53 protein-coding genes and 3 pseudogenes (1 of these 56 running past the window's edge) are annotated in these 56,009 nt (G+C 63.3%); 36 read left to right on the forward strand and 20 right to left on the reverse strand.

Annotated features, from left to right (window positions below; translation table 11 throughout):
• Nucleotides 1–170, forward strand: a pseudogene (locus YUA_RS52110) (tyrosine-type recombinase/integrase); the annotation flags it as partial.
• Between the two features lie 10 nt (nt 171–180).
• Nucleotides 181–465, forward strand: a pseudogene (locus YUA_RS49230) (transposase zinc-binding domain-containing protein); the annotation flags it as partial.
• Nucleotides 466–572: 107 nt separating this feature from the next.
• Here the strand turns inward: YUA_RS49230 and YUA_RS51350 are convergent.
• From YUA_RS51350 to YUA_RS52115, 3 genes are all read right to left on the reverse strand, one after another.
• Complete coding sequence (locus YUA_RS51350; protein WP_027535023.1) at nt 573–872, reverse strand: hypothetical protein; 300 nt, start codon at nt 870–872, stop codon at nt 573–575.
• 165 nt (nt 873–1,037) lie between these two features.
• Nucleotides 1,038–1,754 carry a Crp/Fnr family transcriptional regulator gene (locus tag YUA_RS0136025; protein WP_027535024.1) on the reverse strand — a complete coding sequence of 239 codons (717 nt, stop codon included), beginning with the start codon at nt 1,752–1,754 and terminating at the stop codon, nt 1,038–1,040.
• Between the two features lie 163 nt (nt 1,755–1,917).
• The gene (locus YUA_RS52115; RefSeq protein WP_051383567.1) at nt 1,918–2,136 is read right to left on the reverse strand and encodes a hypothetical protein; all 219 of its coding nucleotides are present in this window, start codon (nt 2,134–2,136) and stop codon (nt 1,918–1,920) included.
• 106 nt (nt 2,137–2,242) lie between these two features.
• Between YUA_RS52115 and YUA_RS52865 the strand changes: the two genes are divergently transcribed.
• Both YUA_RS52865 and YUA_RS50585 read left to right on the forward strand, forming a co-directional pair.
• Nucleotides 2,243–2,650, forward strand: a complete 408-nt coding sequence (locus tag YUA_RS52865) for a tyrosine-type recombinase/integrase (RefSeq protein ID WP_051383568.1) — start codon at nt 2,243–2,245, stop codon at nt 2,648–2,650.
• Nucleotides 2,637–2,780: a hypothetical protein gene (locus YUA_RS50585; RefSeq protein WP_156947519.1), complete on the forward strand. Its 144-nt coding sequence runs from the start codon at nt 2,637–2,639 to the stop codon at nt 2,778–2,780. The genes YUA_RS52865 and YUA_RS50585 overlap by 14 nt, the downstream gene beginning before the upstream one ends.
• 26 nt (nt 2,781–2,806) lie before the next feature.
• On the opposite strand, the gene YUA_RS0136035 is transcribed toward YUA_RS50585, so the two are convergent.
• Genes YUA_RS0136035 through YUA_RS0136050 form a run of 4 tightly spaced genes read right to left on the reverse strand, consistent with a single transcriptional unit; the run spans nt 2,807 to nt 7,509 of the window.
• Nucleotides 2,807–3,520, reverse strand: coding sequence for an ABC transporter ATP-binding protein (locus YUA_RS0136035; RefSeq protein WP_027535025.1), 714 nt, complete (start codon nt 3,518–3,520; stop codon nt 2,807–2,809).
• Nucleotides 3,517–5,286: an ATP-binding cassette domain-containing protein gene (locus YUA_RS0136040; RefSeq protein WP_027535026.1), complete on the reverse strand. Its 1,770-nt coding sequence runs from the start codon at nt 5,284–5,286 to the stop codon at nt 3,517–3,519. The genes YUA_RS0136035 and YUA_RS0136040 overlap by 4 nt, the downstream gene beginning before the upstream one ends.
• Nucleotides 5,283–6,326, reverse strand: a complete 1,044-nt coding sequence (locus YUA_RS0136045; RefSeq protein WP_027535027.1) for a branched-chain amino acid ABC transporter permease — start codon at nt 6,324–6,326, stop codon at nt 5,283–5,285. The genes YUA_RS0136040 and YUA_RS0136045 overlap by 4 nt, the downstream gene beginning before the upstream one ends.
• 34 nt (nt 6,327–6,360) lie before the next feature.
• The gene (locus YUA_RS0136050) at nt 6,361–7,509 is read right to left on the reverse strand and encodes an ABC transporter substrate-binding protein (protein WP_027535028.1); all 1,149 of its coding nucleotides are present in this window, start codon (nt 7,507–7,509) and stop codon (nt 6,361–6,363) included.
• 588 nt (nt 7,510–8,097) lie between these two features.
• Between YUA_RS0136050 and YUA_RS46105 the strand changes: the two genes are divergently transcribed.
• From YUA_RS46105 to YUA_RS0136090, 7 genes are all read left to right on the forward strand, one after another.
• A complete protein-coding gene (locus YUA_RS46105) occupies nt 8,098–8,880 on the forward strand; it encodes an aspartate/glutamate racemase family protein (protein ID WP_035972641.1) in 783 nt (260 codons plus the stop codon).
• A gap of 30 nt (nt 8,881–8,910) precedes the next feature.
• Nucleotides 8,911–9,339 (forward strand): organic hydroperoxide resistance protein, encoded by a 429-nt coding sequence (locus YUA_RS0136065; RefSeq protein WP_084293099.1) that lies wholly within the window; start codon nt 8,911–8,913, stop codon nt 9,337–9,339.
• A 12-nt stretch (nt 9,340–9,351) separates the two neighbouring features.
• Nucleotides 9,352–10,530 (forward strand): thiolase family protein, encoded by a 1,179-nt coding sequence (locus tag YUA_RS0136070; RefSeq protein ID WP_027535030.1) that lies wholly within the window; start codon nt 9,352–9,354, stop codon nt 10,528–10,530.
• Nucleotides 10,527–11,768, forward strand: coding sequence for an SDR family NAD(P)-dependent oxidoreductase (locus YUA_RS46110; protein WP_027535031.1), 1,242 nt, complete (start codon nt 10,527–10,529; stop codon nt 11,766–11,768). The genes YUA_RS0136070 and YUA_RS46110 overlap by 4 nt, the downstream gene beginning before the upstream one ends.
• 34 nt (nt 11,769–11,802) lie before the next feature.
• A complete protein-coding gene (locus tag YUA_RS0136080; RefSeq protein WP_027535032.1) occupies nt 11,803–12,585 on the forward strand; it encodes a cyclase family protein in 783 nt (260 codons plus the stop codon).
• Between the two features lie 61 nt (nt 12,586–12,646).
• Entirely contained in the window at nt 12,647–13,804 is a 1,158-nt protein-coding gene (locus YUA_RS0136085) for an ABC transporter substrate-binding protein (protein WP_027535033.1), read from the forward strand.
• Nucleotides 13,805–13,815: 11 nt separating this feature from the next.
• Nucleotides 13,816–15,462, forward strand: coding sequence for an ATP-dependent acyl-CoA ligase (locus YUA_RS0136090; protein ID WP_051383570.1), 1,647 nt, complete (start codon nt 13,816–13,818; stop codon nt 15,460–15,462).
• Nucleotides 15,463–15,480: 18 nt separating this feature from the next.
• On the opposite strand, the gene YUA_RS0136095 is transcribed toward YUA_RS0136090, so the two are convergent.
• Nucleotides 15,481–15,987: a MarR family winged helix-turn-helix transcriptional regulator gene (locus YUA_RS0136095; RefSeq protein ID WP_027535035.1), complete on the reverse strand. Its 507-nt coding sequence runs from the start codon at nt 15,985–15,987 to the stop codon at nt 15,481–15,483.
• 308 nt (nt 15,988–16,295) lie between these two features.
• Between YUA_RS0136095 and YUA_RS0136100 the strand changes: the two genes are divergently transcribed.
• The 11 genes from YUA_RS0136100 to YUA_RS0136150 all read left to right on the forward strand — a co-directional run bounded on the left by YUA_RS0136100 (nt 16,296) and on the right by YUA_RS0136150 (nt 30,243).
• A complete protein-coding gene (locus YUA_RS0136100) occupies nt 16,296–18,614 on the forward strand; it encodes a bifunctional salicylyl-CoA 5-hydroxylase/oxidoreductase (protein ID WP_027535036.1) in 2,319 nt (772 codons plus the stop codon).
• 16 nt (nt 18,615–18,630) lie between these two features.
• A complete protein-coding gene (locus YUA_RS0136105; protein WP_027535037.1) occupies nt 18,631–19,809 on the forward strand; it encodes an acyl-CoA dehydrogenase family protein in 1,179 nt (392 codons plus the stop codon).
• A gap of 20 nt (nt 19,810–19,829) precedes the next feature.
• Complete coding sequence (locus YUA_RS0136110; protein ID WP_027535038.1) at nt 19,830–20,255, forward strand: RidA family protein; 426 nt, start codon at nt 19,830–19,832, stop codon at nt 20,253–20,255.
• Between the two features lie 420 nt (nt 20,256–20,675).
• Complete coding sequence (locus YUA_RS0136115) at nt 20,676–22,037, forward strand: PotD/PotF family extracellular solute-binding protein (RefSeq protein ID WP_027535039.1); 1,362 nt, start codon at nt 20,676–20,678, stop codon at nt 22,035–22,037.
• An 81-nt stretch (nt 22,038–22,118) separates the two neighbouring features.
• Nucleotides 22,119–23,009: an ABC transporter permease gene (locus YUA_RS0136120; protein WP_027535040.1), complete on the forward strand. Its 891-nt coding sequence runs from the start codon at nt 22,119–22,121 to the stop codon at nt 23,007–23,009.
• Complete coding sequence (locus YUA_RS0136125) at nt 23,006–23,911, forward strand: ABC transporter permease (protein WP_027535041.1); 906 nt, start codon at nt 23,006–23,008, stop codon at nt 23,909–23,911. Before YUA_RS0136120 ends, YUA_RS0136125 begins: the two co-directional genes overlap by 4 nt.
• Nucleotides 23,912–23,918: 7 nt before the next feature.
• Nucleotides 23,919–25,025, forward strand: a complete 1,107-nt coding sequence (locus YUA_RS0136130) for an ABC transporter ATP-binding protein (protein WP_027535042.1) — start codon at nt 23,919–23,921, stop codon at nt 25,023–25,025.
• Nucleotides 25,026–25,045: 20 nt separating this feature from the next.
• A complete protein-coding gene (locus YUA_RS0136135; RefSeq protein ID WP_027535043.1) occupies nt 25,046–25,537 on the forward strand; it encodes a (2Fe-2S)-binding protein in 492 nt (163 codons plus the stop codon).
• Nucleotides 25,538–25,539: 2 nt separating this feature from the next.
• Nucleotides 25,540–27,927 (forward strand): xanthine dehydrogenase family protein molybdopterin-binding subunit, encoded by a 2,388-nt coding sequence (locus YUA_RS0136140; RefSeq protein ID WP_027535044.1) that lies wholly within the window; start codon nt 25,540–25,542, stop codon nt 27,925–27,927.
• 11 nt (nt 27,928–27,938) lie between these two features.
• On the forward strand, nt 27,939–28,736 hold the full coding sequence (locus YUA_RS0136145; protein ID WP_027535045.1) for a xanthine dehydrogenase family protein subunit M: 798 nt from the start codon (nt 27,939–27,941) through the stop codon (nt 28,734–28,736).
• 16 nt (nt 28,737–28,752) lie between these two features.
• Nucleotides 28,753–30,243, forward strand: a complete 1,491-nt coding sequence (locus tag YUA_RS0136150; protein WP_027535046.1) for an amidase — start codon at nt 28,753–28,755, stop codon at nt 30,241–30,243.
• Between the two features lie 189 nt (nt 30,244–30,432).
• Here the strand turns inward: YUA_RS0136150 and YUA_RS0136155 are convergent, their stop codons facing one another.
• The 9 genes and pseudogenes from YUA_RS0136155 to YUA_RS0136195 form a co-directional block, all read right to left on the reverse strand.
• Nucleotides 30,433–31,332 carry a LysR substrate-binding domain-containing protein gene (locus tag YUA_RS0136155; RefSeq protein WP_027535047.1) on the reverse strand — a complete coding sequence of 300 codons (900 nt, stop codon included), beginning with the start codon at nt 31,330–31,332 and terminating at the stop codon, nt 30,433–30,435.
• Nucleotides 31,333–31,693: 361 nt separating this feature from the next.
• Nucleotides 31,694–31,978: a GYD domain-containing protein gene (locus tag YUA_RS0136160; protein WP_027535048.1), complete on the reverse strand. Its 285-nt coding sequence runs from the start codon at nt 31,976–31,978 to the stop codon at nt 31,694–31,696.
• A gap of 255 nt (nt 31,979–32,233) precedes the next feature.
• Entirely contained in the window at nt 32,234–33,331 is a 1,098-nt protein-coding gene (locus YUA_RS0136165) for a dihydrolipoamide acetyltransferase family protein (protein ID WP_027535049.1), read from the reverse strand.
• Nucleotides 33,332–33,364: 33 nt separating this feature from the next.
• Nucleotides 33,365–34,345, reverse strand: coding sequence for an alpha-ketoacid dehydrogenase subunit beta (locus tag YUA_RS0136170; protein WP_027535050.1), 981 nt, complete (start codon nt 34,343–34,345; stop codon nt 33,365–33,367).
• Nucleotides 34,338–35,435 (reverse strand): pyruvate dehydrogenase (acetyl-transferring) E1 component subunit alpha, encoded by a 1,098-nt coding sequence (gene pdhA, locus YUA_RS0136175; protein ID WP_084293101.1) that lies wholly within the window; start codon nt 35,433–35,435, stop codon nt 34,338–34,340. Before pdhA ends, YUA_RS0136170 begins: the two co-directional genes overlap by 8 nt.
• An 823-nt stretch (nt 35,436–36,258) precedes the next feature.
• Nucleotides 36,259–36,444: pseudogene (locus tag YUA_RS52125) on the reverse strand (GcrA family cell cycle regulator); the annotation flags it as partial.
• Between the two features lie 33 nt (nt 36,445–36,477).
• The gene (locus YUA_RS51355) at nt 36,478–36,651 is read right to left on the reverse strand and encodes a hypothetical protein (protein ID WP_198029569.1); all 174 of its coding nucleotides are present in this window, start codon (nt 36,649–36,651) and stop codon (nt 36,478–36,480) included.
• 299 nt (nt 36,652–36,950) lie between these two features.
• Nucleotides 36,951–37,073 (reverse strand): hypothetical protein, encoded by a 123-nt coding sequence (locus tag YUA_RS52425; RefSeq protein WP_256375402.1) that lies wholly within the window; start codon nt 37,071–37,073, stop codon nt 36,951–36,953.
• A gap of 99 nt (nt 37,074–37,172) precedes the next feature.
• Nucleotides 37,173–37,409, reverse strand: coding sequence for a hypothetical protein (locus YUA_RS0136195; RefSeq protein ID WP_027535052.1), 237 nt, complete (start codon nt 37,407–37,409; stop codon nt 37,173–37,175).
• Between the two features lie 223 nt (nt 37,410–37,632).
• On the opposite strand from YUA_RS0136195, the gene YUA_RS0136200 reads away from it, so the two are divergent.
• Nucleotides 37,633–38,919, forward strand: coding sequence for a c-type cytochrome (locus YUA_RS0136200; protein WP_027535053.1), 1,287 nt, complete (start codon nt 37,633–37,635; stop codon nt 38,917–38,919).
• Between the two features lie 38 nt (nt 38,920–38,957).
• Here the strand turns inward: YUA_RS0136200 and YUA_RS0136205 are convergent, their stop codons facing one another.
• Nucleotides 38,958–40,928, reverse strand: a complete 1,971-nt coding sequence (locus tag YUA_RS0136205; protein WP_027535054.1) for a 4Fe-4S binding protein — start codon at nt 40,926–40,928, stop codon at nt 38,958–38,960.
• 197 nt (nt 40,929–41,125) lie between these two features.
• Here YUA_RS0136205 and YUA_RS0136210 point away from each other — a divergent pair, with 197 nt between their 5' ends.
• From YUA_RS0136210 to YUA_RS0136255, 10 genes are all read left to right on the forward strand, one after another.
• Nucleotides 41,126–41,833 carry a biotin/lipoate--protein ligase family protein gene (locus YUA_RS0136210; protein WP_051383573.1) on the forward strand — a complete coding sequence of 236 codons (708 nt, stop codon included), beginning with the start codon at nt 41,126–41,128 and terminating at the stop codon, nt 41,831–41,833.
• Nucleotides 41,830–42,378 carry a DUF6505 family protein gene (locus YUA_RS0136215; protein WP_027535056.1) on the forward strand — a complete coding sequence of 183 codons (549 nt, stop codon included), beginning with the start codon at nt 41,830–41,832 and terminating at the stop codon, nt 42,376–42,378. The genes YUA_RS0136210 and YUA_RS0136215 overlap by 4 nt, the downstream gene beginning before the upstream one ends.
• Entirely contained in the window at nt 42,375–43,382 is a 1,008-nt protein-coding gene (locus YUA_RS0136220) for a DUF6352 family protein (RefSeq protein WP_027535057.1), read from the forward strand. The genes YUA_RS0136215 and YUA_RS0136220 overlap by 4 nt, the downstream gene beginning before the upstream one ends.
• Complete coding sequence (locus YUA_RS0136225) at nt 43,379–43,891, forward strand: DUF3305 domain-containing protein (protein WP_027535058.1); 513 nt, start codon at nt 43,379–43,381, stop codon at nt 43,889–43,891. Before YUA_RS0136220 ends, YUA_RS0136225 begins: the two co-directional genes overlap by 4 nt.
• Complete coding sequence (locus YUA_RS0136230; RefSeq protein ID WP_027535059.1) at nt 43,888–44,496, forward strand: DUF3306 domain-containing protein; 609 nt, start codon at nt 43,888–43,890, stop codon at nt 44,494–44,496. Before YUA_RS0136225 ends, YUA_RS0136230 begins: the two co-directional genes overlap by 4 nt.
• Nucleotides 44,497–44,629: 133 nt before the next feature.
• Complete coding sequence (locus tag YUA_RS0136235; RefSeq protein WP_027535060.1) at nt 44,630–45,421, forward strand: molecular chaperone TorD family protein; 792 nt, start codon at nt 44,630–44,632, stop codon at nt 45,419–45,421.
• 29 nt (nt 45,422–45,450) lie between these two features.
• Nucleotides 45,451–45,660 (forward strand): twin-arginine translocation signal domain-containing protein, encoded by a 210-nt coding sequence (locus YUA_RS0136240; RefSeq protein WP_027535061.1) that lies wholly within the window; start codon nt 45,451–45,453, stop codon nt 45,658–45,660.
• A gap of 11 nt (nt 45,661–45,671) precedes the next feature.
• The gene (locus YUA_RS51360; protein WP_027535062.1) at nt 45,672–48,620 is read left to right on the forward strand and encodes a formate dehydrogenase subunit alpha; all 2,949 of its coding nucleotides are present in this window, start codon (nt 45,672–45,674) and stop codon (nt 48,618–48,620) included.
• A 12-nt stretch (nt 48,621–48,632) separates the two neighbouring features.
• Nucleotides 48,633–49,229, forward strand: coding sequence for a formate dehydrogenase FDH3 subunit beta (gene fdh3B / locus YUA_RS0136250; RefSeq protein WP_027535063.1), 597 nt, complete (start codon nt 48,633–48,635; stop codon nt 49,227–49,229).
• 37 nt (nt 49,230–49,266) lie between these two features.
• Nucleotides 49,267–50,274, forward strand: a complete 1,008-nt coding sequence (locus tag YUA_RS0136255) for a formate dehydrogenase subunit gamma (protein ID WP_027535064.1) — start codon at nt 49,267–49,269, stop codon at nt 50,272–50,274.
• A gap of 37 nt (nt 50,275–50,311) precedes the next feature.
• Here YUA_RS0136255 and YUA_RS0136260 read toward each other — a convergent pair whose 3' ends face one another.
• Nucleotides 50,312–50,515, reverse strand: coding sequence for a hypothetical protein (locus YUA_RS0136260; protein WP_035972646.1), 204 nt, complete (start codon nt 50,513–50,515; stop codon nt 50,312–50,314).
• A 730-nt stretch (nt 50,516–51,245) separates the two neighbouring features.
• A complete protein-coding gene (locus YUA_RS0136265; RefSeq protein WP_027535066.1) occupies nt 51,246–52,376 on the reverse strand; it encodes a Gfo/Idh/MocA family protein in 1,131 nt (376 codons plus the stop codon).
• 169 nt (nt 52,377–52,545) lie between these two features.
• Here YUA_RS0136265 and iolD point away from each other — a divergent pair, with 169 nt between their 5' ends.
• From iolD to YUA_RS0136285, 3 genes are all read left to right on the forward strand, one after another.
• Entirely contained in the window at nt 52,546–54,417 is a 1,872-nt protein-coding gene (iolD, locus tag YUA_RS0136275) for a 3D-(3,5/4)-trihydroxycyclohexane-1,2-dione acylhydrolase (decyclizing) (RefSeq protein WP_027535067.1), read from the forward strand.
• A 6-nt stretch (nt 54,418–54,423) separates the two neighbouring features.
• The gene (gene iolE, locus YUA_RS0136280; RefSeq protein WP_027535068.1) at nt 54,424–55,323 is read left to right on the forward strand and encodes a myo-inosose-2 dehydratase; all 900 of its coding nucleotides are present in this window, start codon (nt 54,424–54,426) and stop codon (nt 55,321–55,323) included.
• A gap of 97 nt (nt 55,324–55,420) precedes the next feature.
• Nucleotides 55,421–56,009, forward strand: partial view of a Gfo/Idh/MocA family protein gene (locus YUA_RS0136285; RefSeq protein WP_027535069.1) — the 5' portion only. Its footprint extends 386 nt past the window's final position; the window shows 589 of its 975 coding nt (coding positions 1–589); its start codon is at nt 55,421–55,423; its stop codon lies beyond the right edge, outside the window.

The raw sequence follows: 56,009 nt of genomic DNA on the forward strand, positions 1-56,009 counted from the left end.
ACCTGCTGGAGCAGAACATCGACGTCCGCGTGATCCAGGTGCTGCTCGGTCATGCCAAGCTCGACACCACGGCACTCTATACCCGCGTCGCCACCAAGACGATCAGCGAGGTCATGAGCCCGCTGCAGCATATCGCGCTCAAGCTCAAGGAGATAAGGCCGAGCGGCTGATGCGGCGCGCATGTCGCATTTGGCTTTGGAGGTTACGGATATCTTCCGCAGCCATGGTCCGGCTTGGCGTCAAGCCCATGCCGGCCATGTCAGCCTCGATCAGTTGAAGGTCATGTCGGCGATCGAGCGCTGCCGTACGGCAGCCCTCGGCGGCCATGTCGCGCGCTGCGCGGACCGTGCCTATCCCACCATTGCCTACAACTCCTGCCGCAACCGGCACTGCCCGAAGTGCCAAGGCGCCGCCGCGAAGGACTGGCTTGCCGACCGCGAGGCCGACCTGTTGCCGGAGCCGTACCCCAACGCGAGTAGGCGGGACCGCTCGCCTTTATCGTATCTTAGGACCGCGTTTTTGGCCTTTGGTTCCTCGCCTGGACGAGTGATCGCACCGCAACAGACGGGCGATCATTCCTTCGCCGATTTCACTGGCGGACCACCCTGTACCGTATCTCGAAGAGTACGAGCAAAGAAATCGCGAGCTATCGCATCCAGGGCTGCAGAGATTTGTTCGCCGGATTCTCGCGGGGTGGCAGGCTCGACGTCGAGTCTGTCGGCCTCGCGAATATAGTCCATGGATAGCTCGCGCAAGCGCTGGACTTCAGAGTCATCCGGTAACGGCGCGATTTGAGCCAAAAGGTATCGTGCACGCGCGCGTGCGCGCTCGCTTCGAGAACCATTCATGATGGCCTCCAACGGGATTTGCATCTGTGAGTTTTCTGATCAGATCCCTCTGCCCGAACAATAACATTCGGAATGGGAAGGAGGCCCTTGAGATCGGCTCGCTGAGATCAAGTAGACTCAACGCGGGCTGCTATGTCGTGTTCCTGACATTGCGCCGATTTTAGCCGATCAATGCTTGTTAACGGCGACCTAGGTTAGAGCTCCCGCTTCGCCGCGGTTGTGCAGGCTCTGGTACTGTGATTTCACGGCTTCGTAGCACTCGCAGGCCGCATCTTGCAGCCCCTCAAGGTTGGTGATCTGGATTTTGCCCCGGGTGTATTTGATGATCCCCGCCTTCTGAAGGGTGTGCGCCACCACCGTCACACTTGTTCGACGGACACCCAACATCTCCGCTAAGAACTCTTGCGTGAATAGAAGGGTGTCACTTTGTGATAGGTCTCGCGACCTGAGCAGCCAGCGGCAAAGGCGGGCGTCCACATGATGCGCCGCCATGCAGGCAGTGGATTGCTGCGCCTGCGCGTAAAGGACCTGCTCATGTCTGATCAGCAGCGAAAGAAGCGGCTGGCTCTGCATGGCTGCACTCCTGAGCCCCGCCAGGCTGCAAACGACCGCCGCGCCGCTCAGCTGGATCACCGCCCGGCTTAGCGAGAACTTGCCATCGAGCGCGGCTGACGCGCCAACTACGCCGTCTCGGCCAACCATCGCGGCCTCTACCGCCTGGCCGCTCGATAGCGCGACTACGATAGAAATGACCGCGCTTGTCGGGAAATAGGTCGCCTCGATGCTACCGCCCGCCTCGAACAACACCTGCTCCTGTTCGAAATGCGCGAGCTTGAGGTGAGGTTGAAGGGCAGCCAGATCGCCCGGCGAAAGCGATGCAAGAAGGAAGTTGTCCCTGTGCGGCATATTGCGCTCCCTCGGTTGTGGCGGGAGCGCAGCGAGCTCTCAGTCAGCGGCGCGCCAGTGGCCTGCCGTCAATGGCCCGACGGTACGCCTAAACGCAGATAAAGCGAGGCTTTTTTGTCCCCGGCCAACCAGCGAGGCCATGTGTCGGCCTTGGGTCAGCGGACTAAAACCGCTCGCGCGGTAGGGCGCCGCGGCTGGCGACGAAGCCAAGACGATAGCGCAACGGGGCGGACTGTCTTGAGATCGAGGGGTTCGACAGGTGCGCGGCTTTCGGCTGCATCTGGCATCGAGCGGCGCCGGCGCGCCAAAGATCAACGCCACCGTCTTGGCGCTGCGGTTCCTCTTCAATGTGACGCTGGATCGCCCCGACCTCGCCAAGCATCTGGCGTTCATGCACGAGCCGCGCAAGGTACCGGTGGTGTTGAGCCCCGAGGAGGTTGCGCGTTTTCTGGAAGCGGCGCCGAGCGTCAAGTACAAGGCGGCGCTGAGTGTCGGCCTACGGTGCGGGGCTGCGTGTTTCCGAGGTCGTCTCGCTGAAGGTATCCGATATCGACTCCGAGCGCATGATGCTGCGCGTCGAGCAGGGCAAAGGCCGCAAGGATCGCCACGCGATGCTTTCTCCCGTGCTGCTCGAACGTCTGCGCAATTGGTATCGCATTTCCCGCCCACAGGGCTGGCTGTTTCCCGGACTGAAGCCGGCCAGCCCGATGACGACACGCCAGCTCACGCGCGCCTGCCACGCTGCGGCCGACATGGCCGAGATTACCAAGCGGGTGACGCCGCACACCTTGCGCCACAGCTTCGCGACCCACCTGCTCGAGCAGAACATCGATGCCCTCGATGTGGGATATCTGGGTTGGTGGTTGAAGCCGCCGGCATCCCATGAGCGGCGATGATGGCATCATGCCACTGTTTTGCCCGACGCATCAAGTTGATTTCGTAAAATCCGTAGATGCCGGTGAGCAAGCCATTAAAATCGCTATCACCGCTACTGTGCATGGGGTTGTTTTCGCTGTTTTGTTGTGAGCTCGCCGGGCCTGACCCCACCGGTTCTAGTGTCCGCCGAGATAGGCGGTGATCAGCCGGGGATCGTGGATGAGGTCCTTGGCAGGGCCGGACTGCACGATCTCGCCGGTCTCCAGCACATAGCCGTAGTCGGCCGTCTCCAGTGCGGCCCGTGCATTCTGCTCGACCAGCAGGATCGAGACGCCGAGGTCGCGCAGGGACGCGATGGTGCAGAAGATCTCGCGCACGATCAGCGGTGCAAGACCAAGGCTCGGCTCGTCCAGCATCAGCAGCTTGGGCTTGGCCATCAGCGCGCGCCCGAGCGCGAGCATCTGACGTTCGCCGCCGGAGAGTGTGCCGGCGGCCTGACGCTGGCGCTCCTTCAGGCGCGGGAAGCGGTCATAGACCTCATCCAGCGTCTTCCGGACGCCCGAGCGGTCGCGTAGGCTGTAGGAGCCCAGCAGAAGGTTGTCGGCAACCGACATGTCGGAGAACAGCTCGCGCTTTTCCGGAACGAGGCAGAGCCGGCGCTCGACGCGATCCTCGACCGACATTCTTCCGATATCGCCGCCCTGGAAGACCATGCGGCCGCGCGAGGCGAGCAGCCCGATCGTCGCCATCAGCAGCGTGGTCTTGCCGGCACCGTTCGGGCCGATGACGGTGACGATCTGTCCTTCTTCGACCGACAGCGACACGTTACGGACGGCTTCGACATTGTCGTAGCAGACGGTCACATCCGTCATGGAAAACATCCCGCTCACGCGACGCCTCCGAGATAGGCCTCTTGGACGCGCTCGTCGCTGCGGATCGCCGCCGGTGCGCCCTCGCAGAGCTTGGAGCCGAAATCGAGCACCACGATGCGATCGACCAGCGACATCACGAACTCCATGTCATGCTCGACGATCAGGATGGTCAAATTGTCGGCCCGCAGCGCCTGCAGCAGTTCCGCAAGCCGCAGCTTCTCCTGGCGTCGAAGGCCCGCCGCCGGCTCGTCGAGCACGAGCAGGGTCGGGTCCGCGGCCAGCGCACGCGCGATCTCCAGGATGCGCTGATTGCCGAGCGGCAGATTGCCGGCGAGCTCGAACGGCTTGTCACCGAGCCCGACGCGCTCGAGTTGCATCAGCGCCTCGTGCCGGGTGCTGGCTTCCTCGTGCTGGTTGAGGCGGAATGCGCCGGCAAATAATCCTGTGCCGGTGCGGGCGTAGGTGCCGAGCATGACGTTCTCGAGCAGGCTCATGCGGGGCCTGAGTTTCACATGCTGGAAGGTCCTGGCGATCCCGGCCTTGGCGATGCGCGACTGCGCGTCGCGCGTGATCGGCCGCCCTGCGAAGACGATCTCGCCCTTGTTGACCCGGAGCGCGCCGGTCAGGCAGTTGAACATCGTGCTCTTGCCGGCGCCGTTCGGGCCGATGACGGCGAGGATTTCGCCAGCTCGCACCTCGAAGCTGACATTGTTGACGGCGACCAAACCGCCGAACCGGCGCTCGGCGCCTTCGACCTTCAGAAGCAGCTCGCCCGGCGCCGGTTGTGCGCGGCGGGGCAGGGGCGGGGCTGGTTGCGGGCGCTCGCGCCGCACCTTCGGCAGATAGCGCGCGACGAATGGCACGATGCCTTGCCGCGCCCATTGCAGGAACAGGATGAACAGGGCGGAGAAGGCGACGATCTCGAGCTGGCCGGACGCGCCCTTGGCGATCAGCGGCAGATAGTCCTGCACGCTGTTCTTGAGCAGCGTGACGACCGCGGCGCCCACGACGCCGCCGAGCAGGCTGCCGGCGCCGCCGACCATCGACATCATCAGATATTCGATGCCCATGCCGGCATCGAACGGACCCGGGCTGATGAAGCGGCTCATATGGGCGTAGAGCCAGCCGGAGAGTGAGGCGAGGGCGGCCGCGATCACGAAGGTCACGAGCTTGATCCGGAAGGCGTTGATGCCGAGGCTTTCGACCAGCGTGTTGCCGCCGCGCAGTGCCCGCATGGCGCGGCCGAGCCGCGAGTCCAGCAGGTTGTAGCCGAGGAACAGAACCGCAGCGACGATGCCCCAGATCAGGAAATAGATCTGAGAACTGGAGACCAGCGCGAACGAGCCGAAGCTGATCGGCGGGATCGAGGAGATGCCGTTGAAGCGGCCGAGTCCCTCGACATTGCCGAACAGGAAGCCGATGGCAAGCCCCCAGGCGACCGTCGAGAGCGAGAGGAAATGGCCCTGAAGCCGCAGGGTGACGACACCGAGGATCGCCGCGACACCGCAGGTCAGCGCCACGCCGAACACCAGGCCAAGCCAGGGCGAATAGCCGTTGAGCGCCGAGACCCAGGCGGTGGCATAGGCCGCAACGCCGACGAATGCCGCCTGCCCGAACGACACGATGCCGCCGACGCCGGTGAGAAGCGCAAGGCCGATAGCAACGAGCGAATAGATGCCGATGTAGTTCATCAGCGTGATGCTGAACGGGCTGAGGGCGAAGGGCGCCAGAACAAGGCCCACCACTGCGGCCAGCGCCGCAAGCTGAACATGGAAGCGCGTCATTCCTCGATCTCCTCCTCGGAATGCAGCGAGGCGAGGGATCGCCAGATCAGGACCGGAATCAGCAGCGAAAACACGATGACGTCCTTCAGCGCACTGCTCTCGAAGGACGCGAAGCTTTCGAGGATGCCAACGCCGACCGCGCCGATCGCGGCTCCAGGATAGCTGGTCATGCCGCCGACGATGGCGCCGACGAACGCCTTGAGGCCGATCAGGAAGCCGGAATCGTAGAACACGGTGTTGACGGGCGCGATCAGGATGCCGGAGACGCCGGCCATCAGCGAGCCGAGCAGATAGGCGATGGTGCCGGCGCGCGCGGGCCGGATTCCCATCAGGCGCGATCCGGTCCGGTTGACGGCGGTGGCGCGCAGGGATTTTCCGACCAGCGTAAAGTCGAAGAAGAGGTAGAGAAAACCGCTGAACACGAGCGCCGCGATCACGATCAGCATGGTCTGCCCCGAGATCAGGACGCCGGCGAACTCCGTCGAGAACGACGTCAGCGGTTCGGTTCGAACCCCCTCAGGTCCGAAGAACAAGAGGCCGAGGCCGACCAGCGCGAAGTGCAATGCGACGGAGACCGTCAGCAGCAAGAGCACGGTGCCGTCGGCGATCGGGCGGAAGACGATCCGGTCGAGCAGCGGGGCGATCGGCGTGATCAGCATCAAGGCCAGCACGAGCCGGACGGCGAGGGGCGGATCCATCCGCATGGTCAGCCAGGCGGCGCCCACCACGGCGAAGGGGAGCACGAGATAGAAGAGCAGCGCGCGCGGCAGCAGGCGAAGCTCGCCATTGCGCATGAGCGAGATGATTTCGATCAGGGTCGCAAGGCAGGCCAGGATCACGACCAGCGCGCCCGTTCCCGGAAAGCGCTTGGCATCGAGCGCGGCAAGCGTCAGCGCGGTGAAGGCGGCGATGTCGCCAAAGGGAATGAAGATAACTCGCGTCACCGTGAAGATGAGGACGGTTCCGATCGCCACCAACGCATAGACTGCGCCGGTGGCGATTCCATCGATCGCAAGGATGGCTGCGATGTCGCTCGTCATGGAGACGCCGTTCCCCCGTTCTGACTATCTGCGCTTACGGTGCGTACTTCCAGGCGCCGCCGGTGAGGCGGACGACGACCAGCGAACGCTCGTCGACGCCGGTCACGGCGCCGGGCTTGAAATTGTAGACCGCATGCACGCCCGGCAGCTCCTTGGTGCTGAGGATCGCATCGCGGAGCGCCGTGCGGAATTCGGCCGTGCCTGGCTTTGCGCTCTTCAGCGCGCGCTCGGCGGCGTTGGCGAAGATCAGCCAGGCGTCGAAGGAATAGGCCGAGAAGCCGTCGGTGGTCGGAATATTATGGGTCTTCTGGTAGACCGCGCGGAAGTCCAGCGCGATCTTTTTGGCGAAGTGATCGTCGGGAAGCTGCTCGGCCACGATCACGGGGCCGGCGGAGACCTGAATGCCTTCGGCCGCCTTGCCCCCCACGTTCACGAAGTCCGGATTGACCAGCGCCACGGTGCCGTAGGTGTTTCCCTTGAAGCCGCGCTCGGCGAGGCTGAGCAGCGGCAGCGCGCCTTGCGTGCCCGAACCGCCGTCCAGCACGGCATCGGGACGCGCGGCCATCACCTTGAGGATCTGCGCGGTCACCGAGGTGTCGGTACGGGCGTAGCGTTCGTTGGTCTGGATCTTGATTTCGCCGGCCGCTTCAGCCGCCTTGGCGCCGTTATAGACGAGGTCGCCCCAGGCGTCGGTGAAGCCGATATAGCCGATGTTCTTCATGCCGTCGCGCTTCATGCGGTCGGCGATGATCTTGACGAGGAGAGAGGCCGGCTGCGGCACCGAGACCACCCATTGCTCGGGCGTTTCAGGAAGCTTGCCGATCGGCGACACCGCGATCATCGGCACCTTCAGCTCGCTCGCGACCGCCGCCATGGCGATGGTCGACGGCGCGGTGGCGGTCCCGATCAACAGGTCCACCTTCTCTTCTTCCACCAGCTTGCGTGCGTTGCGGGTCGCAGCCGACGGATCGGAGCCGTCGTCGAGCTGGATCAGGCGGATGGTCTCGCCGTTGATCGTCTTCTTGTATTCATAGGCGGCGTTGATGCCCCGGCCATAGGGAATGCCGATCGAGGAGCCGTTGCCGCTCAGCGACGTGACGAAGCCGATGGTGATGTCGGCCTGCGCCGCCGGCGCTGCCAGGACGCCGGCGGCAAGTGCGAGGAAGCTCAGAGTCTTTCGCATGTGCGTTCTCCTCCGTTGATGCTGGGTACGACAAATCGATTGAAAGCAATGCTGCAGCGCCAAAGGCCGGGCGCGGCCGAGAAGAGTTCGCTCGGCAAGGCGTCAGCAACCATGGCGACGCGTGCCGCTCAAATCGCGGGCCCATCGGCGGAAACCGGCGGGCGCCACTCGACGTAATGGGAAGTGATTGCCGCAGCCGCGATGCGCGACCAACGATGCTGCTGCCGGCTCTTCAAGCCCGACGACTGTCCACGCGATCGAGTTTCTCAAAATCGGTGCCCTGCAACATCATTGTCTTGGCCACCGGCTGCGGCCGATGGAGGATTACTTAAAGCCTAAAGTATTCCTGGCGGGCCCGTCAACACGTGTCACGGCACCGTCAGAAAAAAATGTCGTTGCATACAATTCCATCAGACTTCGCCATTTCCTTGATCTCTTTGCCCCGCCGAAAGGGCGTCCTCGCCGCGTTGCGAGAGCGTTGTCCGTCGGCGCTGCCGCGCACATTTGACGGTTCAATTAGTTTATGGTTGAAATATATCGTGGCAGCCGACGGCCGATCCTCCGATGGATCGCTCGAGGAGAAGGACGATGCGCATCTTCTGGCAGAGCTTCGTTGATGCGAGCGTGAATGCGCCCTACATGGCGCGGCTATCCGATTACCTCAATACGATCGCGGCGCCCGGGACGACAGTGTATGTCGAAGGGATTTCGCCGCCGGACCGCGAGTTCGGACGGCTCGCCGAACTGCGCTGCGCAGTCCAGGCCATCGACAATGGCATTGCGGCCGAGGAGGGTGGATTCGACGCCTTCGTCATGGGCCATTTCCAGGATCCCGGCCTCTACGAGCTTCGTTCCGCGCTCGCCATTCCCGTGATCGGGACCGGCGAGGCGACGCTGCTTGCGGCCTCGCAGCTCGGCCGGCGCCTCGGTCTCGTCACGCTCGATCCGGTTTTCGAAGTTTGGCACTTTGAGCAGGCCGAACGTTACGGCCTCGGAGACCGCGTCGTTCACGTGACCGGCATGGGCTGTAAGCCCGAGGATTTTGCCGAAGCGTTCGCGGGCGATGAGGCGGCCCAGGCCCGCATGATCAGGGATTTCGTCACCTGCGCGCTGCCGCTGACGGAGCGCGGCGCCGATGTCGTGATCCCCGCAGGTGTCCTTCCCGGTCTCTTGATCGGGCGCGAGCATGGTCTGAAGGTCGGGCACGCGCCCGTCGTCAATTGCGCGGCCGTCGCGCTCAAGAGCGCGGAGATGTGGGTGCAGCTCAAGCGCCTCAATGGCACCGAGCCCAGCCGCGGGCCAAGCTTCAGTCGCGCCAGCGACCTCGCCCGCAGCGATTTTCGCGCAATGCTCGCCCGCAACAAGCGCTAAGGCGCAGCACCGAATTTTGGAGACCAAGGCATGATGACACCCGAGAAGGTCCTGTACGAGACAGAGGTGACGGCCACCGGTGGTCGCGACGGCAAGGCCGTAAGCGCGGACGGTCTGTTGTCAGTCTCGCTGTCCGTGCCGAAATCGATGGGCGGTCCCGGCGGCGAGGGGACCAATCCGGAGCAGCTCTTTGCGGCCGGCTATGCCGCGTGCTTTCTCGGCGCGGTCAAGCTGGTGGCGCGCACACGGAAGATCGTGCCGTCCGCGAAGCCGTCGGTGACGGCGAAGGTCGCGATGGGGCCGGTCCCCGTCGGCTATGCGCTCGCCGTCGAATTGAAGGTCAACCTGCCCGGGGTCGAGAAAGCCGTCGCCGAGGAAATCGTCGCCGGTGCGCATGAGCGTTGTCCCTATTCGAACGCGACCCGCGGCAATATCGAGGTCAGTCTGACAGTGATCTGAGGCGAGCGACCGGTGAAGAAATCCCAGCGTACACCATACGACGGCATCGTGATCGCAGCTCCCGTCACGATTCCCTATGTGCGCTATTCCATCGAGAGCGCGCAATGGTGGATCGGCCGCGCGCTCGGCGCGCTGGTCGGGGAGGCCGGCATCAAGGCCTCCGACATCGACGGTCTCTGCGTCTCGAGCTTCACCATGGGCACCGACAGCGGCATTGGGCTGACGCAGCACTTTGGTCTTTGCGTCCGCTGGCTCGACACGATCCCGCTTGGCGGCGCCAGCGCCATCGCAGGCTTGCGGAAGGCTGCGCGCGCAGTCCAGGCCCGCGACGCCGACATCGTCGCCTGCGTGGCGGGCGACACCAATCATGTCGATTCCTTCCGCCTGACGCTCGAGAATTTCTCGCGCTTCAACCAGGATGCCGTCTATCCTTACGGCACGGGCGGCGCGAATGCGAGCTTCGCGCTGATCGCGCGAAACTACATGCGGACCTTCGGGGTTACGCGCGAGGACGTCGGCAGGATCGCGATCGCCCAGCGCGCCAATGCGCTGCGCAATCCGCACGCCCTGATGAAGGCGCCGCTGACGCTCGAGCAGTACCTGGCGGGCCGGCCGATTTCCGATCCAATTCACCTCTTTGATTGCGTGATGCCTTGCGCGGGGGCGGAAGCCTTTCTGGTGATGCGCGAGGAGACCGCCGCATCGCTCAACCTGCGCGCGGCGCGATTGCTGTCGACGATCGAGCGGCACAATGCCTTTGCCGACGACCCGATGCAGGTGCGCGGCGGCTGGGCGATGGACGTCGGCGAACTCTATGCCATGGCCGGCGTGAAGCCCGACGATCTCGACATTGTCCAGACTTACGATGACTATCCCGTCATCACCATGATGCAGTTCGAGGATCTCGGCTTTTGCAAGAAGGGTGAGGGCGCCGAATTCGTCCGTGCGCACGATCTCACCATCAACGGCGACTTCCCGCACAATACCTCCGGCGGGCAGCTCTCCGTCGGGCAGGCCGGCGCCGCCGGCGCCTATCTTGGTCTCGTCGAGGGGCTGCGGCAGGTGCTGGGAGCCGCGGGTCCCACGCAGGTCAGCAATGCGCGCCTCGGCTTGGCCTCCGGGTTCGGTATGATCAATTATGACCGCGGCCTCGCCTCAGGTGCCGCAATCTTTGCAGGGCCTTCACGATGATCGATCCGATCAAGCCGCCCCGCCGCAAGAACCCGCTGCTGCGGACGCGGCTTCCGGCATCGCCCCCGAGGCCGCGCAGCCGGACATCGCACGGCTTCACGCGGGCGGCTGCCGAGGGGCGCTTCATGCTCCAGCGTTGCGAGGCCTGCGGCGCATTCGCTTACCCGGCGCGGGAGGCTTGCCCCTCCTGCCTGTCGGCTGACCTTGCGTTTGCGGACGCGCCGCGCCGCGGCGTCCTTCTTGCCGAGACGACGGCGCGTGTGCCGAGCGATGTCTATTTCCGCGAACGGGCGCCCTGGCGGATCGGTCTCGTCAAGATGGATTGCGGTCCGACGATCGTTGCGCATCTTCATGCGGACTGTGCCGAGGGCGCACCAGTCCGCATGTCGTTTCAGCTCGACAAGAGCGGTCAGGCGGTGGCCTTTGCCCGACCCGAGGGGGAGACTCCCAACATGGCAGACGACAGGCAGTGGCGGGAAATGACGGCCGACCCGAAATTCAGGCGGGTGCTCGTCACCAACGGCCGCAGCGTGATTGGTCAGGAAGCCGTCGTTGCCCTGAAGGCCGCGGGCGCCAAGACCGTGTTCGTTGGCGTGGCTGAACCCTGGCGGCCGTTTGCCGGCGAAGACCTGCTGCGCCGGCAGGAGGGGGTTGAGGTCGTCACGCTCGATGCGGCCGACGAAAAATCTGCCGCCGACCTTGCCGCCGACATCGGCGGCAAGGTGGATATCCTCGTCAATACGACGGAGTATGTGCGGGCGGGCGGCCTACTCGACCGCAAGGGCACGAGCATCGCGAGGGACGAGATCGACCAGACGTATCTCGGCTTCATCAATCTCGCCCAGGCCTTCGGGCCCGCCATGCGGTTGCGCGGCGCTGACGGCGTCAACAACAGCGTCGCATGGGTCAACATCCTGTCGGTCTATGCGCTTGCGAACTGGCCGGCCTTTGGCGCCTATTCGGCCTCGCAGGCCGCGTGCCTGTCGCTGTCGCATTGCCTTCGCGCGGAGCTGCGGCCGGGGGGCATCAAGGTCATGAACCTTTTCACGGGGCCGGTCGACACCGAGTGGTTCCAGACCGTGGCGCCGCCGAAGGTGGCGCCGCGCGCGATCGCGCAGGCGATCGAGTCGGGGCTGAAAAACGGGCTTGAAGAAATGTATGTCGGGGATGTTGCCGAGGAGGTCCGGCAACGTCTCGCGGCCAATCCGAAAGCGCTCGAGCGCGAGCTCGACAGGTGAGGGACGGATTTCAACCAAGCCGGAGGACGTGACTATGCAAAGCAAGAATCTCCTGGAGCTGGCCGGTGCGATTTCTTCCGGCGCGGTCCGCGTCGTCGATCTGGCCTTTACGCTCAGTCCGGACTTTCCGGTCATCGTGCTGCCGCCCGAGTTCGGCCAGGCGGCGCCGGTGCGTATCCAGGAAATCTCGCGATATGATGGCCGCGGCCCGGCCTGGTACTGGAATAACGTGACGTTCGGCGAACACACCGGCACGCATTTCGACGCGCCGATCCACTGGTTCACCGGCAAGGACCTGCCGAACAATGCCGTCGACACGATGCCGGCCAAGGACATGATCGCTCCGGCCTGCGTCATCGACTGTTCGGCGGAGGCCGCGCAGGATGCCGACTTCGTGCTGACGGTGCCGATCGTCGAGGCCTGGGAAGCCAAGCATGGACGCATCCCGGCGCGCCACTGGGTGTTGCTGCGAACCGACTGGTCCAAGAAGGGCTGGCGCGACTATTCCAACCTGAAGGACGACGGCGCACACACGCCGGGACCGAACCCCGCCGTTATGAAGTGGCTGGTGGAAGAGCGCGGCATCATCGGCTTCGGCACCGAGACCATCGGCACCGATGCTGGCCAGGCCGGACATTTCGAGCCGCCTTATCCCGCGCATCACTTCCTGCATGGCGCGGGCCGCTACGGCCTGCAGTGCCTTTGCAATTTGGACCAGCTTCCGGCCACGGGCGCCGTCATCGTGGCTTCACCCCTGAAAATCCAGAACGGGTCCGGCAGTCCGCTCCGGGTCATCGCACTGGTTGGGGCGAACTGACCAAGGCATGGCGCTTGCCGAACGAGACAACAGAAGAAACCACTGACGAAAGATAGGTGCCATGAACTTGATGAAGAGCCTGTTGGCTTCCACCGTTCTGCTTCTTGCGGCGCCGCAGATTGCACAGGCGGAGATTCTTGTCGGCTTCGTCACCGGCCTCAGCGGGCCGGTGTCGTCGATCGGGATTCCGAATGGGAAGGGAATCGCGGCGGGCCAGGCCTATGTCGGCGAGGTCGGAGGCGAGAAGCTCCGCATCATTCAGCTCGACGACGGCTCCGATCCGACGGCGTCGGCGCGCAACGCACGCAAGCTCGTCGAGCAGGAGAAGGTCGACATCCTCATCGGCACCTCAGGCGCGCCCCAGACCCTCGCAATGGCGACCGCCGCGATCGAGATGAAAATCCCGATGATCGCGGTATCCCCGATCGCGCCGGTGCCACCGGGCAATGGCGGTCCCTGGGTCGTGCAGACGCCGCAGCCGACGCCGTTGCTCGTCCAGGGCATCGTCGATCACATGAAGGCCCATGGACTGAAGACGGTGGCGTTCATCGGATTCTCCGATGCGTTCGGCGATCTCATGTACAATTCGCTCGAGCAAAGTGCGAAGGCGGCCGACATCAAGGTCGTCGCGAATGAGCGATATGCGCGATCGGACTCTTCGGTAACGGCCCAGGTGCTGCGCGCTCTCGCCATCCGCCCCGACGCCATCATGCTCGGCGGCACCGGCACGCCCGGCGCATTGCCGGTCATCGCCCTGTCCGAACGGGGATACAAGGGACCGCTTTACGGCAATCACGGGCTCATCAGCGCCGATTTCCTGCGCCTTGCCGGAAAGACCGCCAATGGCATCATCTGTCCGACCGGGCCGGTGACCGCGGCCGAGCAATTGCCCGCCAGCAATCCGATCCAGAAGATGGCGCTGGATTTCCGCTCGGCCTTCGAGAAGGCGAATGGCGAGGCTCCGACGGATTCGTTCTCGTCGTACTCCTTTGACGGTTGGCTGGTGTTCGTCGACGCCGCCAAGCGTGCGATGGCGACTGGCGCCAAGGCGGGTACGCCGGAATTCCGCACCGCGCTGCGCGAGGCGCTGTTCACGACCAGGGACGTGGTGGGGACGCAAGGCATCTACACCTATACGCAGGCGGATCGGCACGGCGTCGACGCCCGTGCGCGCATTCTGGTTCAGATCGAGGACGGCAAGTACAAGCTGCTGCCGTGACTGAGGCGCCTATGGCAAAGTCCGGCGCGCTATCGGGGGCCAGGGACGGCGCTGCGGCCCCGGCCTGGGCTCGCGCGGTCGAGCTGTTTCCACCATCCGACCGGATTCTCTCCACCATCCTGACGCGGCAGGCCGAACGTTACGGCGATCGTGTCCTGCTTGTCGCGGGAGAGACGCGCTGGACCTACGCGCAGACGGCGGCGGTTGCCGCCGCATCGGCGCGGACGCTTGTCGACGCCGGGATCAAGCCCGGCGACCGGGTCGCCCTGATGTGCTCCAACCGGCCGGAGTTTCTTCAAGTCTATCTCGGATGTGCCTGGCTCGGTGCGATCGTGGTGCCGATCAACATGGCGCTGCGCGGCTTCCAGCTCTCCCACATCTTCCGCAATTCGCAACCCTCTCTCCTCGTCGTCGAAGCGTCGTTACTTGCTGCGATCGACACGGTCGACGCAGATGTCGAGCTTCCCTCACAGACCTGGGTGATTGGAACGGCCGCCGAGACAGGCTGCGCGAAGATCGCGCCGGTCCCGCTGCCCGCTCTCGGGGACCAAGCAGCCGCCAGCCTCGTGCGGCCCGGCGATACCGTGGCCATTCTCTACACGTCCGGCACCACGGGCCCGGCCAAGGGTGTGTGCTGTCCGCAGGCGCAATTGTTCTGGTGGGGCATCTACTCGGCGCGCGCGTTGGGCATTCGTGAAGGCGACGTGCTGTTCACGACGCTGCCGCTGTTCCACACCAACGCGCTGAATGCGTTCTATCAGGCTGTCCTGAACGGGTGTACTTACGTGCTCGAGCCCAAATTCTCCGCTTCCGGCTTCTGGGCTGCCGCGCGACGGCATGATGCGACCGTCGGCTATCTGCTCGGCGCCATGGCCTCGATGCTGCTGGCGCAGCCAGGGACCGAAGACGACAGGGCGCATCGCCTTCGCGTTGCACTTGGCGGCGGCGTGCCGCCGCAGATCCACGCGCCGTTTTTCGAGCGGTTCGGCGTGCCGCTGGTCGATGGTTATGGATCGACGGAGACCAATTTCGTGTTCGCGGGCGCAATTCCGTCCGACCGCCCAGGGACGATGGGATATCTCGCTGACGGCATCGAAGCCCGGATCGCCGATGCCGATGATGCCGAGCTTCCCATTGGACGGGCGGGAGAGTTGCTGCTGCGCGCCAGCGAGCCCTTTGCATTCGCGACCGGGTATTTCGGCATGCCGGAGAAGACGGTCGAGGCTTGGCGAAATCTCTGGTTCCACTCCGGTGATCGCGTGGTCCGCGACTCCGACGGGCATTATCGCTTCGTCGACCGCATGAAGGATTCGATCCGCAGGCGCGGCGAGAATGTGTCTTCGTGGGAGGTGGAGCAGGCGATCCAGTCCCATCCCGCGGTTGCGGCCTGCGCGATCTATCCGCTGCCCTCGGAATTGGGCGAGGACGAGGTTGCCGCGGCGATCCTGCCGGAGCCCGGCCAATCGCTCGCGCCCGTTGACATCATCCGTCACTGCGAAGGCAGGATCGCCTATTTCGCCATTCCCCGTTACGTGCGGATCGTGAAAGAGATGCCGCTGACGGAGAACGGCAAGATCAAGAAGGGCGTGCTGCGCGACGCGGGTGTCACGGCGGATATCTGGGACCGCGAGGCGGCTGGAATCAAAGTGAGGCGTTAACGTCCGGCGCGCGAGCCTTCACGGCTTTTCCAGCGAATCCCTGACGACGCCCTTGAGCTCGTCCAGCTTGCCGATCAATCCGTCGAGCTTGTCAGCGGGGAATCCCGCCAGCAGCTCCGCGAGCCAGGAGCCATGGCTCTTCGCCATGCGCCTGAAGGCCTTTCGGCCCTCGACCGTCATGCAGACGATCTGCACGCGGCGATCCAGGGTCGAGGGCGTGCGGGTGATGTAGCCGTCCTCGACCAGGCGGTCGACGATCGGCGTCAGGTTCCCGGCTGACACCATCAGGCGCTTGGGCAGCTCTCCCAGCACCAGTCCGCTCGGCTCGCGGTCGAGTTGGGCCAGAACGTCGAAGCGGGGCATGGTGAAATCGAATTCCTCGCGAAACCGGCGGCGCAGCTCGCCCTCGATCAGGGTCGTGCAGGCCAGCAACCGGAGCCAAAGCCGTGTCTGAGCCCTGTACTCGGCCTCCTGGTCGGCCCCATTCTTGGGTGAAACAGGCGGGGACTCCTTCGCGAGTGCCAAATCGAATCTCCTGGGAGTGTCTTGCCTGCCGACAACGGACGGCGTCGTGAACAATTCGCAAGATAGTTCGTGCCAAAAGTAAATTCAAGGCTCGGCCGGATTCCCGCCGAGCCGGGTCTGATCTTGCGGTAAACCTGCGGCCAGTCACAAGATTGTAGCGATACGCAGTGGCGACATCAAAAGCCTCCGACAAGCGCCTTGACAATCCGTGCGCCGTCGAAATATTTTATGCTTAAAATAATTTGCGGACCGGCATTCTCTAGCGGATGCAGCTCGGCAAATGGCGCGGCGCGCGAAAGCGAGGGATCATGCGCATAGTCTGTATCGGCGGCGGCCCGGCCGGTCTTTATCTGGGCCTGCTGATGAAGCGCCGTCACCCGGAGCACATCATCACCGTCGTCGAGCGCAACAAGCCGTACGACACGTTCGGCTGGGGCGTCGTGTTCTCGGACGCGATGATGCAGGCGATGCGCATTGCCGATCCCGAAAGTGCGACCGAGATCGAGGAGGCCTTCAATCACTGGGACGATATCGAGCTCGTCTTCAAGGGAACGCGCCAGCGCACGACCGGCCATGGCTTCATCGGTATCGGCCGCAAGCACCTGCTGAATATCCTGCAACGGCGCTGCGAGGCGCTGGGGGTCGAGCTCGTCTTCGAGCGCGACGTCGAGTCCGATCTCGAATTTCCCGATGCCGACCTGATCGTCGCCTGCGACGGCGTCAATTCCAGGATTCGCACCCGCTATGCCGAGCAGTTCCGGCCCGACATGGTGATCCGCCCCAACCGCTTTATCTGGCTCGGGACCAAGAGGGCGTTCGATGCCTTCACGTTCGACTTTCGGAAGACCGAGCATGGCTGGTTCCAGGCGCATATCTACAGGTTCGATGCCGAGACATCGACTTTCATCGTCGAGACCACGGAAGAAGCCTACAACGCCCATGGCCTCGGCGAGCTCGACCAGCAAGGATCGATCGAGTTCTGCGAGAAGATCTTCGCCGAAACGCTCGATGGCGCAAAGCTCCTGACCAATGCCCGCCATCTGCGCGGCTCGGCCTGGCTCAATTTCAGCCGTTTGATCTGCGGCAAATGGAGCGTGTTCAACGGCAAGTCCCATGTCGTGCTGATGGGGGATGCCGCGCACACCGCGCATTTCGCCATCGGCTCGGGCACCAAACTCGCGCTCGACGACGCCATCGAGCTTGCCAACCAGTTCGACCGTCATGGTCACGGCGGCGACAACATCGGCACGGTGCTGGAAGCCTATGAGGAAGTGCGCCGCGTCGATGTCGCGCGCATCCAGAACGCCGCGCGCAATGCCATGGAATGGTTCGAGGTGGTCGGCCACCGCTATGCCGACACACTGGAGCCGCCACAATTCTTTTATTCGATGCTGACGCGCTCGCAGCGGATCAGCCACGAGAATCTGCGCTTGCGTGATCGCACCTGGCTGGAAGGTTTTGAGCGATGGTTCGCCGCGCGTTCGGGAATCGCGGTCAAGGACGGCGAACGCGTGCCGCCGCCGATGTTGACGCCGCACCGCGTGCGTGGCCTTTCGCTCGCGAATCGCATCATGGTCTCGCCGATGGCGATGTATTCGGCGCAGGATGGGCTCATCGACGACTTCCACATCGCCCATCTCGGCGCTCGCGCCATGGGCGGTGCCGCGCTGATCTTCGCCGAGATGACCTGTGTCTCGCCGGATGCGCGGATCACGCCGGGCTGCCTCGGGCTCTGGAACGACGAGCAAGCGGCACAATGGCGCCGGCTGGTCGATCTGATCCACCGCCTCGGACACGCCAAGGTCGGCATCCAGCTCGGCCATGCCGGACGGAAGGGATCGACCAGGCTTGCATGGGAAGGCATCGATCGGCCGCTGGAGACCGGCAATTGGCCGCTGATCTCGGCCTCGGCGCTGCCCTATCTGCCCCACAGCCAGCTGCCGCGGGCGATGGACCGCAGCGACATGGGCCGCGTACGCGACGATTTCGTCGCGGCAACCCGCCGCGCGGCCGGGGCTGGCGTCGAGTGGCTCGAGCTCCATTGTGCCCACGGCTATCTGCTGTCGAGCTTCCTCTCGCCGCTGACCAACAGGCGGACCGACGAATACGGCGGCAGTCACGAGAACCGTGCGCGCTTTCCGCTGGAGGTGTTCAAGGCGGTACGCGCAGTTTGGCCGTCCGACCGGCCGATGTCGGTGCGCCTGTCGTGCCACGACTGGACCGAGGGCGGCAACACGCCGGCCGATGCGGCGATCTTCGCCGCGATGTTCAAGGAGGCCGGTGCCGACGTGATCGACTGCTCGTCGGGGCAGGTCTGGAAGGAGGAGCGGCCGATCTATGGTCGCCTGTTCCAGACACCGTTCGCCGATCGCATCCGCAACGAGGTCGGCATCGAGACCATCGCGGTTGGCGCAATCTCCGAGGCCGATCACGCCAACTCGATCGTTGCGGCCGGCCGCGCCGATCTCTGCGCCATTGCCCGGCCCCATCTTGCCGATCCCGCCTGGACGCTGCACGAGGCCGCACGCATCGGCATCACCGCGGTCAGTTGGCCGAAGCAATATGTATCCGCCAAGGGGCAATACGAGACCAATCTGGCGCGCGCCGCGGCTGCGAGCGCGCAGTGAGCGAAGGAGGAATCAGATGAGCTCCGTTGCGAAGGTCATCCGGCGCGAATGGCTCGACTGGCCGTTCTTCGAGCCGCGCCATCAGGCGATCGGCGCGGCGCTCGACCGCTTCGTGCAGTCGGGCGTTCTCGACAAGGTCGACCACAACGATGTCGACGGCGCCTGCCGCAAGCTGGTGCGCGCGATGGGCGAGGCGGGGGTGCTCGATTGCGCGGTCGCGGCGCCCGATGGCGATGCGGCGACGATCGATTCCCGCTCGATCTGCCTGTCACGGGAGTCGCTGGCCTATGCCGACGGCCTCGCCGATTTCGCCTTCGCCATGCAGGGGCTCGGCTCCGGCGCGATCGCGCTCGGCGGCGCCGCGGAGCTGCGCAAGGCGGTGCTGCCGAAGGTTCGCTCCGGCGAATGGCTCGCGGCCTTCGCGCTGTCCGAGAAGGAAGCGGGATCTGACGTCGCGGCGATGTCCTGCGCGGCGCGGGCCGACGGCGACGACTACGTCATCGACGGTGAGAAGACCTGGATATCGAACGGCGGCATTGCCGACGTCTACACGCTGTTCGCGCGAACCGGCGAAGCGCCGGGCGCGCGCGGCATCTCGGCCTTCGTCGTCTTTCCCGATGATCCCGGCTTCAGCATTGCCGAGCGTATCGATGTCGTCGCCCCGCATCCGCTGGCGACACTGCGTTTCACGGGCTGCCGCATTCCGGCAAGCCGCCGCCTCGGCGCGCCGGGTGGCGGGTTCAAGCTCGCGATGCAGACGCTGGACATCTTTCGTGCGTCGGTCGCCGCGGCCGCCCTTGGCTTTGCACGGCGGGCACTTGACGAAGCGTTGTGGCATGCGAAGAGCCGGCACATGTTCGGGGCGACCCTGGGCGATCTCCAACTGACCCAGGCCGCACTTGGCGACATGGCGACCGACACCGACGCCGCCGCGCTGCTGACTTACCGCGCTGCCTGGCGCCGCGATGTCCAGAAGCTCCCGACGACGCGTGAGGCTGCCATGGCGAAGCTGACCGCAACCGAGACCGCACAGCGCGTCATCGACCGCGCCGTGCAGATGTTCGGTGGTCGCGGGGTGCGCAAGGGCGAGATCGTCGAAAGTCTCTATCGCGAAATCCGCGCGCTCCGCATCTATGAGGGCGCGACCGAGGTCCAGAAGCTGATCGTGGCGCGTGAGCTGCTGAAGCCGCGCTAACTGCAGAGAGTTTTAGCACGATGAAACAAGCGGAACTGCCTGCCGCGACCTATGGTCTGCGGGTGCTTCAGCCCGGCGGCTGGCCGCAGCCGAAGGGATATGCGAACGGCATCATGGCCGAAGGACGCCTCGTCGTGACGGGCGGCGTCGTGGGTTGGGACGTTGCCGGTCAATTTGCCGACGGCTTTGTCGCGCAGGTCCGGCAGGCGCTCGAAAACATCGTGGCGATCCTGGCGGAGGGTGGTGCGGCACCCGAACATCTGGTGCGTCTGACCTGGTACGTCGTGGACATGGACGAATACGTCTCCAATCTCAAAGCGCTCGGCAAAGCCTATCGAGACGTCATCGGCGTCCACTACCCCAGCATGGCGCTCGTCCAGGTCGTACGTCTTGTCGAGCCGGCAGCGCGGGTCGAGATCGAGGCGACTGCCGTTGTTCCACGTTGACGAGCACGGGTATCGGTTTGAAATTCGCCGTTGCGACAAATGTCACCGCGTATATTTGGTTCGATCAGCCGCGTCTTGAACTTCGCCGATTCGACGCCCACCACGCGGCCGGGAAATCCACAGAGCCGCCAGCTCGTGGCGCGATGCGGACTCGGGTCTGACGTTTCAAGCTTTCGCCGAAGCTCAAGAGGCCGCCGAATTTGCGTGCCTGCCGGCCGTAGACATGCCCTGCTGCGTTCCTAACCCGGGTGCTGAAAGGAGTTGCAGAAAACGAGGTCATTAGTCGCGCTTATGTCGCAAATTTTTACTTCCAATTTTACTTCGCAAAATCCTGCCCCTAGCCTCGCGCGCATCTGATCACATAAGCAGCCGGTCAATGGCGACCGGTGCGAGCGTTCATCGTAACCAACGAGGGTTGCCATGTCTGATGGGACTAAGGGGACGTTCACTTCCGATCCGGCGGGAACGGAGGCCAAAACGGACGTCAAGTCGACGAAAAAGCTGAGCCGGCGCACGCTGTTGAAGGGTGCAGCCGCCGTTGCGGGCGCAGCCGCAGGGTCGGATGCGATCCGCGGATTCCCGACCATCTGGGCGCAGGAGATCAAGGACATCGAGCTGCGGCATGTCGGCGTCTCCTACTCGGTGGTGAAGGCAATCGGCGACCAGGCTGCCAAGGATCTCGGCTTCAAGGTGACGATGCAGAACCTCGACACCTCCGCTGCCATCAACCGCTTCATAAGCCAGCCTAATACGGTCGACATCGCCGATCTGGAGGGCTGGCAGGCCAAGCTTGCCGCCAAGCGCAGCGTGATCCAGGGCATCGAGGTCAAGAAGATCAAGGAGTTCGACAACATCCTGCCGATCTTCACCAAGGGTGAGATCGACGGCCACAAGATCCCGCGCCAGGGCATCTCGCCCTATGAGGCGATGTATATCGCGAAGCCCGATTCAACCGATCTGAACGATGGCGTCACCGAATGGGCGACCTTCCTGCCGCAGGTCTACAATGCCGACTCCATCGGCTATCGCCCCGACCTCGTCGGCCACGAAGTGACCGAGTGGAAGGACCTGATCGATCCCAAGTTCAAGGGCAAGGCCGCGATCCTCGACGTGCCCGCGATCGGCATCATGGACGCCGCGCTCTGCTTCGAAAGTGCCGGGCTGATCAAGTACGGCAACAAGGGCAACATGACCAAGGAGGAGATCGACTTCACCTGCAACAAGCTGATCGAGCTGAAGAAGCAGGGCCAGTTCCGCGCGACCTGGACCACCTTCGACCAGTCGGTGCAGCTGATGGCCGCAGGCGAAGTGGTGATCCAGTCGATGTGGTCGCCGGCAGTCGCTGCTGTGCGCGTGAAGGAGATCCCATGCGTCTACGCGCCGGTCAACGTGAAGAACGGCAAGGAAGGCTATCGCGGCTGGTGCAACGGCATGGGCCTGATGAAGCATCTCTCCGGCAAGAAGCTCGACGCTGCCTACGAATATCTCAACTGGTATTTGTCGGGTTGGCAGGGCGGCTTCGTCGCGCGCTACGGCTATTACAGCCCGGTGCCGTCGACCGCGAAGAAATTCCTGACGCCGGCCGAATGGGCGTTCTGGTATGAGGGCCAGCCCGCGCCTGAGGTGGTCAACGATCCCTATGGTGTGGCGATGGAGAAGGCCGGCACCAAGCGTGACGGCGGCTCGTTCCTCGACCGCGTCAAGAACATCTCGTGCTGGAACACGCTGATGGACGAGGCGGCCTACATGAACAAGCGCTGGAACGACTTCAAGGTGGCCTGAAACCTGCTTTCCCTGACTGAACAAAGCACCGGCGCCGTCACGCGCCGGTGCGACACGATCGACTTCGAGGCATTTGCTGATATGCAGCCCAGTCCAAGTCCAAATTCGAGTCCGTCACGTGCCAATCTCGCCGGCTGGCTCTACGTGTCGCCGCTGGTCCTGGTGCTCGTGCCGTTCTTCGTGGCACCGATCCTGGTCGTGCTGGCCGCGAGCTTCTTTGCCACCGATGGCTTTGGCGGGCTGACGCCCGGCTTCACGCTCGCAAGCTATATCGAGGTACTGCACTCGGCGCTGACGCTCAAGCTGTATCTGGCGACCATCAAGTTCACGGTGCTGACCTGGATCTTCACGCTCATCATCGGTTTCTTCGTCGCCTATTTCCTGGTGTTCCACGTCCGCAATCAGTTACTGGCGATCGGCCTGTTCCTCTTGTGCACCGTGCCGTTCTGGACCTCGAACATCATCCGGATGATCTCCTGGATTCCGCTGCTCGGCAAGGAAGGCCTGATCAACCAGGCGCTGCTGGCGATGGGTGTGATCCATCAGCCGCTTGAGGTGTTGCTGTTCTCCGACCTTGCGGTGATCATCGCCTATGTCCACCAGCTCACGATCTTCATGATTGTGCCGATCTTCAATTCCATGGCGCGCATCGACAAAAACCTGATCGAAGCCGCAATCGACGCCGGCGCCAGCCGCTTCGACATCATGCGCCTGATCGTGGTGCCGATGTCCAAGAGCGGCATTGCGCTCGGGACCATCTTCGTGGTCTCGATCGTGATGGGCGATTTCTTCGTGGTGAAGGTGATATCCGGCGGCGGCTCGGCTTCCGTTGTCAGTGCCTTCTACGAGGACGTCGGCGTGCTGCAGTATCCGACTGCGGCCGCAAGCGCCGTGCTGCTGACGCTGGTGCTGGTCGCGATCGTCTCGCTGATCCTGCGCACCGTCGATATCCGGCAGGAGATCACGCGATGAGCGCGGTTCTCGCCGAGATGCCCAAGAGCGACATGTCCAAGACGGTGATGCCAGCGACGACCAAGGCAATCGCGCCGAGCAAGGGCGGTCGGTCCTGGACCTTCTACGTGCTGGCAACGCTGTTCTCGCTTTATGTTGTCGCGCTCTATGGCCCGATGTTCTGCATCTACGTCCTGTCGTTCCAGGACATCCGCGGCGGTCTCGTGTTCCCGATGAAGGGCCACTCGCTGCACTGGTTTGTCGATCTCTTCACCCAGGTGCGCACCGGCGACGTCAAGGGTTCGTTCGACCGTTCGATCAAGCTCGCGGTCATCGTCACCATCATCACGGTTGTGGTGTCGTTCCTTGCCGGGCTTGGCTTCCGCAAGCGCTTTCGCGGCGACACTTTTGTCTTCTACATGATGATCGGCAGCCTGGTCGCGCCGGGTCTGGTGCTCGGCCTCGGCACGGGCCTCCTGTTTCAGGCGCTTGGCTTGAATGCGAGCTGGTACACCTCGGCGCTCGGGGCGCAGCTCTCCTGGACGCTGCCGTTCGGCGTGCTGGTCATGTTCGCGGTGATGTCGCGCTTCAACCATGTCTGGGAAGAGGCGGCCTATGACTTGGGCGCCAGCCGCTGGCAGTCGATCTGGCTGGTGATGATCCCGGTGCTGGCGCCCGGCCTCGTTGCGGTCGCGCTGTTCGGCTTCACGCTGTCCTATGACGAGTTTGCGCGCAGCCTCCAGACTGCGGGTTCGCTGAACACGCTGCCGCTGGAAATCTGGAGCATGACGCTGAACGTCACCTCGCCCTCGCTTTATGCGCTCGGAACGGTCACCACCATCGTGTCCTTCATCGTCATCGGCGCAAGTCTCGGCACCATCGTGCTGATCCAGAAGAAGCGCGGCAGCCAGGCCAAAGGTTGATTTGGGAATGAAGAGCGATCGCGGCGATATCGAACTGGCAGGCGTCTGCAAGAGCTTTGACGGCGCGACCTACGTGGTCGACGGCGTCAATCTCAGGATCGCGGACGGGGCCTATTGTTGCTTCATCGGCCCGTCCGGCTGCGGCAAGACCACGATCCTCCGCATGATCGCAGGTCACGAAGACCCGACGGCGGGTGAAATCGTGATCGGCGGCCAGAACGTCGTCGGGCTGGCGCCGGTACAGCGTCGCACCGCGATGATGTTCCAGTCCTACGCGCTGTTCCCGCATCTGACCGTGCGCGAGAACATCGCCTTTGCATTGCGCGTCCGCGGTCAGTCGAAGGCCGATCGTCTGCGCGTGTCCGACGCCATGATCGAGAAGGTGCGGCTGACGCAGTTCGCCGACCGCCTGCCGGCGCAGCTCTCCGGCGGCCAGCAGCAACGCGTCGCCCTGGCGCGGGCCGCGATCACCGAGCCGCGCGTATTGCTGCTTGATGAGCCGTTGTCCGCGCTCGATGAGCAGCTCCGCGTCCAGATGCGCCAGGAGCTCCGGCGGATGCAGCAGGAGCTCGGCATTACCTTCATCCACGTCACCCACACCCAGCTCGAGGCGATCGCGCTCGCGGACCTCGTCGTCGTGATGGAGCAGGGCAAGATCAAGCAGGCGGGCGCCGCGCGGGACGTCTACGCTCATCCCCACGACCGCTATGTCGCCGAGTTCATGGGCGGCCAGAACGTGCTGTCTGGTCGCGTCGAAAAGGTCAACGGCGCGAGTTTTACGCTCGCGCAGGCCGCGTCTGATGGCATCGAGGTGCCGCTTCAGGCCCGTGCGACCATCAGCGTCGGTGACGAGGTCGACATTGCCGTGCGCCGCGACGATGTCGCGTTGGTTCGGCCGGGCAGGGACCTGCCACCGGGCTGCACGACGTCGCTGCCGAGCCGCGTGCTCGCGATCGAATACCAGGGCTATTTCGTCAAGGTCATGCTCGACACCGTGCCGGACGACGAGTTTGTCGCCTATGTGCCGGAAAAGACCTTCTTCGCAGATCCCTTCACCGTCGGCGATGTCGTGATGGCCACATGGGCCACCGGCAGCGCCTTGCCACTCGCCTAAGACCCGTCGCGCACAGGAGTATGACCGTGCAGATATCCTTCACACTCAACGGCCGGCCCACCACTGTCGAGGTCGAACCGGCGACCCTTGTCGCCGAGCTGCTGCGCGAGCAGCTCAACCTCACCGGCACCCATATTGGCTGCGACACCAGCCAGTGCGGCGCCTGTGTCGTTCATCTCAACGGGCTGCCCGTGAAGAGCTGCACGCTGCTGGCGCCCGCGCTCGACGGCGCGACCCTGCTGACCATCGAAGGTCTGCAGGGCGCGCCCGGCTCGAACCAGATGCATCCGATGCAGGAGGCGTTTCGCGAGCATCATGGCCTGCAATGCGGCTTCTGCACGCCGGGCATGCTGATGACCGCGATCGCGCTTGCTGCGGAGAAGCCTGATCTGACCGAGGCCGATGTCCGTCATGGCCTCGAAGGCAATATCTGCCGCTGCACCGGCTACCAGAACATCGTCGTCTCGGTCATGGCGGGCGCGGCCGCCATGACCGCCGCCAAGGGAGAGTGACCATGGGCAATGTGATCGGGATCGGCGCTGCACCGAAGCGGAAGGAAGACCAGCGCTTTCTTACCGGCCGCGGCAATTACGTCTCCGACATCAAGCGGCCCGGCGCGACGGCGGGCGTGTTCGTGCGCTCGCCGCATGCGCATGCGTTCCTGCGCAGCATCGACAAGAGCGCGGCGCTGGCAGCGCCCGGCGTGATCGCGGTCCTGACCGGCGACGATGTCAGGGCCGACGGCCTCGGCTCGCTACCTTGCGGCTGGGGCATCTCGGACGCCAAGGGCGTGCCGATGAAGGAGCCGCCGTTCCCGATGCTGGCACAGGGCAAGGTGCGCTTCGTCGGCGACATGGTGGCCTTCGTCATCGCCGAGACGCCGGAGCAGGCCAATACGGCAGCCGAGCTCTTGAATGTCGATTACGACGTGCTGCCTTCGGTGGTCGGCGTGCTCGAAGCTGTCAGGCCTGATGCGCCGCAATTGTTCGACGACGTGCCGAACAATATCTGCTGCGACTGGGAGCTCGGCGACAAGGCCGCGGTCGAGTCCGCGTTCCGCAAGGCCGCGCATGTCGCAAAGCTGAGCCTCGTCAACAACCGCCTGATCGGCAATCCGATGGAGCCGCGGGCGGCGATCGCGGAGTACGAGCCGGGCACCGATCGCTTCACGCTGTGGACCACCAGCCAGTTCCCGCACGTCGTGCGCTTCCTGATGGGCGCGCTGGTGCTGAACATTCCGCAGCACAAGCTGCGCGTGGTCGCGCCAGATGTCGGCGGCGGTTTTGGCGTCAAGCAATTCCACTACGGCGAAGAGGCCGTGATCACCTGGGCCGCCAGGCGTGTGATGCGGCCGATCAAATGGGTCGCGAGCCGATCGGAGGGCTATGTCTCCGACCGCCACGGCCGCGATCACGTGACCGAGGCCGAGCTTGCGCTCGACGAGACCGGAAAGTTTCTCGCTTTCCGCGTCAATACGCTCGCCAATATGGGCGGCTATCTCTCGACCTTCGGACCGAATATCCCGACCAATCTCTACGGTCCGCTGCTCGGCGGCGTCTACACAACGCCGGCGATCTACTGCAACGTAAAGGTGGTCTTCACCAACACGGTGCCAGTTGACGCCTATCGCGGTGCGGGTCGACCCGAGGCGACCTTCGTGCTGGAGCGCATCGTCGACGTCGCGGCCGCCGAGATGGGCATCGACCGCGTCGAGATCCGCCGCCGCAACATGATCCCGAAGGAGGCCTATCCGTATCAGACGCCGGTGCTGGTGCAGTACGATTCCGGTGATCCGATGGGCTGCCTCGACGGTGCGTTGGCCGCAGCCGATGTCAAGAGCTTCGGCATCCGCAAGGCGGCGTCCGCGAGCAAGGGCAAATTCCGCGGGCTCGGTTACTCCACCTATGTCGAGGCGTGCGGCCTCGCGCCGTCGCGCTTCGCCGGACGGTTGGGTGCGCGCGGCGGTCTCTATGAAAGCGCCACGGTGCGCGTGCATCCGACCGGCCAGGTGACGGTCATGATCGGCACGCACAATCACGGTCAGGGTCACGAGACAACGTTCGCGCAGATCGTTTCTGACAAGCTCGGTGTCGCCTTCGACAATGTCGACATCGTGTTTGGCGATACCGATCGCGTGCAGTTCGGCATGGGCACCTATGGCTCGCGCTCTCTCGTGGTCGGCGGCGCCGCGCTGTCCAAGGCGACCGACAAGGTGATCGCCAAGGGCAAGAAGATTGCATCCCACCTGCTTGAAGCGGCCGAAGTGGACATTCAGTTCGAGGCCGGAAAATTCTCCGTCGCCGGCACGGATCGCATGAAGACGTTCGAGCAGATCGCGGGCGCGGCCTATGTGCCGCACAATTATCCCCTCGAAGTGCTGGAGCCGGGACTGGAAGAGCAGGCCTATTACGATCCCGTGAACTTTACTTATCCGGGCGGCTGCCACATCGCCGAAGTCGAGGTCGATCCGGAGACCGGCACGGTGACGCTGGTCAACTACACCGCCGTTGACGACGTCGGCACGGTCATCAATCCGATGATCGTCGAGGGGCAGTTGCACGGCGGCATCGTCCAGGGTGTCGGCCAGGCGCTGTTCGAGAACGCGGTCTATGACGAGAGTTCAGGCCAACTGCTGTCGGGCTCGCTGATGGACTATTGCATGCCGCGCGCCGACCACATGCCAATGATGAAGGTCGCGACCCATTCGACGCTCTGCACGCACACGCCGATGGGCGTGAAGGGCTGCGGCGAGGTCGGCACCATCGGCTCGCCGGCTGCCGTGATCAACGCCGTGGTCGACGCCCTGTCGCATCTCGGCGTCACCCATGTCGACATGCCGGCAACGCCGAACCGGATCTGGCGCCTGCTGCAAAACGCGTCGCTGCCGGTTGCCGCGGAATAGGGAGGACAACAATGAAACCATTTGCCTACCACCAGCCCAACCAGATTCCCGATGCGGCCAGGCTTTTGACCTCGATCGAGGACAGCAAGCTCGTCGCCGGCGGCATGACGTTGATCCCGACGTTGAAGCAGCGGCTGGCCAATCCGCCCGCTCTGATCGATCTTTCGAAGCTCGGAAATCTCAAGGGCATCACCGACGACGGCGCCACCATCACCATCGGCGCAATGACGCCGCATGCGGTGGTCGCAGCTTCGAAGCTGGTGCAGACCAAACTCCCGGGGCTCGCAGCGCTGGCCTCGATGATCGGCGATCCCGCCGTGCGCAGCCGCGGCACCATCGGCGGCTCGGTCGCGAACAACGATCCGGCCGCCGATTATCCCGCCGGTGTGCTCGGTCTCGGAGCCACCATCGTCACCAGCACGCGCGAGATCGCGGCCGACAAGTTCTTCCTTGGGCTGTTCGAAACCGCGCTCGAACCGGGCGAGATCATCGCCGCGATGCGTTTCCCGGTGCCGCTCAAGGCAGGTTACGCAAAGTTCAAGGCGCCGGCGTCGCGTTATGCGCTGGTCGGCGTGTTCGTCGCGAAATTCGCTGATGGTGTCCGCGTCGCCGTAACCGGCGCGGGTCCCGGCGTGTTCCGCGTGCCGCCGATGGAGGCGGCGCTGTCGGAGAATTTTGATCCGTCTGCAGTTGCGGCGATCAAGATCGATAACGACGGCCTCACCTCCGATATCCACGCCGAAGCCGATTACCGTGCGCATCTCGTTACGGTCATGGCCAAGCGCGCCGTCGACGCGGCGCTCAGCTAGCTCTTTAGGGTTGATGATGACTGATGGTTCCGGCCGAGCGGCCTTCCCGCCGGCGCCGACTGGTCTTGGCGCGCTTTCTGCAACCGAGATCATGGCCGGCTACCGGCGCAAGATGTTCACCCCGCGCGATGTCGTCGACGACACGATTGCTGCGCTTGAGGCGACCAACGAGGCCTGCAATGCGGTGGTGACGCCGATGTACGAGCAGGCGCGAGTGGAGGCCGATCGCCTCACGAAGGAGATGCGCGCGGGCGAGGCGAAGGGGCCGCTCGCCGGCGTGCCTGTCACGATCAAGGACCTCGTCTTCGTCGCGGGCGTGCCGGCCTATGCCGGCTCGCCGATGAACACGAGCTTTGTGCCCGAGGCCGACGCCGCCGCGGTGTCGTCGCTGAAGGCCGCCGGCGCGATCATCACCTGCAAGACCACGACCTGCGAGTCCGGCTACAAGCTGACGGCCGACAGCCCGGTCACCGGCATCACGCGCAATCCCTGGAATCCCGGTCGCACCAGCGGCGGGTCGAGCGGCGGCGCCGCGGCCGGCGTGGCCGCCGGTTGCGGCCCGATCGCGATCGGCACCGACGGCGTCGGCTCGATCCGTGTGCCTTCCTCCTTTTGCGGCGTGTTCGGGTTGAAGCCGACTTTCGGCCTCGTGCCGCGCTCGCCCGGCTTCTCGCCGCCATCCTGGGCCTCGCTCGCGCATACCGGGGCGATCACGCGGACTGTTGCCGATGCCGCGCTGACGCTGGAGATCATCGCCGGCTACGATTTGCGCGATGCTGCAAGCCTTCCCGTGCCCGGGCGTCGCTTCGATGCCAACGCAGGGCGTCTGGATGGTATTCGTATCGGCGCCAGCGCCGATCTCGGCTACGCCGCCATCAGCCCGGACGTTTGTGCGGCATTTGGTAAGGCGCTCGCCATTCTCGATTCCTGCGGCGCGCAGGTCACCATGGACGGCCCGGGTCTCGATCCCGGCATCCTTGAGCATACGCTGAAGCCAATCGCGTTCACCGAACAGGCGGCCGCGGTCGCGACCAGGACCACCGCCGATCTCGCCAACTCCGAAGCGGACTATCGCGATGTCGTCAGCGCCGGCCGCCGTTACACCGGAACGGACTATATCGAAGCGAGTTACCGCCGCGGCCAGGCGCGCAGTGCCTTCGTCAAGCTGTTCGAACGCGTCGATGTGCTGGTGACGCCGACCGTCGCTGTCACCGCATTCGAGGCCGGCCGGATCGGCGTCGGCACGATCGATGGCAGCAAGGTCGATCCGCATCTCGGTTGGTCGCCCTTTACCTGGCCGATCAATCTCGCTGGTCTTCCGGCGGCGACGCTGCCCTGCGGTTTCGATCGCGACGGCATGCCGATCGGCCTTCAGATCGTCGCGCCCTGGCTCGACGAGCCCACGATCTTCCGCATCGCTGCGGCGTTCGAGCAGGCGCAGCCCTGGGCGAAGTTCTGGCCGCAGCTCGTGTTACGTGAGGTTGGTGGAGGGCGCGCCAAGGGGTGAAGCGGCCATGATGCAATAGTGCCGGTGTTTTGCCCGACGTGTCAAATCTCTAAAAGCATGACCCCGACCCGAAGGGCCGCGTGAGCGCAAACTGCGCAGCAGTCCTCCGGAAGGGCGCGCTAAAAAACCCCTTTGCAGACAAGGGGCCATTCTACTGTGCATGGGGTTGTTTTCGATGTTTGTGTGGGCCTAGCCCAGCTCGATCGGCGCGCCGCGCCCGCTGAGTTCTTCGTCGAGGCGCAGATAGTGCGCGAGATAGTCGTGCAGCGCGGTCGCGGCCTTCGAGGTGGCACCGCTCGACTTGTAAAGCAAAAGCTCGACCTGCGGCAGCGGCGGCAGGCCTTCATTGGGATTGATCTCCCGCATGGCCGGTACCAGCGCGCTGCGGCCAAGCACGGTCACGGCCATGCCGGCGAAGGCGGCCGCCTGCAAGCCGCCGACGCTTTCGCTGACGCAAGCAACGCGCCAGCGCAGGTTTGCGCGCTCAAGCGTATCGATCGCGTAGTCGCGGTAGATGTTGCCGGGCGGCAGCAGCGCGAGCGGGATCGGACGTTCCTGATGCGCTGAGGATTGTTCGCCGGTCATCCAGACCAGCTGCTCGCGCCGCACCACCTGGCCGCCGGTGAAATCGTTCATGCGGGTCACCAGCGCGATATCGACGTCGCCGCGCTTGACGAGGCCGACGAGCGGCGTGGACAGTGCGCAGTTGAGCTCGACCTGGATGCGCGGAAAGGATTTGCGGAACACGCTGAGGATAGAGGGCAGCATGAACGCCGCATAGAGATCCGGCGTACCGAGCACGACCTGGCCTTCGATCTCTTGCGACGCCAGTTGCGAAATCAACTCGTCATGCAGCCGGAGGATGGACTTGGCATAGGTGAGGACCGTCGTACCGTCCTCGGTCAGAGTTAGCCGGCGTCCGGCATGCAGGAAAAGTTGCTTGCCGGTCAGTTCTTCCAGCCGCTGCAATTGCAGGGTTATCGCCGGCTGGGTCCGGCCAAGGCGGCGCGCCGTCTCGGTGATGCTGCCGGTCTCGACGACCGATATCAGCGACCTGAGCATGCGTATGTCTAGGCTGATGAGGTTCATGAGGTGCCCGTTTCGCCCAACATTTATGCAATTTCCGTGCTAGCGCTTTGCTCGGAGCCTGTCGTGCAGGGATACAAGCAGGCGCGATCCAAGCACCGTGTGCTGTTTTCGACTATCTCGGGGACTTTGGAAGCCGAAAGGAATGCCCCCAGTGGGGAGCATGTCGCAGCCGAGCCGCGCAGCTGCTTAATGGTTGCGGGATTGATCTCGCAAAACACGGCCATCCCATCCAGCGCGATGGAGCCGTCGACGAAGGTGAGCGCTCTCACACGCAGAAGCCTTGGCGACCAGGGAGCGCCTTCACCCGGAGATCAGTCCACATCCAAAACTCGTCAGTGCCCGTTCGCGCACTTTGAGACGCTCAGCTCGCTGCGTGCTTGATCGCGGCTTCGAACGCTTTTGCTTCGAAAGCCGGCATGCTCTGGATCCGGCCGAGACCCTGGGTAGAGTACCAGACGGAAAACGCAAGGAGCGCCTCCGGATTGGGGGCATCGACGATGTCGACGAAATCGTAGTAACCCTGCGTATAGTGGATTGACTCGATCTTGATGCCAAGTTGGTCGAGCTTTTTCTTGGCCTTGCCGATCCGGTCCGACTGCTTGCTTGCCCACTCCGGGTTCAGATTTCCGAGCAGCACGTATTTCATGGCCATCTCCACGGCATGTTGGACATTCTACGTGAGGCACGTCCGATTGTACGACATTTGGCGAGCCGCGCCTATGCCGCATGACGAGCTTTACGGCCGATTGCTCCAAGGGAACCACGACCCGCGGAGATCGAGCCTCCGATGTGCGCCTTGCGACCGCCGGTGCCGCAGTCGGTTCAGTTCGTTTGCCGTGGATCCCAACACGTCGGTCGACGAAGCAAAAATTGCCCAGCAGTCGGGGGCAAAGCACGTGACTTACGTCAGCTCAAGATCCGATCTGAGTGCTACCAGGAAGCGGGCGGCTTCGCCGCCGGTCACAACGCGATGATCGAAGGTAAGCGACAACGGCAGCAGGCGCCTGATCGCAGGCTGGCCTCGATGCGCGACAACCCGCTCCGAAATCCGGCCTGCACCGACAATTGCGGTCTGCGGGGGCACGATGATCAGATTGGCAAACCGGCCGCCGATCATTCCGAAATTCGACAACGTAATCGTGGCGCCCCGCAGCTCCTCTGGGGGTATTGAGCGCGCGATGGCGTCGCGCCGCAGGCGATCGAGGCCGGCCCGCAGGTCGGTCACCTCGCGCGCGGCGACATTGCGCAGCACGGGAACGATGAGGCCACCCTCGGTATCGACGGCGATGCCGAGATCGACGCGGTCCATCAGACGCCGCGCTGCTGAGCCGGAATCGTACCAGGCATTGAGGGCGGGCTCGGCTTTGCAGGCGGCAGCGATCGCTCGCACCAGGCGGACCGTCGCGTCTTCGCCCTGCCGCCAATCGCCGATATCTGCCTCATCGACGACGGTCGCGGGTACGATTTCGGCATTGGATGCCGCCATGCGTTGCGCCATCGCACGCCGCATGCCGCGCAGCGGCTCCGCTTGTGCCGTATCGGACATGCTCTTCGCAGCGCGTTCGACGTCGGCCCGTGTGATGGTGCCGCCGGGACCTGTGCCCTCGACCTGCTCGAGCGCGATGCCGAGCTTTTGCGCGAGCGCTCGCACCGCGGGGAACACCTGAGGCTGCTGCCCGGCCGGTTGTCCGGAAGCTGCTGTCGCACCCCGTGCGGCTTCGCCGCTGCCGAGCTCGCCAACGATGGTGCCAGTGTCCTGCTCGGTACCCTGGGCAAATTCGACGAGCGGCATGCCGACCTTCACGATATCGCCCTTGGCGCCAAACACGCGCGCGATGCGTCCGCTCGACGGCGACGGTATCTCAACGACGGCCTTGTCGGTCTCGACGGAAACGAGGGGCTGGTCGGTGACGACGTGGTCGCCTTCGCCGACATACCAGCTGACGATCTCGGCCTCCTCGAGGCCTTCTCCAAGGTCTGGCAGCGTGAACTGGCGCATGGGCCCAGGTCCTTTAATCTGGTCCGTTAAAATCTAGCTGAACTGGCAAACCTTGCGGGCGGCGGTCATGATGCGCTCGACCGACGGGATGTAATATTGCTCCAGGCGTGCCATCGGAACGACGGTGTCGTAGCCGGTGACGCGAGCCACGGGTGCAAGCAGCGAGGACAGGCGGCGCTCGGCGATATCCGCGGCGATCTCCGCGCCAAATCCGCCGGTCCGTGCCGCTTCGTGCACGATAACGCAGCGGCCAGTCTTTGCCACCGAACCGAGCACGGTGTCTTCGTCATAGGGCTTGAGCGCGGCGAGATCGATGACCTCGGCGGCGATGCCCTCGGCCGACAGTGCATCGGCGGCAGCCATGGTTTCCTTCAGCATGGCGCCCCAGCTGATCAGCGTGAGGTCGCGGCCTTCCCTCAGGACAAAGGCGACATCCAGCGGCAAGGCTTCGCCATTGTCCTCCACCTCGCCTTTGGCCGCGCGGTACAGGCGCGTCGGCTCCAGAAACACCACGGGATCGGGATCGCGGATCGCGGCGAGCAGCAGTCCGTAGGCGCGCTTCGGCGACGAAGGCATGATGACGCGTAAGCCGGGAATATGGGCGAGCATCGCCTCGGTGCTTTCGGAATGATGCTCGGGCGCGCGGATGCCGGCCCCGTGCGGCGTACGCAGAACCATTGGACAGGTGAGCCGTCCCTGGGTCCGGTTGCGCAAGCGGGACGCATGATTCACCAATTGATCCAGGCAGGGATAGATGAACCCCATGAACTGGATCTCGCCGATCGGTTTCAGTCCCTGCGCGGCCATGCCGACGCAAAGCCCGCTGATCAGAAGCTCGGCAAGCGGCGTATCGAGGACGCGCTCCGGCCCAAAACGCTTCTGCAGGCCCGCCGTCGCACGGAAGACACCTCCGTTGACGCCAACGTCCTCGCCAAGCACGACCACATCAGGATCATCCTGCATCGCGCGTCCGAGTGCCAGATTGATGGCTTCGACCAACGTTGCCTCAGGCATCGTGCTCTCCCGCGAGTTCGCGGCGTTGCGCGGCATAGGCGTCGGGCAGTTCGGCATAAAGGTGATCGAACATGGATTCCGGCCGGCGGGCGGGGGTTGCCAGATAGCGTTCGGCAGCTGCTTCGACGCGCTCATGGCATTCGGCGGCGAGTTGCTCCTCGTCCGCCTTGGTCCACATTTTCTGCGCAACGAGATAGGCCCTCAGCCGCGCGAGCGGCTCTTCCTTCCAGCGCGCCTGGACTTCCTCAGCCGCGCGGTAGCGCGCCGCGTCGTCAGAGGTCGTATGGTCGCCTAGCCGGTAAGTGACGGCCTCGATGAGGCGAGGGCCATTGCCGTCGCGGGCGGCGGCAATCGCCTCTTCAGCGGCGGCCCGCATCGCCACCACGTCACTCCCGTCCACCTGTTCGCCGACGAAGCCTGCGGCGATCGCTTTCTGTGCCAGCGTTTCGCACGCCGTCTGTAGCCGTAACGGTACCGATATGGCCCATTGATTGTTGGCCACCACAAAGACGAGCGGCAATCTGTGCACGCCAGCAAAGTTCATCGCTTCATAGACGTCGCCTTTCGAGGTGGCGCCATCGCCGAACAGACACACGGCCACCCGCCGTTCCTTCCGTAGCTTCAACGCATAGGCGACGCCGGCGGCATGAGGCGCCTGGGATCCGACCGGAACACAGAACGGGAAGTCGTGGGGTGGTCCTGAAAACTGGTTGCCGCGTTCGTCGCCGCCCCAGAACAGCAGGATCTCCTCCGGCTTGACGCCGCGCCAGAGCAGCGCGCCATTGTCGCGATAGGACGGCAGCAGCACGTCTTCTTCCCGCATCGCACTGGCTATCCCTACCGATACGGCCTCTTGGCCGAGGGAAACGGCATAAGTCCCAAGGCGGCCCGTGCGCTGCAACGCAACAGCCTTGCGGTCAAACAGGCGCAGCAGCACCATGGACCGGTAAAGGGCGACCAGCAGCTTAGCATCGGAGGCGAAGGCAGGAAGCGGCCGCTGTATCGAGCCGTCCGACGCGAGGTAGTTGCGATGACGCACCTCGAAACGCGCGATGATGGGAAGATCCTCGTTTACCCTGCGGCTGGCCACGCCCTTACTCCAGGAGCGATTATGCCTTCTACTAACTCTTTCAATTGGTATTTGTGCCGCGGCGATGCACGACCACGGCGGCGCCGCCTTGACGCGCGCCGGGGTTGTTGCTGCACGGCAGGTTCACCGGCATCGGTCCGCAGGGGACCGATCGGCAGCGCGTCCCTATCGCGCTCGCTCCATTCTCCTTCGGCGCTTAGGAACGTTTCGGGGCCCGGTGAGTCCTTGTGAGCGTAGCCGGTCCTGTGTAGCTCGTGGATCGACAGATGGACAAAGCGTTCGCATATGCGATCTCGGCTCTCATCGTCGGCTTTGGAGTCTGGATCTTTGTAGCTGCGTGTCCTCCAGCTCCCCCACCTGGTGGATGGCTGTCGCGCTCGTCCCCATCACGATCGGGTTCATAAGCGCCTTCGGCCCCTCCTAACGGCCGCATCGCTTCGGTGAGCGGAACAACACCAAGGCCGGTCGACTTGAGAGGCAACCATGGACCTCACCGAGATTAAGCGCGCGTTCTTGGAGGCAAGGTGCCGCTTGGCGGGAGGGGAGCTCCTGGCATGGGAACGTTGGCGAGAGGGGAAGGTCAGTGAAGGCCACAAGCAGTAGCGCACGCGATCACCTGTACGGTGCTGACAAGATTGATCCGTTGATGACGATTCGAAGCACCGCCATTGGTCGCGGGTCAGCCGTCGCCCGTATTCTTGACCGCCTCAGCCAGCATCGCATAAAGCTGGCCCTTGCTGAATTCTGGCTGCTGCCTCTCCAGTGGTTTCGACACCTTCTTTCCTCGCGGACGGGCGCAAGCTGCGGATAACGCCGGCCTTTGCTTTGGGATCGACCTTATCTTGGGTTTTGCTGTTGATGGCTTGCGACCACGTTTCAGGCCCAAACGAGTCAGCCTTCCGCAAACCGCGTTACGGCTACACTCAAGACGGCGCGCGATCTCCGTGGCACTGTGTCCTAGGGCCCAGAGTTCTTTGAGCAGCGTTAGGTCTCTGTCATCCCAGCTCATGGAGATACTATAACGCCGGCCCCCAATTTCTGGCTAGTCTTCGTCTGGCTCGCGCACGATCGGCGGTTCTTCTTCGTCCTCTTCGTCCTCTTCGTCCTCGTCGTCTTCATCAGGATCTCGGGGCGGCATCATGTTGCCCATGAGGACCAAGGGACCCCAGTTGATCGAGCCGGCGGCGAATTCTTCTAGGATCTGTTGCTGCTTCATGTTGCTCCTCCAAGATGGCCGGATGCGGATGAGTGATGAACGGCTTGAACCGTTACTATGCTCGCGCTCTCGTTGATGGTCGATCGAGCACGATTCATGGCTCGCCAGCCGGGCTGTGTTTCGTCGCCACGGATCACAACCACTGCGAACCCGGTTTGGATGCCGTTCCTGACGCGTGATCAGCGCTCCAACGCTGCGACCGACCATTTATCTCGCCGCCATTCAACCGCGTCCCATTCTGTCCAGGAAGTACCCGAGCAACAGGCGGGCGGTCCCGGCGCAGCTAGCGGCCGGCGATCTTACAGACGCACAGCGGTTGTAGAAAACGCCTGGGCAACGGGCTCCTGCACCTGATCCAGGATCGCCATTGCTGCGATTGCGATCACGACGGCAGCAGCGCAGCCGAGCAGAAAAGCCTTCATCGCAAACTCCATCATTTACACGCTGCACGCATCTTACGATGCGGCTTGCTGGGCGCAACTGTGACGAACGATTTGAAGTTCGCCCTGTACCTGCCGGCTCTAAGGGCCCTTAAAAGCCGGATCGATTGAAAATGCATCGCCCATCAATCCCAGCGATTGAAGCTCGGGGCTGTACAAGTCCACTTCCAATATGGCGAGAAGCAGCGTGAGCACGACGACTGTGAGGACGAGGAGAGGCGAGGCTTCACGTGTCGCTGGATTTTGAGCGACCGAGATCACGCGCACGGCGCGTAGCCATGAGATCATCCGCAGCAATGGCCTCGATCGCCCCTGCATGCCGTCTTCCTTGACGTGACGAGCAAAGACGTGACGAGCAAGGGTAGGACTCGCGCTGCCGGCATTCAAGTGGACAAACTGATGCAGTGCACCTTGAGGAACGGATCTCGATCCTTCCCGTTGAGGTTAGGACCCGTGGCGCCAGAGAAGTAAACTGATGCCGCGGACATTTATTTCGGGGCACCCTTGAAGGCATGGACGTGACCATGGCCGGCAAAGATTGATGAGATGGGCTTCGTGCGCGCGGGCCGCAGCAGCCCTCTTGGCGGTTGTTGCGTCCGCGGCGCACGCCCAGCTTGCGGGTCACGGCGGCCCCGTCCGGGCGCTTGCCGTTTCGCCTGACGGCGACAGCCTGTTGTCGGGCAGCTTCGACACGTCCGCCATTCGGTGGTCGCTGAAGATCGACGCGGCGGATGAGGTGCTGCGGTATCATTCTGATGCCGTCAATGCCGTTGCCTTCCTGAAGGGAGGGCGCATGATTACCGCGGGTGCCGACGCACGAATTGCGGTGTGGACGGCAGGCCGGCAGCAGCCTGATCGGGTCATGGAGGGACATACCGGTCCCGTCGTGGCACTTGCCGTAGCGCCGGACGGATCGAAGCTCGCCTCGGCCGCGTGGGACCACAGCGTGCGGCTCTGGTCCCTGGCTGATGGCGCGTCCCGCGCGCTGGAAGGTCACGGGCAGAATGTGAATGGTGTCGCCTTCGCGCCGGACGGGAAGTCGCTCGTGAGTGTCGGCTATGATCTCGCGTTGCGCATCTGGCGCTTGCCGGAGGGCCGGTCTGAAGCGGTGGCATTGCCGGTGCCGCTGAATGCGGTCGCTATTGCGCCCGATGGTGAGATCGTCGCGGCAGGGGCGGACGGCAAGCTGCGCATGCTGACGGAGGACGGAACGCTGGTGGGCGAGGTGGCCGCAAGCCCGGCACCGATCGTCGCCTTGGCGCTGTCCGATGATGGGGCGCTGATTGCCGCCGCAGGCATCGGCGGCACGGTTGCCATAGTCGAGCGCAAGTCGCGGAGTGTGTTGCGGACGCTGGTGGGGCCCGGCTTCCCGGTCTGGTCGGTCATCTTCCTGCACGATGCAGCGACGCTCGTGACCGGAGGTGCGGATGGAAAGATCCGGCGCTGGAATGTGCAGAGCGGTGAGCCGGTCGGTTCGAACCTGTTCGGGACAACAGCGGATCCGCTGGCCGCGTATGCGGGCGATCATGGCGCCGACGTCTTTCGCGCATGCGTTGCCTGTCACACGCTGTCGGCGAGGGAGGCGCAGCGTGCGGGGCCAACGCTTGCGGGATTGTTCGGCCGGAAAATCGCCTCGCTCCCCGGCTATCGGTTTTCCGAGGCCCTCAAGACCATGGATATCGTCTGGACCCCCGAGACGGTCGCAAAGCTGTTTGAACTGGGACCCAATGCCTACACGCCGGGAACGAAGATGCCGGAGCAGCGCATCGGCTCGGCCGAAGACCGCCGCGCATTGACCGATTTCCTGGCCCGGGCGACGTCGCAATAGGTGAGGACCGCAATGCCGATGATGAGGGACGTTCGCGCTCAGATCTTGCGATCCGGCCGGCGCAAATAATCCTGAGTGGTTCGGGGTGGCGCGCGTTCGGGCACGCCCTCGAACGGATCGAACTGCTGTTCGCTCATCGCGATCACGCGGCAATCTGCGCACATCCTGATGGTGTCGAGGCGCTTGTCGCCGGCCGGATACATCCAATGCCGGCCCTCGAGCTTCGCCGCGATCCGATCAATCGTGCTCTTCACGCCAAACGCCGCGCCGCAGCGGATGCAAAGCGCAGGCTCTTCCTCCTTGATCACAATCGTCGGCGCGCGGCCGGCGTGGAAATCGATCTGGGGTTTGAGGGTGATGACCTTCTCGGGACAGGTGCTCTGGCACAGGCCGCATTGCACGCAGGCATCTTCGACGAATTTGAGCACCGGGCGCTCGGGATCGTCGCGAAGCGCGCCGGTCGGGCAGGCAGAAACGCAGGAGAGACACAAAGTGCATCCGTCCGTATTGACGCTTACCGCGCCGATCGGTGCCCCCCGCGGGAGCGCAATGACATCGACCGGCTTCGGCGCGAGGCGATGCAGTTCACTCAAGGCAAAGCGAAGCAGGTCGCGCCGCTTGCCGACAGTCTTGAATGTCGCGGGCGCCCTCACTGCTGCAAATTGCCCGATGCCGTTCAGTTGCTCTAGCAGTGCATCGGGATCGTCCGTTTCGATCGCCGCGACCCGGCGCCCTTCAAACCCGAGACCCGCAAGGATGGTCTCTGCCATGCTGACTGTCTGCGCGAGGCCGGTCACGTCATGCCGCGGCCTGCCACGCAGCAAAAATCGGAACGCAGATGCTCCATAGGCAAAGGCGCCGATGACGGCTTCCAGCCCGACCTGCGTCACCTCGTTGACGGCAAGAGGGATGACCTGCGCAGGCAGACCGTCGCCGTGACGGGCGAGCGCGTCGATCAGCGGCGTGCCATGCTGAGCCTCATGCAGCAACAGGACCGGGTTCGATCCGCCGGCTTGGTGGTAAGCGAGCAGCATGGCGCGGATGATCTGGAGCTGGGTGTCCGCGGGCGGCAAAGCATAGGACGCCGCTCCCGTCGGACAGGCGGCGGCGCATTGGCCGCAGCCGGCGCAAATCTCGGCGTTGATGGCGACGTGATTGCCGGCTGGCGTGATCGCACTCGTGGGACATAGATCGAGACAACGATGGCAGCCGGTCAGATTCGAGCGCGAATGGGCGCAAAGGTCGGGCGCGAACTCGATATATCTGGGCTTGTCGAAATGCCCGACGAGATCCCGCGCGCTGAGCACGGTGCGCAGCATGGCGCTCGGGTCCTTGGGATCTGCTCGCAGATAGCCATCGCGCAGATCATGCGCCGGGAACAGCGGTCTTTCTCCCGATAGGTCAAGGATGATGTCGCAGTGCGAGGTGGCCCCGCTGCGAGAATTTTCAAAGATGTAGAGATTGCGCGAGGACGGGCGCGGGTGCGCGTAGTCGTCGATCGTGAGCTCGAAAGCGCCAAAATGTCCTCTGGCGGTACGGATCATTCCCTTCACGACCGGGAAGAGAGTTGCCGCAGGCGCGGCGATCTCGCCGAACTCCTTCAGCATCACCGTCACATCGAGATGATCCGAAAGCAGCCGTCCGGCTTCGATCGCGGCCTCATCCCGGCCATAGATCAGGATGACCCCGTCGCTCGCAAGCGTGACCAGCGGATAATCCGGCGCCTGCACGGCGCTCGCTGCGAGCAGCGCCGCCATTTTCGGGCCCGCTTGTGCGCCTTCGGTCGACCAGCCTGCCGTCTCGCGAATGTTTGCGAAAGCGATCGGCGCGGCACGCTCGGCGGCTTCCTCCGCAAACAAGGATTGCTGATAGGTGCAGGCAATGGTCAGGGGGCCCTCCGCCTTTGCGAGCCTGCGAAAATGGTCGAGCTCGGCCCCGCACAGGTGACGAAAACTCTTGACGTTGCAGTTGCCGCATCCGCGCTCGATCGCGGCCACATCAAGCCGCATCGTGTCTTCGCACGAGCAAATCAGGATGGTCTTCGCTGGCTGCTCCAGGTTCATCCCTCCCGGGAAGGCGACGAATGACGGACTCGCGCCGATCCTTTGCCTCGTATAGATATTGTCAATCGGGAAAAAAGGGGAAAGTGGAGGCCGGCCTGCGGTCGATCCCAACCAGCCACGTTTCCACGGCGGAACAGATTCAATTGCCGCCACCCTTCACTTTGGTCAGGTTGCGCGAGAGCGGGGACGCGTTTGCCTATGCATGCCGCATTGCACCCGAAAGCGGCGCCGGCACGCTGGTCTATGTCGGGCGGTTCGACCTCGCTGAGTTCGCGGTGGTGCTGGAGCCAGCGGAGCCGCTGACGACCGCGCGGCGAGCTTTCTACGCTTGCATGGTTGCCCTCACAGACGCCCTGCGCGCCCATGCGCCACCGACCAAGGAGGTTGCAGTCGGTTGGCCGGATTCCGTCAGGATCGACGGAGGGCTGGTTGGCGGGGGGCGGATGGCCTGGCCGACGTCCGCGGACGAGGATGAGCCGCCGGCCTGGCTTGTATTCGGGGCCATGATCCGGACGGTGGTGATGGCGGATCATGATCCCGGTGTTTATCCGCTCGCCTCCGCGCTGGATCAGGAGGGGTTTGGCGAAGCCGGAGCGGTGCAGGTGACCGAGAGCTTCGTGCGGCACCTGATGCGCGCGATCGACAATTGGCGGGTCGACGGATTCGACAGTGTCGCGCGCGAGTATCTCAGCCGCATCCCTCGCGAGCGGCAAACGCTTCGACGCATCGACGATTGCGGCGATCTGGTCACGCGCCGCACCGGTAGTGATACGACTGAGCGGGCAGACCTCGTTAAGGCTCTAGCCTCGCCATCCTGGCTCGATCCGACGCTTGGAGGGCCGAAGCGGTGAAAAAGACCGTCAAACTTCTGCGTACCATTGCGCTCGATGCCTCCGACACCTTCATGTTCGACGTGCCGGCAGTATCAGGCGAATGGGCCGTCTCCGGCGCCTTCCGCTTCTGCGATCAGGATCCGGTGAAGCTGAGCGGAAAGGCGCGCGCCGCCTTCCGCAGCGGCTTTCTCGGCGTGCAATCCTGGGGATGGTCGACGCTGGCACAGATTGTTCCGGCGACCGAGGACGATTGCCAGACGCTGATCGAACTCCTTGCCAGGCAACTCGTTGATCGGTTCGGCGCACCGGACATAGCAATTGCAAGGATCGCTGCGGAAGAAGAAGTTACTTTTGCGCAGTCGCTCTGCACGCATCCGATCAGCTCTCTCATTGCGATTCACCGTTCGGCAAGTAATAGCGAAGTCCACGAGGCCTTCCGCAGGCTACAACTGCGGGAGGGGCAGCATGGCAAGGCATTCTCGTTCATGGAAGTCGAGGATGATGTCGAACCCAACAGCGATCTGAACGGTGCGGATATGGGCCAGGAGCGGCGCCTCCGATGAACGATTTCTGGATCGCGTGCGGACATCATCTACTCGATCGCGACGAGAGCGGGGGGCTTCCCGTTACCGACGAATTCTTGAAGGCTTATTTTGCCCGTCCCGAGCTGATGCCGCCGAAGGACGCGTGCCTGGTCGAACAAAGACTGCATCGCGGGATGCTTGCCGATCCGCGCCAGGCGGTCGGTGCGGATGAGGTCGCTGCGATCGCTGATGAGGACGCGCGGGAGAACTGGCGCTTCGTGCTGGGGTTCCGCGATCTCATGTTGCGGCACCCAACGCTCGAAGCTGCGTATCTCGCGGCCGTCCGCTCGCGATCAAACGACCTGCCGCCGCTGTTCATCAATCAGCTCGTGCAGGTGATCCTGCGCAACGCTCTTGATGGTAACGACGATCCCTTCGTGCTGCGTGCCGGCGAGCTGTTCTTCCGACCGCAGCGGATTCTTCCGCACGAACAGGCCTTGCTGCTTGGCGATGACGAGGTCGTCGGTGGTCGCAGCCCGACGCCCATCTTGTCGTTGATCTCGATGCTGGATACCAAGACGGACGCCCATCTCGATGTGCTGAGCGAAGAAAACGCCGAGACCTATTGGGAACGCAGCGACCAGTTCGATATGGCCCTCGATCTGTCCGCAGGTGCGCGAGGGTCTCGCGCACTGGCGCAGGTGATGACGCGCTGGGTTTCCCATCTGCTCGGGATCGATGTTGCCATTGAGCCGTTGACGGAACTACGCGAGGTGAGGCTGAGCTGGTATATTGGACTGGACGCTGACGCCACCAGGATGGGCGATCGGCTTTGGCACGGCGACGAGCTTGACGAGCACAGCGCACGGCGAGTGCTTTCGCTGTTTCGCCTGACCTTTGCGGATTCTGGGCTCGCCGGGGGGACCTTGCGGGGCGAGCCAGTCTATCTGATCCTCGCGATGACAGCCGATCAGAAGCTACGCATGAAACCGCAGAATCTGTTGACGGGACTGCCGATCAAGCGCCTGGAAGCCATCTCATGAGCGCCGCCCTGCCAATCCTGCGTATCCCCGTCGGCATCGTCGTCGAACGGCGCAAGGCGGATTCGCCCTGGGTGGATTTCATCTGGCGGAGCGCCGCCGCGTTGCCTGACGAACCGGACACGGAGGCCTGGACAATCCTGCGCGAGCAGGAAGGCACGACCCTGTTCTATGCTGGCAGCGCAACGGTTGATTTGTACGTGTCGGAAACCGCGCGTTATCGTGACAATCTCGCCTCCGGCATACCGAGCATCTGGGTGGTCTTGAGCCCATCCGAGGGGGCTTGGCCTTATACGGTCGCCGCGGCGACCGCTGATCCTGCGGAAGGAGAGGGGTTTACCGAGGCCGCTGACAATCTGGTTGAAGCTGTACCAATGCCAGAGGTGGTGCGCGAGGTGATTGAAAGCTTCATCGCCGAACACCACGTCGAGAGGGAGTTCGTCAAACGCGAGCGAAGGCGCGCCGATCCCGAGGCCCTGGCGCGTCGGCAGCATGAAAGCGGGCAAGAATGACTGAGGAAGAATTCCTTGCGCGCTGGTCGCGCCGCAAGCGCGAGGCAAAGTCGAGCGTTCCGGTTCCGCAAACGGCCAAGCCTGCCAGCGAGACCCCCGCGCCATCCACGGAGGTCGAGGTCGCCCCCGAAGTCGATCTTGCGAGCCTGCCGTCCATCGATTCAATCACGGCCATGACCGACATCACCGTATTCCTGCGCGAAGGTATTCCGCGGGAATTGACCCGCGCAGCCCTTCGCCGCGCCTGGACGGCCGACCCGGCGATCCGCGATTTTGTTGGTCTCGCCGAGAACGCCTGGGATTTCAACGATCCGAACGCCATGCCGGGGTTCGGACCGCTCGATTGCTCGCAGGCTGAGCTGGCCGCCTGGGTCGACCGGATTGTCGGTGGCCTGCGTAACGCGGCAGAGGCACAGGCTGACACGCCGACGCAGTTGCCGGAATTCTCCGACGTTCCGAACACGGACGTTGTGCACTCTGCGATGCGTACAGAGAAGCCTGATCAAGCGGACCACACGGAGATCGCGCCTCCCGTTGCACCGCAACCGACCATGGAAGCGGATGCAGTTCGGCGCTGCACACACGGCGGTGCCCTGCCTCGCTAATATTGCGACGAAAGGCGATAGCCTCAAACTATAGGTCGGCAATTGACCATCTGCGGAACCAGGTTTACGCTTCGTTAGCGCTTTGTTGCGCAAGCAAAATCAGTCACTCGGGTCTCAGGCAACAGAGGTCCTTATGCGTGACGCCGGACTTGATCGCGCCATTGACGCCGCAGGCGGCGTGGCCCAGCTTGCGCGCAAGATCCGCATCAGCCAACCCTCGGTTTCGAACTGGAGCAAGGTACCCGCTCAGCGGGTGATTGCAGTGGAAGCGGCAACGGGTGTTCCCCGCGCGGTGCTGCGGCCTGATCTCTATCCAGATCTCCCTCACAACCGCACGGTATCGCACAACAGCATCGATCCGGTCGATTTTGCGCGAGCGCAGGAATACGCTCTTCTCGCCACCTTGCTGGCCGCCGCGCCCTCCAAGAAGTTGCTCGATCGGCTTGCAGGCTTGAGCGGAGATGGGACGCCGCTCGGTCAGGCTCACGCCGCCTTGGCGGAATCCGCCATGCGCGAGATCACAGGTCAAGTCGAACGCGAATATTTTGACCTGTTCGTCGGTCTCGGCCGCGGTGAGTTGCTGCCTTACGAGTCCTATTATTTGACCGGCTTCCTCAACGAACGGCCGCTGTCACGCTTGCGGGCCGATCTCGCAGCGCTCGGCATCGAGCGCGCCGCGAACAGTTCTGAGCCTGAGGATCATGCCGCTGTCCTCTGCGAGATCATGGCGGGAATGGCCGACGGCCGCCTGGAAGCGTCGTCCGATGCGCAACGCACCCTGTTCGAAAAGCACGTCTCGCCTTGGATGGGACGTCTGTTCGCCGACATGGAGAAGGCCGCAAGTGCAAAGTTCTATCGTGCGGTCGGCACGCTCGGCCGCCTATTTATCGAGATCGAGAGGCAAGGATTCTCCTTCGCCAAGTGACTAGCGCAGGTTGGTCCGGGAGAGATGCGATGAGCGATGAAAAGAAAGCGATCGTCGGACGGCGCGACTTCCTCCGCAAGGTTGGCATCGGCACGGTAGGCGCTGGCGCCACGCTGGCGACGCCACTCGTCGGATCCGCTGAGGCCGACAGCGAGAACAACGATGAGAAGCGCAAGGCGCGCTACAAGGAATCCGATCACGTGAAGGCTTACTACCGCGTCAACCGCTATCCCGCCTGAGGGAGGCTGCCGTGCTTATCAAGCGAACACATCAGCATTCCGGATCCGACCGCCGCGGCTCTGTCGCGGACGTCCTCGCGAGCCAGACCAGTGGTCTCGATCGCCGCACCTTCCTGCGCCGGTCCGGTCTTGCGGGTGGCGCACTCGCGGCACTCGGTACCATGCCGGTTTCCGGCGTGCGCAAGGCGGAAGCGGCCACGGCGGGGCCGCTGACCGCCGGCGCGACCGTCAAGAAAAGCATCTGTACGCATTGTTCGGTCGGATGCACCGTGACCGCGGAAGTGTTGAACGGAGTCTGGATCGGACAGGAGCCGAGCTGGGATTCCCCCATCAATCGTGGATCTCATTGCGCAAAAGGTGCTTCCGTGCGCGAGCTGGTGCATAGCGAGCGGCGTTTGCGCTATCCGATGAAGCTCGTGAACGGGCAATGGACGCGCGTCTCCTGGGACACTGCGATCAACGAGATCGGCGACAAGATCCTCGAGGTTCGTGAAAAATCGGGTCCCGATTCCGTCTATTGGCTCGGCTCGGCCAAGATGACCAACGAAGGCGCCTACCTGTTTCGCAAGCTCGGGGCGTTCTGGGGCACCAATAACACCGACCATCAGGCACGCATCTGCCATTCGACCACCGTTACCGGCGTCGCCAATACCTGGGGCTATGGCGCGATGACCAATAGCTACAATGATATCCGCAATGCGAAGACACAGGTCATCTTGGGCGGCAATCCGGCCGAAGCGCATCCGGTATCGCTGCAACATCTGCTCGAGGGCAAGGAGCTGCAAAAGGCTAACTTTGTCGTTATCGATCCGCGCCTGACGCGTACGGCGGCACACGCGACCGAATATGTTCGGATGCGGCCAGGCACCGACATTCCGGTGCTCTACGGCATCATGTGGCACATTCTCCAGAATGGCTGGGAGGACAAGGAGTTCATCCGGCAGCGCGTCTACGGTTTCGATGACCTTAAGAAGGAGGTTGAGAAGTGGCCCCCGGATGAGGTCGAGCGCGTCACCGGCATTCCCGGCGAGCAGCTCAAGCGCGTCGCCAAGATGTTCGCCACCGAGAAGCCGGCAACCCTGATCTGGGCCATGGGTCAGACCCAGAAGACCGTCGGCACCGCCAACGTGCGGGCGAGCTGCATCGCACTCTTGATGACCGGCAATGTCGGTAAGGCCGGCGCGGGCGCCAACATCTTCCGTGGCCATGACAACGTGCAGGGTGCGACCGATGTCGGGCTCGATATCGTCACGCTGCCGTTCTACTACGGCCTTGCCGAAGGCGCCTGGAAGCATTGGTCGCGGGTTTGGGAGGTAGACTATGACTTCCTGAAGTCGCGCTTCGATTCCAAGCAGATCATGGAAACTCCCGGCATTCCGTTGACCCGCTGGTTCGAGGCGGTGACGCTGCCGAAAGATCAGGTCGCACAGAAGGACAATGTTCGGGCAGTGTTCGTTCAGGGACACGCCAGTAACAGTATCACCCGCATTCCGGAGTCTCTCAAAGGCCTGAAGGCGCTGGAACTGCTTGTCATTGCTGACCCGCATCCGACGACCTGGGCGTCGCTCGCAGTCGAGGCCGGACGCAAGGATGGCGTCTACATCCTTCCTGTGGCCACACAATTCGAGTGCAAGGGGTCGCGGGTCGCCTCGAACCGCTCGCTGCAATGGGGCGAGCAGATCGTCAAACCGATCTTCGAATCGAAAGACGATCTCGAGGTCATCTATCTGATGGCGAAGAAATTCGGCTTCGCCGACCAGATGTTCAAGAACATCAAGGTCGAGAACAATCTTCCTGAGGCGGAGGATGTGCTGCGCGAGATGAACCGCGGCAGCTGGTCGACCGGCTATTGCGGGCAATCGCCCGAGCGCCTCAAGGCGCACATGAAGAACCAGGCGAAGTTCGACATGCTGACGATGCGGGCGCCGAAGGACGATCCCGAGGTCGGCGGCGACTATTACGGCCTGCCATGGCCATGCTGGGGATCACCGGACGTCAAGCATCCCGGCACGCCGCTCCTCTACAACACCAATCTGCACGTGATGGATGGCGGCGGCACGTTCCGGCCGCGGTTCGGCATCGAGCGCGAGGAGAAGCTGCCGGACGGTACGACGCGAAAGGTGAGCCTGCTCGCGGATGGCTCGTACTCGTTAGGGTCGGGAATTCAGGACGGCTACCCGGAGTTCACGCTGGCGAGCCTGAAGAAGCTCGGCTGGGACGCCGAGCTCTCCGAAGCGGAAATGGCGGTGATCAACAAGATCAATCCCGCCAATCCGGACACGGTGTCGTGGGCGCTCGACCTGTCGGGAGGCATCCAGCGCGTGGCGCTGGCGCATGGCTGTGTTCCCTACGGCAACGGCAAGGCGCGCATGAATGCATTCGGTTTGCCCGATCCGATTCCTGTTCACCGCGAGCCGATCTACACGCCGCGCGTCGACCTCGTCGCCAAATATCCGACGCTGCCCGACGCCAAGCAGTTCCGGATGCCCAATATCGGGTTTTCCGTGCAGAAGGCAGCCGTGGAGAAGGGGATTGCCAAACAGTTTCCGCTCATCCTCTCGTCGGGCCGCCTGGTCGAGTATGAGGGCGGCGGCGAGGAGACGCGTACCAATCCGTGGCTTGCTGAGCTGCAGCAGGACATGTTCATCGAGATCAATCCTGCCGATGCCGCCGATCGCGGCGTCAAGGACGGCGGCTGGGTCTGGGTCACGGGTGCCGAGAACAATTCCCGGGCCAGGATGAAAGCGCTCGTCACCGAGCGCATCGGCAAGGGCGTTGCCTGGATGCCATTCCACTTCGGCGGCTGGTTCGCGGGCAAGGATCTTCGCGGGAATTATCCGAAGGGCACCGACCCGATCGTGCTCGGCGAAAGCGCCAACACGATCACTACGTACGGATACGACCCCGCGACGGGCATGCAGGAGCCCAAGGTCACTCTCTGCCAGATCGCGGCGGCATAAGGAGCAACGACGATGGCACGTATGAAATTTCTCTGCGACGCCGACCGTTGCATCGAGTGCAACGCCTGCGTCACGGCCTGCAAGAACGAGCACGAGGTTCCTTGGGGCATCAACCGGCGCCGGGTCGTCACCATCAACGACGGCAAGCCCGGCGAGCGCTCGGTCTCGATGGCTTGCATGCACTGCACCGATGCGCCCTGCGCGGCGGTGTGCCCGGTGAACTGCTTCTACACCACCGCCGATGGCGTGGTGCTGCACTCCAAGGATCTCTGCATCGGCTGCGGCTATTGCTTCTACGCCTGTCCGTTCGGAGCGCCGCAATATCCCAAAGTCGGAAACTTCGGCTCGCGCGGCAAGATGGACAAATGCACCTACTGCGCCGGTGGCCCAGAGGCCGACGGCAGCAAGGAGGAATACGAGAAGTACGGTGCGAACCGGCTCGCCGAGGGCAAGCTGCCGCTCTGTGCCGAGATGTGCTCGACCAAGTCACTGCTCGCCGGTGACGGCGAGATCATCGCCCAGATCTACAAGGAACGCGTGATGAAACGCGGCTACGGCTCGGGTGCCTGGGGTTGGAAGACCGCCTATCGCGAGTCGATTGAATCCTGAGGCGGCCGTCACGTGTCGTAAATGCCGGGAGGAGTTCATGTCGTCATTTGGAAGGGTCATTCGCCTCGCTATCGGTGCGTGGGCATTGCTTCTGTTGATCACGGCGGCACCGGCACCGTCACTGGCCCAGCAGATCAACCCGACCGCGAGTTCGGTCAACGAGCGGCAGTTGCTGCAGGAGGCGGACCGGATCCAGGGCCGCGTCAGCATCCCCGACCAGCGTTCCAGCGTGCTTATGCAGCCGGCTGGCCGTGAGTGGCGTGAATTCCGCAACGTTGTGCTCCGCTGGATCGGTGGCGTCGCTATCGTCGGCATGATGGCGGTTCTCGTGATCTTCTATCTCACCCGCGGCATGGTCCGTTTGGAGAGCGGACGATCCGGCCGTACGATCGTGCGCTTCGACACCTTTGAGCGTTTCGTGCACTGGATGACAGCGACCTGCTTCATCATTTTGGCGATCTCCGGACTGAATATCACCTTCGGTCGGCCGGTGCTGCTGCCGCTGATCGGCTTCGAGGCCTTCTCGGAGTGGTCGCAATGGGCTAAATATGCCCACAACTATCTGAGCTTCCCGTTCACCATCGGCGTCGTCGTGATCTTCCTGATGTGGATCGGCGGCAATATCCCGAACAAGGTGGATGTTGCCTGGATCAGGCGGGGAGGGGGCATTGTCGGCCATGATCATCCGCCGGCCTATCGCTTCAATGCCGGCCAGAAGATGATCTATTGGATCGTCGTGATCGGCGGCGGCCTGGTTGCCGTTACGGGATACCAGCTGATGTTCCCGTTCTACGTCACTGGGATCGAGGGAATGCAGCTGGCCCAGATCGTCCACTCCGTCGTGGCCGTGCTGTTCGTCGCGACGATGATCGCGCACATCTATATCGGTACGATTGGAATGGAAGGTGCGTTCGAGGCTATGGGCTCAGGTGAGGTCGACGTCAACTGGGCGCGCGAACACCACAGCCTCTGGCTCGATCAGCAGATGGCGCGAACGGGACCGGGCGGTAGCCAGACACAACCCGCAAACGCGGCAGCCGAGTGAGACGGTGAGGCAGATCATCCGAAGCGGATGGTCTGCTTCACTGTGCCGGCTCGCTCGCAAATACGACAGAGCGGTCCTGGATATCCTGATCGGGCAATTTACTTGCCTGGCCTGTCTGCAATTCTTGAATAGATGGCATGCCGCTCCGTCCAATATGGAGGAGTGCGTGCGATCTGAGTACGCCGGTGGCTGTACCGACGACAAGCAAGGTAGCAATGAGCGAGAGCATGAGGCGTTTCATGCGAATCTCCGTCTGCCATTTCCACCCGGTACGAGGGATACACCTAGATTGTCTTGCCGGATGTGAGCCACTTCACAGCCACAGTCGCTGAATCGGCCCGCCCCGCGAGGCCGCGGTATGAAGCGAGGCAACGAGATGAGCTCGATCGATGTCGCACCAACACGCTCCGCGAGCTCTATTGAGATTCAGGTTGCGATCTCGATGAAAGCTAATTCGGCGTTCGCGCGGCAGATAAGGCGCTGCCGGCTTATCTCCGCCACTCGAGTGTTATCCGAAAGCCTCGCTTCGAAGGCGGTGCGATGCGCGCGATCGACGTCGATGCCCGGGCGGTACTGCGCGGGGGATTTTGGTACTGCGGTGCAGTACCGGGCAAGGCTGAAATAAGCGAAAATAATCGAGTGGTCGGATCAAGCCGTTGAAAAGAAAGGAAATTGCCTTAGGTCTATTCCTTCGATCATTTGTCGGCCCAGAAATCGGTTGGACCGACTCAATCTGTGAAGATCAATGAAAACAACATGTTAGATCGCCGCTTCTCCGTGGCCCCCATGATGGATTGGAGCGAGAGCTCAAGTTTTTCAAGCGGTTAGAGGCCGGCGTGTGCACGACGTGTGCACCGGGAGATCAAGAAAAATCTATTAGGCTCCAGTGAGCGCGATCGCTCTTTGGAGTGACGGTGACGCCCGCAGAAGTGGGTGCCACGCCACGTGGCGATTTTCGAAGGAAGAACTTCTCAAGGAACGTCCTTCCACGTTCCTGCGCGACTTGAGGCGAGAATCGTCTCGACGAGCGTTTGGACGCGCAGGCCGGCGCGGAAGTTGAATGGCTCCGGCCGACGCCCAGCGATCGCGTCAAGGTAGCCCGCGGCTTCGATTGCCTTCAGGTCGTTGAAGCCAAGCTGGTGGCCAGGCGCAACGCAGAACAGGCCGTACGGCGGATGGTCCGGGCCTGCTTCGATCCGGCGGAATCCCTGACGGCCACGGCGATCATCGGTCGAGAAGAAATGCAACTCGTTGAATCGTTCCTGGCTAAAGGCGAGGGCGCCCCTTGTTCCATAGACCTCGAAGTCGTGTTGCATCTTCCGCCCTGTCGCAATCCAATTCCCTTCGATCGAGCCGGAGGCGCCGTTCGCGAAACGGAGGAAAGCTCGGCTGACATCGTCGACTTCGACGCGCCTCCGGCCGCCTTTGCCATCCGGACGCTCCTCAATCATCGTGACGCAATCGCCCATGACCCGGGTGATCGGTCCAGCGGCTGGACCCAATAGGAATTCGGCCGTCGCCAATGCGTGGCTGCCAATGTCGGCTAGTGCGCCGCCGCCAACCGGATCATGCCGGAAGGTGAACGGCCCAGCGCTGTCTGCCATGTAGTCTTCGGCGTGGACTCCGCGGTAGCCGCGTATTTCGCCGAGTTCTCCGGCGACGATCATTTCGCGTGCGAGGCTCACCATAGGGTTGCACAGGTAGTTGAAGCCGACTTGCGTCTTGACTCCGGCCGCTTCAGCGGCGTCAGCCATTTCGCGGGAATCGATCGCAAGCGGCGCCAGCGGCTTTTCGCAATACACATGTTTGCCCCCGGCAATCGCAGCCAAGGCCATTTCCTTGTGGAGCGCGTTGGGCGTCGTGATGTTCACGACGTCGATACCTGGGTCCGCAACGAGCGACTGCCAGTCCGAGGTCGCGCGCGCGAAGCCCAGCGCGGAGGCTGCTTTCGCGGCTGCCTCATCGCTGATATCCGCGATCGTATGCAGTTCCAGCTCGAACGGGAGGTCGAAGACACGCGCGGCGATGGAGTAACCGAAAGCGTGAGCTTTCCCCATGAATCCGCTACCGATGAGGCCGATGCAAAGCTTCGGTTTAGTCATGCCGGAAATCCTTGTTCACGATGAGGTCGGAGTTGAGGCGACCCGCGAAGAAATCGAGCACGTTCTGAATGGAAGACGCCCTCAGCAATAATTGTTGCGAAAAAATATCATTGTCAATATTCAATGCAGCAGGTTATGTTTCTCACAAACCGTCGAAGGAGGAGATCACATGACTGGCGCCACAATCCGACTCACAATGGCCCAGGCCCTGGTGCGATGGCTGACTCAACAGTCCACCGAAATCGACGGTGTTCGCGTGCCCCTGTTCGCCGGCGTCTTCGGCATTTTTGGTCATGGAAACGTGACCTGCCTGTCCGAGGCCTTGGAGGCGCTGCAGGATCGTCTGCCGACCTGGCGTGGACAGAACGAGCAGTCGATGGCGTTGGCGGCTATCGGTTTCGCCAAGGCCAAGCTTCGGCGGCAAATCATGGTAGCGACGTCGTCCATTGGGCCCGGCGCTCTGAACATGGTGACGGCGGCGGGAACAGCTCACGCAAATCGCTTGCCTCTCCTTCTCATCGCTGGCGATACGTTCACCAACCGGCTGCCGGATCCAGTTCTCCAGCAGGTCGAGCATTTTGGCGACCCGACCGTCACTGTGAACGACGCTTTCAAGGCGGTCACGCGCTATTGGGATCGGATCGCTCATCCCGCGCAGATCATTTCTTCGCTGCCGCAAGCAGTGGCCGCCATGCTCGATCCGGCCGATTGCGGTCCGGCCTTTCTCGCGCTGCCACAGGACACTCAGGAGGTAGCCTTCGACTATCCCGCGGTTTTCTTCGAGCCTCGAATTTGGGCCATCCCGCGCCAGCGTCCCGACCGTCAGAAGCTCGCGGAAGCAGCCGCGCTGCTCAAGACCGCGAAGAAGCCGATCCTCATCTCTGGCGGCGGCGTGCGTTACTCACTGGCGGGCAGTGTCGTCGCGGATTTTGCGGTCAAGCGTGGAATTCCTCTTGTGGAGACGGTCGCCGGCAAGGGCGCGGTGACTCACTATCACCCGGCCCATGCTGGGCCGATCGGAATTATCGGCTCAACCTCAGCGAATGCGCTCGCAGCCGAAGCCGATGTCATCCTTGCGGTGGGTACGCGCCTTCAGGATTTCACGACGGGATCATGGACCGCCTTTAGCCCGGACGCGCGTTTCATCTCGATCAACGCGGCGAGGTTCGATGCGGTGAAGCATCGTGCGCTGGCGGTGGTGGGCGACGCGCGGGAGACCATTGAAGAACTCGATGGGGCGCTCGGCGCGTGGCGCGTCGACCCCGCCCACATGGCGCGTGCTCAGTTGCTCTTTAGGGAATGGGACGCGCTGCTCGAGTCGCTACAAGCCCCGAGTAACGCTCCGGTGCCGACCTACGCGCAGGTCGTCCAGGCAGTGAATGCATCCGCCGGTGAGACAGATACCTTGATTTCAGCCGCCGGCGGGCTGCCTGGCGAAGTCGCAAAAGGCTGGCGCGTCAAGGCGCCGAATACCTTTGACCTTGAGTTCGGCTTCTCTTGCATGGGCTACGAGGTCGCGGCCGGTTGGGGCCATGCGATGGCCAATTCCGGGCCCGGTGGACTCGGCGGCACGCCGATTGTGATGGTCGGCGACGGTACCTATTTGATGATGAACTCGGACATCTACTCGACGGTTCTGAGCGGTCACAAGATGATTGTTGTGGTCTGTGACAATGGCGGGTTCGCGGTGATCAACCGTTTGCAACAGTTCAAGGGCGTGCCAGGCTTCAACAATTTGTTGACCGATTGTCGCGTTCAGAATCGCGACAATCCTCCTCACGTTGATTTTGCCAAGCACGCGGAGTCCATGGGGGCGGCTGCACGGCGTTGCGAGAGTCTTGCCGATCTTGTTGCCGCGCTCGAATGGGCCAAAGGCAACGACCGCACCACCGTGCTTTCGATCGCCTCGGACGCGTATTCGTGGGTTCCTGGCGATGCCGACTGGGACGTCGGCGTACCCCAGGTATCTTCGCGCGAGACGGTTCGAAGCGCGCGCAAGCAGCAGGACGAGATCCGCGCGAAGCAGCGCATTGGAGTGTGATGAGTCATGAAGGCGAAACTTGGAATTGCCCCCATTGCCTGGTGGAACGACGATCTTGCCGAACTGTCCGACGACGTGAGCCTGGAGGAGTGCTTACGGCAGGCGAGCGTCGCCGGCTTTACGGGAATGGAGACCGGACGGCGATTCCCCATGAACATGAAGGAGCTCGGCCCGATACTCGCCCGGTTTGGCATTTCCGTGTGCGGCGGTTGGTTCTCCGGTCTTCTGCTCGACGGTGACATCGAACGGGAAATGGACCGCATTCGCGCTCAAATGGATTTCTTCATTGCGGCGAAGGCGCCCTGCATCGTCTACGGCGAAACAGCGCGCTCGATCCAGGGCATTCGCTCCGCGCCGCTCGATACCAAACCCAGGCTTTCGGAGGAGGAGATCAAGGCGTATGGACGCAAGATGACGGCTTTCGCGGAATGGTGTGCCGGGCAGGGAATGCCGATCGCCTACCATCACCACATGGCTGCGGCGATCGAGACCGAAGCTGAACTCGACCTGCTCATGGCGAATTCTGGTGAGGCGTTACCGTTGTTGTTCGATGCTGGTCACCTGGCATTTGCCGGCGGTGACGTTTTGCGTGTGATCGATAAGCATCATTCCCGCATCAGCCATGTGCACACCAAGGACGTTCGCGGCAGCGTCATCGACAAGCTCGACCGGAAACGGCAGAGCTTCCTCGACGCGGTGGTGAAAGGAGCCTTCACCGTGCCGGGCGACGGCTCGCTCGACTTCGCGGCGATCATCGCCCGCCTCGCGTCCTACGGCTACGAGGGATGGTTCGTCGTCGAGGCGGAGCAGGATCCGAAGGTCAGTCCGCCGCTGGAAATGGCCAAGAAAGGCCACGCGGAATTGATGCGCTTGATGGCGTCTGCTGGATACGAAGTCGTGCAATGAACCGCACGGATCGGGTGTCGGCGTACGCGAAAAGGCGCTCAGCTCTCGCCCTTTCCCGGCGGGTTCATCTTGGCGCCAGGTCGGAGGGAAAGGTGAAATGAGCATCGGGATTGGAGTCATTGGTACAGGTGTAATGGGCGCCGAGCATGCTCGGATACTCCGACATGAGACTCCCGGCGCTCATCTTGCCGGGATTTTTGATGCCAACGCGGATCGAGCGCAGACAGTTGCCTCTGGAGCAACCGTCTTTTCGGATCCTCAATCGTTGATCGCGTCGGACCAGATCGACGCGATCGTGATTGCATCGCCCGACGCCACACATGCGGCGCTTACGCGCGCCTGCATCGCGGCGGGGAAGCCTGTTCTCTGCGAAAAGCCTTTGGCGTCCTCAGCGGCGGATGCCCTGGACGTGGTGCAGGCGGAAGTCGCTTTGGGTCGCAGGCTCATCCAGGTCGGATACATGCGCCGGTTTGACCCCGGCTATCAGGAGATCAAGCGCGTCAGGGACACCGGTGAATTGGGCGGTCCCGTGTTGTTGCACAACGTGCACCGAAACGTTCGCGCGCCGGAGTGGTTCAACGGTTCGATGGCTGTCACGAATTCGTTCGTCCACGAGATCGACATCAGCCGTTGGCTTCTGGGATCGGAGATGGTTTCTGCGCACGTGGAGGCGGGGCCCGGCGGCG

This window comes from Bradyrhizobium sp. WSM3983, assembly GCF_000473045.1.
Taxonomy (GTDB): Bacteria; Pseudomonadota; Alphaproteobacteria; order Rhizobiales; family Xanthobacteraceae; genus Bradyrhizobium.

Excerpts from the sequence above, each read along its gene's own strand:
- YUA_RS51350 (WP_027535023.1), bottom strand. The coding sequence starts at position 872 with ATGCAAATCCCGTTGGAGGCCATCATGAATGGTTCTCGAAGCGAGCGC.
- YUA_RS0136025 (WP_027535024.1), bottom strand. The coding sequence starts at position 1,754 with ATGCCGCACAGGGACAACTTCCTTCTTGCATCGCTTTCGCCGGGCGAT.
- YUA_RS52115 (WP_051383567.1), bottom strand. The coding sequence starts at position 2,136 with ATGCTTGGCGAGGTCGGGGCGATCCAGCGTCACATTGAAGAGGAACCG.
- YUA_RS50585 (WP_156947519.1), top strand. The coding sequence starts at position 2,637 with ATGAGCGGCGATGATGGCATCATGCCACTGTTTTGCCCGACGCATCAA.
- YUA_RS0136040 (WP_027535026.1), bottom strand. The coding sequence starts at position 5,286 with ATGACGCGCTTCCATGTTCAGCTTGCGGCGCTGGCCGCAGTGGTGGGC.
- YUA_RS0136045 (WP_027535027.1), bottom strand. The coding sequence starts at position 6,326 with ATGACGAGCGACATCGCAGCCATCCTTGCGATCGATGGAATCGCCACC.
- YUA_RS0136050 (WP_027535028.1), bottom strand. The coding sequence starts at position 7,509 with ATGCGAAAGACTCTGAGCTTCCTCGCACTTGCCGCCGGCGTCCTGGCA.
- YUA_RS46105 (WP_035972641.1), top strand. The coding sequence starts at position 8,098 with ATGCGCATCTTCTGGCAGAGCTTCGTTGATGCGAGCGTGAATGCGCCC.
- YUA_RS0136065 (WP_084293099.1), top strand. The coding sequence starts at position 8,911 with ATGATGACACCCGAGAAGGTCCTGTACGAGACAGAGGTGACGGCCACC.
- YUA_RS46110 (WP_027535031.1), top strand. The coding sequence starts at position 10,527 with ATGATCGATCCGATCAAGCCGCCCCGCCGCAAGAACCCGCTGCTGCGG.
- YUA_RS0136080 (WP_027535032.1), top strand. The coding sequence starts at position 11,803 with ATGCAAAGCAAGAATCTCCTGGAGCTGGCCGGTGCGATTTCTTCCGGC.
- YUA_RS0136085 (WP_027535033.1), top strand. The coding sequence starts at position 12,647 with ATGAACTTGATGAAGAGCCTGTTGGCTTCCACCGTTCTGCTTCTTGCG.
- YUA_RS0136090 (WP_051383570.1), top strand. The coding sequence starts at position 13,816 with ATGGCAAAGTCCGGCGCGCTATCGGGGGCCAGGGACGGCGCTGCGGCC.
- YUA_RS0136100 (WP_027535036.1), top strand. The coding sequence starts at position 16,296 with ATGCGCATAGTCTGTATCGGCGGCGGCCCGGCCGGTCTTTATCTGGGC.
- YUA_RS0136105 (WP_027535037.1), top strand. The coding sequence starts at position 18,631 with ATGAGCTCCGTTGCGAAGGTCATCCGGCGCGAATGGCTCGACTGGCCG.
- YUA_RS0136110 (WP_027535038.1), top strand. The coding sequence starts at position 19,830 with ATGAAACAAGCGGAACTGCCTGCCGCGACCTATGGTCTGCGGGTGCTT.
- YUA_RS0136115 (WP_027535039.1), top strand. The coding sequence starts at position 20,676 with ATGTCTGATGGGACTAAGGGGACGTTCACTTCCGATCCGGCGGGAACG.
- YUA_RS0136120 (WP_027535040.1), top strand. The coding sequence starts at position 22,119 with ATGCAGCCCAGTCCAAGTCCAAATTCGAGTCCGTCACGTGCCAATCTC.
- YUA_RS0136125 (WP_027535041.1), top strand. The coding sequence starts at position 23,006 with ATGAGCGCGGTTCTCGCCGAGATGCCCAAGAGCGACATGTCCAAGACG.
- YUA_RS0136130 (WP_027535042.1), top strand. The coding sequence starts at position 23,919 with ATGAAGAGCGATCGCGGCGATATCGAACTGGCAGGCGTCTGCAAGAGC.
- YUA_RS0136135 (WP_027535043.1), top strand. The coding sequence starts at position 25,046 with ATGACCGTGCAGATATCCTTCACACTCAACGGCCGGCCCACCACTGTC.
- YUA_RS0136140 (WP_027535044.1), top strand. The coding sequence starts at position 25,540 with ATGGGCAATGTGATCGGGATCGGCGCTGCACCGAAGCGGAAGGAAGAC.
- YUA_RS0136145 (WP_027535045.1), top strand. The coding sequence starts at position 27,939 with ATGAAACCATTTGCCTACCACCAGCCCAACCAGATTCCCGATGCGGCC.
- YUA_RS0136150 (WP_027535046.1), top strand. The coding sequence starts at position 28,753 with ATGACTGATGGTTCCGGCCGAGCGGCCTTCCCGCCGGCGCCGACTGGT.
- YUA_RS0136155 (WP_027535047.1), bottom strand. The coding sequence starts at position 31,332 with ATGAACCTCATCAGCCTAGACATACGCATGCTCAGGTCGCTGATATCG.
- YUA_RS0136160 (WP_027535048.1), bottom strand. The coding sequence starts at position 31,978 with ATGAAATACGTGCTGCTCGGAAATCTGAACCCGGAGTGGGCAAGCAAG.
- YUA_RS0136165 (WP_027535049.1), bottom strand. The coding sequence starts at position 33,331 with ATGCGCCAGTTCACGCTGCCAGACCTTGGAGAAGGCCTCGAGGAGGCC.
- YUA_RS0136170 (WP_027535050.1), bottom strand. The coding sequence starts at position 34,345 with ATGCCTGAGGCAACGTTGGTCGAAGCCATCAATCTGGCACTCGGACGC.
- YUA_RS51355 (WP_198029569.1), bottom strand. The coding sequence starts at position 36,651 with ATGAAGCAGCAACAGATCCTAGAAGAATTCGCCGCCGGCTCGATCAAC.
- YUA_RS52425 (WP_256375402.1), bottom strand. The coding sequence starts at position 37,073 with ATGAAGGCTTTTCTGCTCGGCTGCGCTGCTGCCGTCGTGATCGCAATC.
- YUA_RS0136195 (WP_027535052.1), bottom strand. The coding sequence starts at position 37,409 with ATGCAGGGGCGATCGAGGCCATTGCTGCGGATGATCTCATGGCTACGC.
- YUA_RS0136200 (WP_027535053.1), top strand. The coding sequence starts at position 37,633 with ATGAGATGGGCTTCGTGCGCGCGGGCCGCAGCAGCCCTCTTGGCGGTT.
- YUA_RS0136205 (WP_027535054.1), bottom strand. The coding sequence starts at position 40,928 with ATGCGGCTTGATGTGGCCGCGATCGAGCGCGGATGCGGCAACTGCAAC.
- YUA_RS0136220 (WP_027535057.1), top strand. The coding sequence starts at position 42,375 with ATGAACGATTTCTGGATCGCGTGCGGACATCATCTACTCGATCGCGAC.
- YUA_RS0136225 (WP_027535058.1), top strand. The coding sequence starts at position 43,379 with ATGAGCGCCGCCCTGCCAATCCTGCGTATCCCCGTCGGCATCGTCGTC.
- YUA_RS0136230 (WP_027535059.1), top strand. The coding sequence starts at position 43,888 with ATGACTGAGGAAGAATTCCTTGCGCGCTGGTCGCGCCGCAAGCGCGAG.
- YUA_RS0136235 (WP_027535060.1), top strand. The coding sequence starts at position 44,630 with ATGCGTGACGCCGGACTTGATCGCGCCATTGACGCCGCAGGCGGCGTG.
- YUA_RS0136240 (WP_027535061.1), top strand. The coding sequence starts at position 45,451 with ATGAGCGATGAAAAGAAAGCGATCGTCGGACGGCGCGACTTCCTCCGC.
- fdh3B (WP_027535063.1), top strand. The coding sequence starts at position 48,633 with ATGGCACGTATGAAATTTCTCTGCGACGCCGACCGTTGCATCGAGTGC.
- YUA_RS0136255 (WP_027535064.1), top strand. The coding sequence starts at position 49,267 with ATGTCGTCATTTGGAAGGGTCATTCGCCTCGCTATCGGTGCGTGGGCA.
- YUA_RS0136260 (WP_035972646.1), bottom strand. The coding sequence starts at position 50,515 with ATGAAACGCCTCATGCTCTCGCTCATTGCTACCTTGCTTGTCGTCGGT.
- YUA_RS0136265 (WP_027535066.1), bottom strand. The coding sequence starts at position 52,376 with ATGACTAAACCGAAGCTTTGCATCGGCCTCATCGGTAGCGGATTCATG.
- iolD (WP_027535067.1), top strand. The coding sequence starts at position 52,546 with ATGACTGGCGCCACAATCCGACTCACAATGGCCCAGGCCCTGGTGCGA.
- iolE (WP_027535068.1), top strand. The coding sequence starts at position 54,424 with ATGAAGGCGAAACTTGGAATTGCCCCCATTGCCTGGTGGAACGACGAT.